This window comes from Streptomyces sp. NPDC090499, assembly GCF_044769305.1.
In the GTDB taxonomy this organism is placed as follows: domain Bacteria; phylum Actinomycetota; class Actinomycetes; order Streptomycetales; family Streptomycetaceae; genus Streptomyces.
The window spans coordinates 1-55579 of record NZ_JBIVXP010000025.1 but is presented as its reverse complement, the minus strand read 5'-3'; the positions used below and the strand labels follow the sequence as shown (position 1 = coordinate 55579).

The 55579-nt window shown below is 72.6% G+C and carries 56 protein-coding genes and 1 pseudogene (1 of these 57 cut by a window edge); 39 read left to right on the top strand and 18 right to left on the bottom strand.

From position 1 onward, the window contains the following. The 19 genes from ACIQVL_RS46210 to ACIQVL_RS46120 form a co-directional block, all read left to right on the top strand. Positions 1–700 carry the 3' portion of an intradiol ring-cleavage dioxygenase gene (locus ACIQVL_RS46210; RefSeq protein ID WP_403436156.1) on the top strand. 206 nt of this gene lie to the left of the window's left edge, so 700 of the gene's 906 nt are visible here — the last part of the coding sequence; the start codon falls outside the window, past its left edge; the stop codon is at positions 698–700. Between the two features lie 130 nt (positions 701–830). Continuing rightward, positions 831–1367: a MaoC family dehydratase gene (locus ACIQVL_RS46205; RefSeq protein WP_403478558.1), complete on the top strand. Its 537-nt coding sequence runs from the start codon at positions 831–833 to the stop codon at positions 1365–1367. A gap of 61 nt (positions 1368–1428) precedes the next feature. Beyond that, entirely contained in the window at positions 1429–1713 is a 285-nt protein-coding gene (locus ACIQVL_RS46200; protein ID WP_403478557.1) for a CoA transferase, read from the top strand. A gap of 12 nt (positions 1714–1725) precedes the next feature. Further along, the gene (locus ACIQVL_RS46195; RefSeq protein WP_403478556.1) at positions 1726–2886 is read left to right on the top strand and encodes an acyl-CoA dehydrogenase family protein; all 1161 of its coding nucleotides are present in this window, start codon (positions 1726–1728) and stop codon (positions 2884–2886) included. 702 nt (positions 2887–3588) lie between these two features. Continuing rightward, positions 3589–4716, top strand: coding sequence for a sugar ABC transporter substrate-binding protein (locus ACIQVL_RS46190; RefSeq protein ID WP_403478555.1), 1128 nt, complete (start codon positions 3589–3591; stop codon positions 4714–4716). Then, positions 4713–5495, top strand: a complete 783-nt coding sequence (locus ACIQVL_RS46185; protein ID WP_403436168.1) for an ATP-binding cassette domain-containing protein — start codon at positions 4713–4715, stop codon at positions 5493–5495. Before ACIQVL_RS46190 ends, ACIQVL_RS46185 begins: the two co-directional genes overlap by 4 nt. Then, positions 5492–6742: a sugar ABC transporter permease gene (locus ACIQVL_RS46180; RefSeq protein ID WP_403478554.1), complete on the top strand. Its 1251-nt coding sequence runs from the start codon at positions 5492–5494 to the stop codon at positions 6740–6742. The genes ACIQVL_RS46185 and ACIQVL_RS46180 overlap by 4 nt, the downstream gene beginning before the upstream one ends. Positions 6743–6782: 40 nt before the next feature. Next, on the top strand, positions 6783–7901 hold the full coding sequence (locus ACIQVL_RS46175) for a LacI family DNA-binding transcriptional regulator (protein WP_403436173.1): 1119 nt from the start codon (positions 6783–6785) through the stop codon (positions 7899–7901). After that, a complete protein-coding gene (locus ACIQVL_RS46170) occupies positions 7898–8902 on the top strand; it encodes a sugar phosphate isomerase/epimerase family protein (protein ID WP_403478553.1) in 1005 nt (334 codons plus the stop codon). The genes ACIQVL_RS46175 and ACIQVL_RS46170 overlap by 4 nt, the downstream gene beginning before the upstream one ends. Positions 8903–8945: 43 nt before the next feature. After that, the gene (locus ACIQVL_RS46165) at positions 8946–10379 is read left to right on the top strand and encodes an aldehyde dehydrogenase family protein (protein ID WP_403478552.1); all 1434 of its coding nucleotides are present in this window, start codon (positions 8946–8948) and stop codon (positions 10377–10379) included. A 45-nt stretch (positions 10380–10424) separates the two neighbouring features. Then, the gene (gene iolD, locus ACIQVL_RS46160) at positions 10425–12392 is read left to right on the top strand and encodes a 3D-(3,5/4)-trihydroxycyclohexane-1,2-dione acylhydrolase (decyclizing) (protein WP_403478551.1); all 1968 of its coding nucleotides are present in this window, start codon (positions 10425–10427) and stop codon (positions 12390–12392) included. Continuing rightward, complete coding sequence (locus tag ACIQVL_RS46155) at positions 12389–13204, top strand: HpcH/HpaI aldolase/citrate lyase family protein (protein ID WP_403478550.1); 816 nt, start codon at positions 12389–12391, stop codon at positions 13202–13204. Before iolD ends, ACIQVL_RS46155 begins: the two co-directional genes overlap by 4 nt. Before the next feature lie 24 nt (positions 13205–13228). After that, on the top strand, positions 13229–14488 hold the full coding sequence (locus ACIQVL_RS46150) for a Gfo/Idh/MocA family protein (RefSeq protein ID WP_403436186.1): 1260 nt from the start codon (positions 13229–13231) through the stop codon (positions 14486–14488). After that, complete coding sequence (locus ACIQVL_RS46145) at positions 14481–15440, top strand: NAD(P)-dependent oxidoreductase (RefSeq protein WP_403478549.1); 960 nt, start codon at positions 14481–14483, stop codon at positions 15438–15440. The genes ACIQVL_RS46150 and ACIQVL_RS46145 overlap by 8 nt, the downstream gene beginning before the upstream one ends. Then, entirely contained in the window at positions 15437–16213 is a 777-nt protein-coding gene (locus ACIQVL_RS46140; protein ID WP_403478548.1) for an SDR family oxidoreductase, read from the top strand. The genes ACIQVL_RS46145 and ACIQVL_RS46140 overlap by 4 nt, the downstream gene beginning before the upstream one ends. A gap of 15 nt (positions 16214–16228) precedes the next feature. Then, entirely contained in the window at positions 16229–17230 is a 1002-nt protein-coding gene (locus ACIQVL_RS46135; RefSeq protein WP_403478547.1) for a Gfo/Idh/MocA family oxidoreductase, read from the top strand. Between the two features lie 233 nt (positions 17231–17463). Then, the gene (locus ACIQVL_RS46130; RefSeq protein ID WP_403478546.1) at positions 17464–18600 is read left to right on the top strand and encodes a sugar ABC transporter substrate-binding protein; all 1137 of its coding nucleotides are present in this window, start codon (positions 17464–17466) and stop codon (positions 18598–18600) included. A gap of 159 nt (positions 18601–18759) precedes the next feature. After that, positions 18760–18936: a hypothetical protein gene (locus tag ACIQVL_RS46125; protein ID WP_403478545.1), complete on the top strand. Its 177-nt coding sequence runs from the start codon at positions 18760–18762 to the stop codon at positions 18934–18936. Between the two features lie 130 nt (positions 18937–19066). After that, a complete protein-coding gene (locus ACIQVL_RS46120) occupies positions 19067–20098 on the top strand; it encodes a lactonase family protein (RefSeq protein ID WP_403436200.1) in 1032 nt (343 codons plus the stop codon). A 145-nt stretch (positions 20099–20243) separates the two neighbouring features. On the opposite strand, the gene ACIQVL_RS46115 is transcribed toward ACIQVL_RS46120, so the two are convergent. From ACIQVL_RS46115 to ACIQVL_RS46100, 4 genes are all read right to left on the bottom strand, one after another. Beyond that, a complete protein-coding gene (locus ACIQVL_RS46115) occupies positions 20244–21167 on the bottom strand; it encodes a sirohydrochlorin chelatase (RefSeq protein WP_403436203.1) in 924 nt (307 codons plus the stop codon). 142 nt (positions 21168–21309) lie between these two features. Then, positions 21310–22323, bottom strand: a complete 1014-nt coding sequence (locus tag ACIQVL_RS46110; protein WP_403478544.1) for an N-acetylglucosamine kinase — start codon at positions 22321–22323, stop codon at positions 21310–21312. Beyond that, positions 22320–22997 (bottom strand): uracil-DNA glycosylase, encoded by a 678-nt coding sequence (locus ACIQVL_RS46105; RefSeq protein ID WP_403478543.1) that lies wholly within the window; start codon positions 22995–22997, stop codon positions 22320–22322. The genes ACIQVL_RS46110 and ACIQVL_RS46105 overlap by 4 nt, the downstream gene beginning before the upstream one ends. A 126-nt stretch (positions 22998–23123) precedes the next feature. Then, positions 23124–24209, bottom strand: coding sequence for a WD40/YVTN/BNR-like repeat-containing protein (locus ACIQVL_RS46100; RefSeq protein WP_403436210.1), 1086 nt, complete (start codon positions 24207–24209; stop codon positions 23124–23126). Positions 24210–24529: 320 nt separating this feature from the next. Between ACIQVL_RS46100 and ACIQVL_RS46095 the strand changes: the two genes are divergently transcribed. Continuing rightward, on the top strand, positions 24530–25171 hold the full coding sequence (locus ACIQVL_RS46095) for a hypothetical protein (RefSeq protein WP_403478542.1): 642 nt from the start codon (positions 24530–24532) through the stop codon (positions 25169–25171). Positions 25172–25236: 65 nt separating this feature from the next. On the opposite strand, the gene ACIQVL_RS46090 is transcribed toward ACIQVL_RS46095, so the two are convergent. After that, positions 25237–27222: a HEAT repeat domain-containing protein gene (locus ACIQVL_RS46090; RefSeq protein WP_403478541.1), complete on the bottom strand. Its 1986-nt coding sequence runs from the start codon at positions 27220–27222 to the stop codon at positions 25237–25239. Positions 27223–27351: 129 nt separating this feature from the next. After that, positions 27352–29013 (bottom strand): acyl-CoA dehydrogenase family protein, encoded by a 1662-nt coding sequence (locus ACIQVL_RS46085; protein WP_403478540.1) that lies wholly within the window; start codon positions 29011–29013, stop codon positions 27352–27354. Between the two features lie 71 nt (positions 29014–29084). On the opposite strand from ACIQVL_RS46085, the gene ACIQVL_RS46080 reads away from it, so the two are divergent. The 4 genes from ACIQVL_RS46080 to ACIQVL_RS46065 all read left to right on the top strand — a co-directional run bounded on the left by ACIQVL_RS46080 (position 29085) and on the right by ACIQVL_RS46065 (position 32361). After that, positions 29085–29843, top strand: a complete 759-nt coding sequence (locus tag ACIQVL_RS46080; protein ID WP_403478539.1) for a PaaX family transcriptional regulator C-terminal domain-containing protein — start codon at positions 29085–29087, stop codon at positions 29841–29843. Between the two features lie 77 nt (positions 29844–29920). Then, on the top strand, positions 29921–30883 hold the full coding sequence (locus ACIQVL_RS46075) for a redoxin family protein (RefSeq protein WP_403478538.1): 963 nt from the start codon (positions 29921–29923) through the stop codon (positions 30881–30883). A gap of 24 nt (positions 30884–30907) precedes the next feature. After that, the gene (locus ACIQVL_RS46070) at positions 30908–31804 is read left to right on the top strand and encodes a dihydrodipicolinate synthase family protein (protein WP_403436224.1); all 897 of its coding nucleotides are present in this window, start codon (positions 30908–30910) and stop codon (positions 31802–31804) included. A 140-nt stretch (positions 31805–31944) separates the two neighbouring features. Next, entirely contained in the window at positions 31945–32361 is a 417-nt protein-coding gene (locus tag ACIQVL_RS46065; protein ID WP_403436226.1) for an ester cyclase, read from the top strand. Between the two features lie 71 nt (positions 32362–32432). Here the strand turns inward: ACIQVL_RS46065 and ACIQVL_RS46060 are convergent, their stop codons facing one another. From ACIQVL_RS46060 to ACIQVL_RS46025, 8 genes are all read right to left on the bottom strand, one after another. After that, a complete protein-coding gene (locus tag ACIQVL_RS46060; RefSeq protein ID WP_403436228.1) occupies positions 32433–33785 on the bottom strand; it encodes a nucleobase:cation symporter-2 family protein in 1353 nt (450 codons plus the stop codon). Between the two features lie 128 nt (positions 33786–33913). Further along, entirely contained in the window at positions 33914–35257 is a 1344-nt protein-coding gene (locus ACIQVL_RS46055; protein WP_403436230.1) for an FAD-dependent oxidoreductase, read from the bottom strand. A gap of 184 nt (positions 35258–35441) precedes the next feature. After that, positions 35442–35819, bottom strand: a complete 378-nt coding sequence (locus ACIQVL_RS46050) for a VOC family protein (RefSeq protein WP_403436232.1) — start codon at positions 35817–35819, stop codon at positions 35442–35444. A gap of 12 nt (positions 35820–35831) precedes the next feature. After that, on the bottom strand, positions 35832–36563 hold the full coding sequence (locus ACIQVL_RS46045) for a TetR/AcrR family transcriptional regulator (RefSeq protein WP_403478537.1): 732 nt from the start codon (positions 36561–36563) through the stop codon (positions 35832–35834). Positions 36564–36699: 136 nt separating this feature from the next. Next, positions 36700–37422 (bottom strand): HAD family hydrolase, encoded by a 723-nt coding sequence (locus tag ACIQVL_RS46040; RefSeq protein WP_403436237.1) that lies wholly within the window; start codon positions 37420–37422, stop codon positions 36700–36702. A gap of 35 nt (positions 37423–37457) precedes the next feature. Further along, positions 37458–38129, bottom strand: coding sequence for a phosphatase PAP2 family protein (locus ACIQVL_RS46035; RefSeq protein ID WP_403478536.1), 672 nt, complete (start codon positions 38127–38129; stop codon positions 37458–37460). Positions 38130–38185: 56 nt separating this feature from the next. Beyond that, positions 38186–39121, bottom strand: a complete 936-nt coding sequence (locus ACIQVL_RS46030) for a M56 family metallopeptidase (protein WP_403436243.1) — start codon at positions 39119–39121, stop codon at positions 38186–38188. A 99-nt stretch (positions 39122–39220) separates the two neighbouring features. Next, positions 39221–39763, bottom strand: a complete 543-nt coding sequence (locus ACIQVL_RS46025) for a DUF5134 domain-containing protein (protein ID WP_403436245.1) — start codon at positions 39761–39763, stop codon at positions 39221–39223. Between the two features lie 165 nt (positions 39764–39928). Here ACIQVL_RS46025 and ACIQVL_RS46020 point away from each other — a divergent pair, with 165 nt between their 5' ends. The 5 genes from ACIQVL_RS46020 (at position 39929) to ACIQVL_RS46000 (ending at position 44728) form a co-directional block, all read left to right on the top strand. Further along, entirely contained in the window at positions 39929–41602 is a 1674-nt protein-coding gene (locus ACIQVL_RS46020) for an FUSC family protein (protein WP_403478535.1), read from the top strand. Next, the gene (locus ACIQVL_RS46015; protein ID WP_403436249.1) at positions 41599–42195 is read left to right on the top strand and encodes a MarR family winged helix-turn-helix transcriptional regulator; all 597 of its coding nucleotides are present in this window, start codon (positions 41599–41601) and stop codon (positions 42193–42195) included. Before ACIQVL_RS46020 ends, ACIQVL_RS46015 begins: the two co-directional genes overlap by 4 nt. A gap of 132 nt (positions 42196–42327) precedes the next feature. Next, the gene (locus ACIQVL_RS46010) at positions 42328–42858 is read left to right on the top strand and encodes a hypothetical protein (protein WP_403478534.1); all 531 of its coding nucleotides are present in this window, start codon (positions 42328–42330) and stop codon (positions 42856–42858) included. Positions 42859–42959: 101 nt separating this feature from the next. After that, positions 42960–44066, top strand: coding sequence for a sensor histidine kinase (locus ACIQVL_RS46005; protein WP_403478594.1), 1107 nt, complete (start codon positions 42960–42962; stop codon positions 44064–44066). After that, the gene (locus ACIQVL_RS46000) at positions 44063–44728 is read left to right on the top strand and encodes a response regulator (protein ID WP_403436252.1); all 666 of its coding nucleotides are present in this window, start codon (positions 44063–44065) and stop codon (positions 44726–44728) included. Before ACIQVL_RS46005 ends, ACIQVL_RS46000 begins: the two co-directional genes overlap by 4 nt. 132 nt (positions 44729–44860) lie before the next feature. On the opposite strand, the gene ACIQVL_RS45995 is transcribed toward ACIQVL_RS46000, so the two are convergent. Continuing rightward, positions 44861–45253, bottom strand: a complete 393-nt coding sequence (locus ACIQVL_RS45995; RefSeq protein WP_403478533.1) for a VOC family protein — start codon at positions 45251–45253, stop codon at positions 44861–44863. 131 nt (positions 45254–45384) lie between these two features. On the opposite strand from ACIQVL_RS45995, the gene ACIQVL_RS45990 reads away from it, so the two are divergent. After that, positions 45385–45924 carry a GNAT family N-acetyltransferase gene (locus ACIQVL_RS45990; protein WP_403436256.1) on the top strand — a complete coding sequence of 180 codons (540 nt, stop codon included), beginning with the start codon at positions 45385–45387 and terminating at the stop codon, positions 45922–45924. A gap of 15 nt (positions 45925–45939) precedes the next feature. On the opposite strand, the gene ACIQVL_RS45985 is transcribed toward ACIQVL_RS45990, so the two are convergent. Continuing rightward, complete coding sequence (locus ACIQVL_RS45985; RefSeq protein ID WP_403436258.1) at positions 45940–46623, bottom strand: glycerophosphodiester phosphodiesterase; 684 nt, start codon at positions 46621–46623, stop codon at positions 45940–45942. Positions 46624–47036: 413 nt separating this feature from the next. Between ACIQVL_RS45985 and ACIQVL_RS45980 the strand changes: the two genes are divergently transcribed. From ACIQVL_RS45980 to ACIQVL_RS45960, 5 genes are all read left to right on the top strand, one after another. Next, on the top strand, positions 47037–48434 hold the full coding sequence (locus ACIQVL_RS45980) for a DUF6421 family protein (RefSeq protein ID WP_403478532.1): 1398 nt from the start codon (positions 47037–47039) through the stop codon (positions 48432–48434). A 59-nt stretch (positions 48435–48493) separates the two neighbouring features. Then, entirely contained in the window at positions 48494–49243 is a 750-nt protein-coding gene (locus ACIQVL_RS45975) for an SDR family NAD(P)-dependent oxidoreductase (protein ID WP_403436260.1), read from the top strand. Further along, positions 49240–50310 (top strand): threonine aldolase family protein, encoded by a 1071-nt coding sequence (locus ACIQVL_RS45970; protein WP_403436262.1) that lies wholly within the window; start codon positions 49240–49242, stop codon positions 50308–50310. Before ACIQVL_RS45975 ends, ACIQVL_RS45970 begins: the two co-directional genes overlap by 4 nt. 78 nt (positions 50311–50388) lie before the next feature. Beyond that, positions 50389–50982: a transglutaminase domain-containing protein gene (locus tag ACIQVL_RS45965; protein WP_403478531.1), complete on the top strand. Its 594-nt coding sequence runs from the start codon at positions 50389–50391 to the stop codon at positions 50980–50982. A 9-nt stretch (positions 50983–50991) separates the two neighbouring features. Next, positions 50992–51687 (top strand): B3/4 domain-containing protein, encoded by a 696-nt coding sequence (locus ACIQVL_RS45960; RefSeq protein WP_403478530.1) that lies wholly within the window; start codon positions 50992–50994, stop codon positions 51685–51687. A 3-nt stretch (positions 51688–51690) separates the two neighbouring features. Here the strand turns inward: ACIQVL_RS45960 and ACIQVL_RS45955 are convergent, their stop codons facing one another. After that, on the bottom strand, positions 51691–52419 hold the full coding sequence (locus ACIQVL_RS45955; RefSeq protein WP_403436269.1) for a lysophospholipid acyltransferase family protein: 729 nt from the start codon (positions 52417–52419) through the stop codon (positions 51691–51693). 188 nt (positions 52420–52607) lie between these two features. Beyond that, the gene (locus ACIQVL_RS45950) at positions 52608–53024 is read right to left on the bottom strand and encodes a DUF4395 domain-containing protein (protein WP_403436272.1); all 417 of its coding nucleotides are present in this window, start codon (positions 53022–53024) and stop codon (positions 52608–52610) included. A gap of 105 nt (positions 53025–53129) precedes the next feature. On the opposite strand from ACIQVL_RS45950, the gene ACIQVL_RS45945 reads away from it, so the two are divergent. The 4 genes and pseudogenes from ACIQVL_RS45945 to ACIQVL_RS45930 all read left to right on the top strand — a co-directional run. Continuing rightward, entirely contained in the window at positions 53130–53543 is a 414-nt protein-coding gene (locus ACIQVL_RS45945; protein WP_351956432.1) for a thioredoxin family protein, read from the top strand. 208 nt (positions 53544–53751) lie between these two features. Continuing rightward, positions 53752–54261 carry a flavin reductase family protein gene (locus tag ACIQVL_RS45940; RefSeq protein WP_403478529.1) on the top strand — a complete coding sequence of 170 codons (510 nt, stop codon included), beginning with the start codon at positions 53752–53754 and terminating at the stop codon, positions 54259–54261. Between the two features lie 241 nt (positions 54262–54502). Beyond that, positions 54503–55291 (top strand): electron transfer flavoprotein subunit beta/FixA family protein, encoded by a 789-nt coding sequence (locus ACIQVL_RS45935; protein WP_403478528.1) that lies wholly within the window; start codon positions 54503–54505, stop codon positions 55289–55291. Between the two features lie 52 nt (positions 55292–55343). Further along, positions 55344–55579, top strand: a pseudogene (locus ACIQVL_RS45930) (electron transfer flavoprotein subunit alpha/FixB family protein); the annotation flags it as partial.

The following is a 55579-nucleotide window of genomic DNA, read 5'->3' as shown; positions in this document are numbered from 1 at the left end:
CGCCGTCGGACACCTCACCGACGACAAACGCCAGGAGTTCATCCTGCTCTCCGACACCCTCGGGGCGTCGATGCAGACCATCGCGATCAACAACGAGGCCTACGGCGACGCCACCGAGGCCACCGTCTTCGGCCCCTTCTTCGTCGAGGGATCCCCGAGGATCGAGCACGGCGGGGACGTGTCCTTCGGGGCGGCCGGCGAGCCGTGCTGGGTGGAGGGGACCGTCTCCGCCGCCGACGGCACCCCGGTTCCCGGGGCCAGGATCGAGGTCTGGGAGGCCGACGAGGACGGCTTCTACGACGTGCAGTACGACGACGACCGGGTGGCGGCCCGGGGACACCTGTTCTCCGACGCCGACGGGAACTACCGCTTCTGGGGCGTCACGCCGACGCCGTACCCGATCCCGTACGACGGCCCGGTGGGGAGGATGCTCGCGGCGACCGGCCGCTCGCCGATGCGGGCCTCGCACCTCCACTTCAAGGTCGAGGCGCCGGGGTGCCGGACGCTCGTGACCCACATCTTCGTGGAGGGCGACCAACTGCTCGCCTCCGACTCCGTCTTCGGCGTCAAGGATTCCCTGGTCAAGACGTTCGAGCTGCAACCGGCCGGCACGCCGACGCCCGACGGGCGGGTCGTCGACGGAACCTGGACGCGGGTACGGTTCGACATCGTCCTGGCCCCCGCCGACGGCCAGGGGTGAGGCGCGTCCGCGACGGGTCCCCGCCCGCCGCGGACGAGGAGGCGCAGCGCAAGATCTTCATGTTCACCAAGCAGTCGGAGACCCCGCCGCCGGTCCGCCCGGTCGCAACCGTCTGAAGGCGAGGAACGACATGAACGACGTGAGTGTCCAACCCGGATGGCAGGGCCGCTTCTTCGAGGACTTCGAGGTGGGGGCGATCTACCGGCACCCCCTGGGCCGTACGGTCAGCGAGGCCGACAACACCTGGTTCACCCTGCTGACCATGAACACGAACCAGCTGCACTTCAACAGCCAGTACGCGGCACGGTCCGAGTTCGAACGGCCGCTGGTCGTCTCCACCCTCACCGTGGCCATCGCGGTCGGCCAGAGCGTCACCGACCTGACCCAGAACGCGGTGGCCAACCTGGGCTGGGACGACATCCGCATGACCCACCCGGTGTTCGCGGGCGACACGCTGTGGAGCGAGTCGATCGTCGTGAGCAGGCGGGAGAGCGCGAGCCGGCCCACCGCGGGCATCGTCACCGTCAAGACGCGGACCCTCAACCAGGACGGCAAGGAGGTGTGCTCCTTCCTGCGCACCTTCCTGGTCCACCGGCGCGGCGCCGAACAGCTCCAGGACATCTTTCCAACGGGCGAAGTACCGCTGACCCTCCCGGAGGAACGGTGATCCGCCGACCGCCCCTGGAGGGCGTGCGCATCCTCGCCGTCGAGCAGTACGGCGCCGGCCCGTGGGGCAGCCTGCACCTCGCCGACCCGGGCGCCGAGCTCTCAAGATCGAGGAGCCGCGCTCCGGCGTCGACGTCGGCCGCGAGGTGTTCGAGCGCCTGGTCCGTGAGCCCGACGCCGTCTGCTCCAACCTGCGCGGCGACGTACCGGCCAGGCCCGGCCTCACCCACGACGGCCTCAAGCACCTCAACCCGGCCGTCGTGTGCTGCTCCCTCGCCGGCCACACGGCCGACGAGGTCGACGAGTTGACCGCCGAGGGTGCCTTCGGCGAACTCCCTCCTGACTGAGGACACCACCCCATGGACTTCGAACTCACCGAGGAACAGCAGGACTTCAAGGCCGTACTGCGGTCGTTCGTGGAGAAGGAGATCATCCCGGTCGCCCGGGAGTGGGAGCAGGCGGGCCGCTACCCCACCGAGATCGTCGAGGGCCTCAAGCACCTCGGCCTCTTCGGCATCACCGTCCCCGAGGAGTACGGCGGCCTCGACCTCGACCCGGTCTCCTTCGCGCTGGTCTTCGAGGAACTGGCCCGCGGCTGGATGGGCATCGCCGGTGTGCTCGGCAGTCACTCCCCGTCCTGCCGCATGATCGCCGTGCACGGCACGGAGGAGCAGAAGCGCCGCTACCTGCCCGGCCTCGCGACCGGCGAGCGGCGCACGGGCCTCGGCCTCACCGAGCCCGGCGCCGGCACCGACATGCAGAGCATCAGCACCACCGCCCGCCTCGACGGCGACCACTACGTGGTCAACGGCACGAAGTTGTGGATCACCAACGCCCGTTTCGCGGACCCGCTGCCGGTGATCGTGAAGACCGACCCATCCGCCTCGCCGAAGCACGCGGGCATGAGCGTCCTCCTCGTCGACAAGCACACCCCGGGCTTCGAGGTCCTCAAGGACATCCCCAAGCTCGGCTACAAGGGACCCGAGACCAGCGAGGTCCTGCTCACGGACGCCCGGGTCCCGGCCGCGAACCTGCTGGGCGGCGTCGAGGGACGTGGCATGCAGCAGACCCTGTCGGGGCTGGAGTGGGGCCGGGTCAACATCGCCGCCAGGGGAGTGGGCGTCGGCCAGCGGGCCTACGAGGAGGCGCTCGCCTACGCCAAGCAGCGCATCGCCTTCGACCGCCCCATCGCCGAGTTCCAGGCCATCCAGCTCAAGCTCGCCACCATGGCCACCAACCTCCAGGCCGCCCGGCTCATGACCTACTGGGCCGCGACCGCCGTACGGAACGGCCGGGCGGACGCGGAGACCGGGATGGCCAAGATCTTCGCCTCGGAGATGGCCCTGGACAACGCCATCGACTCGATGAAGGTGCACGGCGCCTACGGCTACTCCACCGAGTACGAGATCGAGCGCCTCTACCGCGACGCACCGCTGATGAGCATCGGCGAGGGCACCAACGACGTCCTGCGCACGGTCGTGGCGAAGGCGCTGGTGGCGGGCAGGTCCCGGGTCGGATGACGGCCGCACGGTGAAGGGAACGGTGTGACGGGCGTGTTGAAGGACCTCCGGAGCCGCGTGGCGGTCGTCACCGGTGGCGCCGGCGGTATCGGCTTCGCGCCGGCCCGCCCGGCGTTTCATCGCCGAGGGGAGTGAAGTAGCGGGCCGGGATACCGGGAGACGTGCCAGGGCCCGGGGTGGCTCTGCAGGTCGCAGCGAGCTGCTGTCCCTGATGAGAGAGCGTGGCTGCCGACGTGGTGCGGCGGTGGCGTAGGTCGCTCCTGAAGTTCAGAAAGCAAACGTCCGGATCACTCCGCGAGCCGACTCGGCGGAAACCTTCGTTGGTGAGTCCCTGGGCGTCCCGTGATCGCGGGACGCCCACTTGGCTGTGTCATCGGTTCACGAGAGGGCGTCGCACTCTTGAGCCGTCGCCGGGGACCGACGCCGAGGGCTCAGGGCTCGGTGGTCCGGCACGCTCCCGGCGGATGTCCGACGTGAGACGCCCGTGCCATGGACTGCCGGGCGGGGCGCCCAGCAGCCTACTCGCCGGTAAATGGCAGCGGTCCTGCGCTTCTTCCGCTGGACCGCTGCTGCCGCGACCGCCGTTGTGCAAACGATATCTCGAAGCTGTCATCTTCTTTGGCTCAAAGTATTGACCTGACGGAAACCTCAGTGCAAAGGTTTGCGCACTCTGCGGGCCGGATTCACGAAGGAGTGCCATCCATGCGCTGTTCACCCTTTTCGCGAAGAATCTCTGTACGTCTTGCCGCCCTGCCTGCGGCGGCCCTTCTCCTCGCCGCGTGCGGTTCCGGCGGCGGCAGCGACACCGCCGGTGGAGGTGGCAAGACCGTCTACATGCTGCTGCCGAACACCACGACCGTGCGCTTCACCACTCAGGACGGCCCGGACTTCAAGGCCGCGATGAAGAAGGCCATGCCGGACGCCAAGGTCGTCATCCAGAACGCCGAGAACGACCCGCAGAAGCAGGTCCAACAGGTCGAGACCGCCATCTCGGGCGGCGCGTCCGCGATCGTGCTGATCGCCGCCGACCCCTACATCGCCGGCGGCGCCCTCCAGAAGGCGTCCACCGCCAAGGTCCCGGTGCTGCTCTACGACCACGACGCCCGTGGCGGCGAGGCGGCGGCGCAGGTCGTCTTCAACTCGCTGTCGGTCGGCCAGAACCAGGGCCAGGACGCCGTCAAGCTGCTCGCGGGCGGCACCACCGCCAAGCCCAAGGTCATCGCCCGCATCTACGGCAACCAGGGCGACTACGGCACGACCCAGTACAAGAAGGGCCAGGACCAGTACATCGAGCCGCTGGTGAAGGCCGGGAAGGTCAAGGTCGCCTGCGAGACCTACACGCCCAACTGGGACCCGGCCAAGGCGCAGTCCGAGGTGGAGCAGTGCCTGACCAAGACCGGCAACAAGATCGACGCCGTGGTGGTGATGAACGACGGCACCGCCGGCGGCTCCATCGCCGCACTCAAGGCCCAGGGCCTGACCGGCAAGGTGCCGGTGATCGGCGGTCAGGACGCCGACCTGCAGGCGGTCCAGTACATCCTGCTCGGCTACCAGTACAGCACCGTCTACAAGCCGTTCAAGCTGCAGGCCTCCAAGGCCGCCGACCTGACGGTGCAGTTGCTCAAGACCGGCAAGATCAGCAAGAGCGACATCGACGGCTACGTGGACAACGGCTTCATGAAGCCCGGCGTCCCCGCGTCCTTCCTGCCCGTACAGGACCTGCACGCCGACACCGTCTCCACGCTCGTCAAGGACGGGGTCTGGACCTGGAAGCAGATCTGCACCGGTCCCGCCGCCGCCACGGCGACCTGCAAGAAGGAAATGGGATGAGCAAGGCAACGGCCGCCGTGACCACCGCGGCCCCGCTCCTCGAACTCCGCCAGGTGGTCAAGCTCTTCGGCGGCGTGCACGCCCTGGAGGGCATCGACCTCACCGTCGGCCACGGCGAGATCGTGGCCGTGGTCGGCGACAACGGAGCGGGCAAGTCGACCCTCATGAAGATCATCTCCGGGCTGCAGCCCGCCGACGGCGGCGAGATACGTTTCGACGGCCGGCCGGTCGAGCTGCGCCGCCCGGTCGACTCCACGGCGCTCGGCATCGAGACCGTATACCAGGACCTCGCGCTCTGCGACAACCTCGACACCGTCCAGAACCTCTTCCTCGGCCGGGAGGAGACCAGCTCCCTGCTGCGCGGCGCGCGGCTGCGCCGGGCGGACATGGAGCACCGGGCGCAGGAGACCATCCGCCGCCTGGGTGCGAAGATCCCCTCCCTGCGCACCCCGGTCGGCCGTCTCTCGGGCGGCCAGCGGCAGTCCATCGCCGTCTGCCGCTCCACCCTCTCCGATCCACGGCTCGTCCTGATGGACGAACCGACGGCGGCGCTCGGCGTCGAGCAGAGCACCGGCGTACTCGACCTGATCCGCCGGCTGCGCTCCGAGCACGGCTGCGCGATCGTGCTGATCTCGCACGCCCTGCGCGACGTCCTGGAGATCGCCGACCGCATCGTCGTACTGCGCCTGGGCAACAAGGTCGCCGAGTTCGACAACAGCGATCGCACCACCAGCTCGGACCAACTCGTCGCCGCCATCACAGGAATCTCGGCCCCATGACCACATCGAACCCCTCGCCCACGGCCGTCGCCGCCACGCCCTCCCCGCCGCCCGTCGTGCGTGTGGAAGGCCGCCAGTCCCGCCGCCGCACGGTGCTCGACGCCATCGCCGGACGGTACCGATTCGTGCCCGTCGTCCTCATGCTGGCCGTGATCTGGGCCTTCTTCACCGCCCAGGACAGCGCGTTCATGGGCAACCGCAACATCACCAACCTGCTCGTGCAGATCGTCGTCACGGCGACGATCGCCCTGGGCATCGTCTTCGTCCTGCTGCTCGCCGAGATCGACCTCTCGGTCGCCGCCAACAGCGGGGCGGCGGCGGCACTCACCGCGATCCTCGTGGTCAACCACAGCTGGCCCGCCTGGCTCGGCCTGCTGGCCGGGATCGCGGCCGGCGCGGCGATCGGCCTGATCCAGGGAGCCGTCGTCACCCAGTTCGGGGTGCCGTCCTTCGTCGTCACCCTGGGCGCCCAGCTGATGCTGCTCGGCGCGATCCTGGTCCTGCTGCCCGGCGGCACCGGACAGGTCAGCCTCTTCGGCACCGGCATCGCCACCCTGTCCAGCACCTACCTGCCACCCGCCCTGGGATGGACGTTCACGGCCGTAGGCATCATCGCGTTCGTCCTGCTGCGCCTGCTGGCCGTGGGGGAGGCCCGGCGCCGGGGCATCGAGATGAGCGTGGTGCGCGAGGTCGTCGTCCCCGGCATCCTGGTCGGCGCCGCCAGCGCCACGGCCGTGGGGGTGCTCAACAGCTATCTCGGTGTGCCGCTCCCCGTGGTGATCCTCTTCGCGCTGCTGGCCGTGTTCAGCTACCTCACCACCCAGACCCGCTTCGGCCTGCACCTCTATGCCGTCGGAGCCAACCCGGACGCCGCCCGCCGGGCGGGCATCCCGGTGGCCCGGGCCAAGATGATCGCCTTCAGCCTGGCGGGTGCGCTGGCCGCGCTCGGCGGCATCCTCGCCGCCTCCCGGCTGCTCGGGGTGTCGGCCTCCTCCGGCACCGGCACGGTGCTGCTGGAGTCCATCGCCGCGGCCGTGATCGGCGGGACGAGCCTGTTCGGCGGACGCGGCAGCGTCTGGGACGCCCTGCTCGGTGCTCTCGTCATCGGGTCCATCTCCAACGGCCTGGACCTGATCGGTGCGGAGACCGTGGTCAAGTACGTCGCCGAGGGATCCATCCTCGTCCTCGCGGCGACTGTGGATTCGATCCTCACCCGTGGCAGTGTCTTCGCCCGAGCGACCAAGTAACGCAGGTCCGCCGCAGAGACCGCCCTTGTAAGGAGCCCCGATGCCTTCCAGCCAGGACCAGACCCCCGGTCCGGTCGATCCGTCCCGCCGACGCCGTCCCACCCTGGCCGACGTCGCCGCGATGGCCGGCGTGTCCGTGTCCACGGTGAGTCGGGCTCTGGACGGCAACCCCCGCATCCCGGGGGACACCCAGCGGAAGGTCGTCGAGGCGGCAACCGCGCTGGGCTTCCGGCGCAACATCTCGGCGCGGTCCCTGCGCACCCAGTCCTCCATGCTCGTCGGCGTCGTCGTCCCCGACATCGCCATCGCCTTCTACGCCGCGGTCCTGAAGGCGGCCCAGAACGTGCTGGAAGCCGCCGGCTACCAGGTCGTCGTGATGAACACCGAACGTGACGCCCAGCGTGAGACCGCCGCCCTGCGCACCCTGCAGGACCGCCAGGTCGACGGACTACTGGTGGCCACCAGCGGCGGCTACATCCCGGACCGGGGACCCGTCGTCTTCTTCGACCACGTCATCCGGGACACCGGCCTCGGCTACGTCAGCCCGGACAACGCCGGCGGCATGGCCGCCCTCGTGGAGCACCTGTCGGCCGTCCACGGCCACACCAAGATCGCCTTTCTGGGAGTGCCGCCCGGTCCGACCGACCGGATCCTGCGCCTGGAGAACGCACCGGCCACCGAACGGCTGGAGGCCTTCCGCAACGTCATGGGCGGGCGGCGGCTGCCGGTGCCCCCGGAGTACCTGGTCTACGGCGACCACGAGTGGACCGAGGCCAGCGCGGAGCGGGCCGTGGCCGGGCTGATGCGGGTGGCCGAGCCGCCGACCGCCGTCATCGCGGCGGGCGACACCCTCGCCCTCGGCGCGCTCCGTCAACTGCGCGCCGACCGGTACAAGGTCGGCACGGAGATCGCCCTGGTCTCCTTCGACGACCCGGTCGCCAGCGACCTGCTCGACCCGCCGATGACCGCCCTGGCCCGGCACGACCGCGAACTCGGTGAGATCAGCGCGCGGATGCTGCTGGCCGCGCTGGAGACGCGCAAGTCCGGCGCCGCACCGAAGACCGAGCACCCGACCGCGACGCGGGTGCCACTCGACCTGATCGTCCGGAGCAGCTGCGGCTGCGGACCGGAGACGCCTGAATCGGAGCCGCCACCATGAGCCGACGCCCTGTCACGCTCTTCACCGGCCAGTGGGCCGACATGCCGATCGACGAACTCGTCCGCAAGGCAGGGGAGTGGGGCTACGACGGCCTCGAACTCGCCTGCTGGGGCGACCACTTCAATGTCCGTCAAGCCGTCACCGACCCCGGCTACGTCAAGCGCCGGCGCGCACTTCTGGAGCGCCACGGCCTCGGGGTCTGGGCGATCTCCAACCACCTGACCGGCCAGGCCGTCTGCGACGTCCCCCTCGACCACCGGCACCGCGACGTGCTGCCGGCCCACGTGTGGGGCGACGGCGAGCCCGAGGGGGTGCGGGCCCGGGCGGCCGCCGAGATGGCCGACACCGCGCGGGCCGCCGCCGCACTGGGCGTCACCCGGGTGAACGGCTTCACCGGCTCCAGCATCTGGTACATGCTGGCCGGCTTCCCGCCCGTCTCGGCCGAGACCATCGACGCGGGCTACGACGACTTCGTGGAGCGCTGGACCCCGATCCTGGACGTCTTCCAGGCCGAGGGCGTCGTCTTCGGCCTGGAGATCCACCCCGCCGAGATCGCCTACGACTACTGGACCACCGAACGCACCCTCGCCGCCATGCGGCATCCGGCGTTCGGCATCAACTTCGACCCCAGCCATCTGCACTGGCAGCAGGTCGACCCGGTCGCCTTCCTGGAGGGCCACGGCGACCGCGTGACCCACGTCCACTGCAAGGACGCCACCCGCCGCCTCAACGGCCGCAACGGCATCATCGCCTCCCACCTCCCCTTCGGCGACCCCCGGCGCGGCTGGGACTTCCGCACCGTCGGCCGCGGCGGCATCGACTGGGAGGAGATCATGCGCGCGCTCAACCGCCTCGGCTACGACGGCCCGCTCTCCGTCGAGTGGGAGGACGTCGGCCTCGACCGGGAGACCGCCGCGCCGGAGGCGCTGCGCTTCGTCCGCTCGGCGGCCGCGGAGGCCTCCGACCGGCAGTTCGACGCCGCGTTCAGCACCTCGCGCTGAGCCCTCACCTCTCGTAAACAACCCCTGTGGATTGGTAGTTGTCATGGTGGACATGCTGATCGGCGGTACCTGGACGCCCGCGCTCTCGGGCGCGGCCGAGGAAGTGACCTCGCCGTTCGACGGCGCGGCCGTGGGGGCCGTACCCGTGGCCGGACCGAAGGACGTGGAGGCCGCGCTGGCGGCGGCCGAGGCGGGCGCGGCCGTCTGGCGCGCGACACCCGCCCACGAGCGGATGCGGATCCTCTTCCGCGCCGCCGAACTCGCCGACGAGAGAGCGGCGGAGACGGCACGGCTCATCAGTGCCGAGACCGGGAAGACCATCACCGAGGCGACCGGCGAGGCGGGCCGCTCCGGCGACATCATCCGACTGGCCGCGTTCGAGGGCGCGCACCTCTACGGCGACACCCTGCCGCTGGACGCCAACCGGGGCACCGGCCACGACAAGATCGGGTTCACCCTCCGCCAGCCCTGCGGGGTGGTCGTCGCCATCACTCCGTTCAACTACCCGGCGCTCCTGGTCCTCCACAAGCTCGCCCCCGCGCTCGCCGCCGGCAACGCGGTCGTCCTCAAGCCCGCCCGGACGACCCCGCTGACCGCGCTCGCGCTCGCCGCCTGCTTCGTCGACGCCGGCCTCCCCGACGGCGTGCTCTCCGTCCTGACCGGACCGGGCGGGGTACTCGGCGACGCGCTGGTCTCGGACCCCCGGGTGCGCAAGATCTCCTTCACCGGTTCGACCAGGACCGGCGAGCACATCACCCGCATGGCGGGCGTGAAGAAACTGTCGCTGGAACTGGGGGCGTCCTGCCCGGTCGTGGTCCTGCCGGACGCCGATCTGGAGGCCGCGGCCTCGGCGGTCGCCCTCGGCGGCTACATCAACGCCGGCCAGGTCTGCATCTCCGTACAACGCGTCATCACCCACCCCGCGATCAGCGCCGACTTCCTGGACGCGCTGGTGCCCAAGGTCGAGGCCATCCGCACCGGCGACCCCGCGTCGGCGGAGACCGGGATCGGCACGCTGATCACCGCACAGGAGGCGGAACGTGTCCGCGCGTCCATAGCCGACGCCGTCTCGGACGGCGCCCGGCTGCTGACCGGCGGCGAGCGGGACGGCGCGGTCGTCACGCCCGCGGTGGTCGCCGACGTGGCACCCGGCTCGCCGTTCAGCCAGGACGAGCTGTTCGGCCCCGCCGTCGCCGTCAGCACCGCCGAGGACTGGCGGTCGGCGATCGACCAGGCCAACGGCACCGCGTACGGGCTGGGCGCGGGCATCTTCACCAGCGACGTCAGCGGCGCCGTCCGGGCGGTCCGGGAGATCGACGCGGGCACCGTGCACATCAACTGGACCCCCCTGTGGCGCGCCGACCTGATGCCCTACGGCGGGCTCAAGGGCAGCGGCATCGGCAAGGAGGGCCCGCGCGCCGCGGTCGAGGAGATGACCGAGGCCAAGACCGTCGTCCTGCACGGCCGTCCCTGGTGAACACCCCTGTTTCGTGTCCGTCGTAAGCAAGGAAGGAAACTCCCCGTGAGTGCGTCCCACCCCGAGCCCACCACTCGGCTGACCGTGGCCCAGGCCGTCGTCGCCTACCTCTCCCACCAGTACAGCGACGCCGACGGTGAACGGCGCCGGCTGATCCCGGCCACCCTCGGCATCTTCGGCCACGGCAACGTCGCGGGACTCGGCCAGGCGCTCGACCAGTTCTCGGACCGGATGCCGTTCGTCCAGGGCCGCAACGAACAGGCCCTCGTCCACCTGGCCACCGGCTACGCCAAGCACGCCCGGCGCCACGCCACCCTCGCCGTCACCGCCTCGATCGGGCCCGGCGCCCTGAACATGGTCACCGGCGCCGGCCTGGCCACCGTCAACCGGCTGCCGGTGCTGCTGCTGCCCGGCGACAGCTACGCGACCCGCCGTCAGGGCCCGGTGCTCCAACAGCTGCAGCACCCCAGCGAGGCCGACACCTCCGTCAACGACGCGTTCCGGCCGGTGGCCCGCTTCTTCGACCGCATCACCCGGCCCGAGCAGCTGCTGACGGCCCTCCCGGCGGCGATGCGGGTGCTCACCGACCCCGCCCAGACCGGCGCCGTAGTCCTCTCGCTCCCCCAGGACGTGCAGTCGCACGCGTACGACTTCCCCACCGCGCTCTTCCACGACACGGTCTGGCGGATCCGCCGCCCGGCCGTCGACCCCGACGAGGTGGCACAGGTCGCGTCGCTGCTCGCCCATGCCGAGCGACCGCTGATCATCGCGGGCGGGGGCGTCGTCTACTCCGGTGCCACGCCCGAGCTGGAGCGGCTGGCCGAACTGGCGGGCGTCCCGGTCACCGAGACCTTCGGAGGCAAGGGCGCGGTGCAGCGGCGCGCCTGGTGGCAGCTCGGCGGCATCGGTCTCGAAGGCACCCCCGCGGTCAACGAGTTGGCGCGCGACGCCGACTTCGTGCTCACCGTGGGCTCCCGCCTGACGGACTTCGCCACCGCCTCGCACTCGCTCTTCCAGCACCCCGGCGTACGCTTCGCCAGCATCAACCTGGACGTCCAGGACGCGGGCAGGCTGGGCGCCACCGGCATCGTCGCCGACGCCAAGCGCGCCCTCGCCGCGCTCGCCGACGAGGTCGAGGCCCGGCGGACCGCCGCACCCGCCGCCTGGCGGGAGCGCGTCGAAGCCGCGCACGCCCGGTGGGTCCCGGTCCGCGCCGAGGCCATCGACCCGCGCGTGCCGTTCGACAAGAACGCGGTGCCCGCCGGCTCCGACGTGGTCACCGACACCGACGCGGTACTGACCCAGGGTCAGCTCATCGGCCTGCTGCAGGAACACGCCCGGCCGGGCGACACCGTCGTGGCCGCCGCCGGCGGACCGCCCGGCGACCTGCAGAAGGTCTGGGACGCCACCGAGGGACGCAACTGCCACCTGGAGTTCGGCTTCTCCTGCATGGGCTACGAGCTGCCCGCCGCGATCGGCGTCCGGCTCGCCGAACCCCGGCCGGAGGCCCGCGTCACCGCCTTCATCGGCGACGGCACCTTCCTTATGGCACCCACCGAACTGGTCACCGCCGCACAGGAACGCGCCGCCGTCACGATCGTCGTCGCCGAGAACCACGGCTACCAGGTCATCCACCGACTCCAGATGGGCCGCAACGGCGCCGAGTTCGGCAACGAGTTCCGCTACCGCGACGGCGCCCTGGACCTCGCCGACGGCAAACCAGCCCGGCTGGAGAGCGACTACCTCGACGTCGACCTCGTGAGCGTCGCGGCCGGGCTGGGCGCGCACGCGATCCGGGCCACCACCGCCGACGAGGTCGCCGAAGCCCTCGACGCCACCCGGGGGCACCAGGGCCCGGTGGTCGTCGTCGTCCCCGTCGTCCCGCACGCCGACCTTCCCGGCGCGGGCGTCTGGTGGGACGTCGCCCCCGCCGAGGTCGCCGAACAGCCGGCCGTGGCCGCGCTGCGCGCCGAGTACGAGGCCGGGCTCGCCGGACAGAGGTGGTTCGGATGACCTCCTCGCCACTGGAACACGGGACGGTACGGATGATCTCCTCACCGCTCGACCACGGCCGTCTGCACCGGCGGCTGACCGCCGGGGAGCCGACCGTGGGCACCTTCGTCGGCGCCGCCGCCCCCCTCGCCGGGGAGGTCTGCGCCGCCGCCGGGGTCGACTGGCTGCTGCTCGACCTGGAGCACGGCGCGGGCGGCGAGGAGCAGGTCCGCGCCCTCGTCCCGGCCGCCGCGGCGTACGGGGTACCGACCGTCGTCCGCGTCGAGTCCGCGGCCCGCATCCGCGTCGGGCGGGTGCTCGACCTGGGCGCGGCCGGCGTGATGCTGCCCCGCCTGGACAGCGCGGACGAGGTCGCCGCCGCACTGCGGCACCTGCGCTATCCGCCGGCCGGCGACCGGGGCGTGGCCACCTACAACCGGGCCTGCCGCTTCGGCCTCGACCCCGCGGCACTGGACCGCGAGGAGGACCGGCCCCTCGGCGTGGTGCAGATCGAGTCGGCCGCCGCCCTGGACGACGTCGACAAGATCGCCGCGCTGGACGGCGCCGACGTCCTCTTCGTCGGCCCCCGCGACCTCAGCCACGACCTCGGCGTCCCCGGCCGGTTCACCGCACCCGTCTACACGGCCGCGCTGGACAAGGTCCGCGCCGCCGCCGCGGCCCACGGCAAGGCGTGCGGCCTGCTGGTGAACGACGGAGCCGGGGCGGCGGCCCGGATCGCCGAAGGCTGGACCTTCGTCGCCATCGGCTCCGACTCCACCCTGCTCGCCGCGGCCGTCACCGCCCACCTGAGCCAGGCACGCACCGCGTCCTGACCCTGACCCCCCTGGAGCACAACCATGATCAACGGCAACGGATCCGACGGTTCCGAGGACGCGGCAACGCTCGGTGTGGGCCTCATCAGCGTGGGCTGGATGGGGCGGCTGCACACCCGCGCCTACCAGGCCATACCGGTCGTCTACCCCGAGCTCGGTCTGCGGCCCAGACTCGTGCACGCCGCCGACACCGCCCCCGACCGCGCGGCCTACGCCCGCGACGTGCTCGGCTACGCCCGCTCCTCCACCGACTACCGCGAGGTCCTCGCCGACCCCGAGGTCGACGTGGTCTCCATCTGCGGGCCCAACCACGTGCACCGCGAGATCGCGGTCGCCGCCGCCGAGGCGGGCAAGCCGTTCTGGATCGAGAAGCCCGTCGGGCGGAACGTCGCCGAGACCGCCGCGGTCGCCGCCGCCGCACGGACGGCCGGCGTCGAGACCTCGGTCGGCTACAACTACCGCGGCGCACCGGCCGTCGAGCGCATCCGCGAACTGGTCGCGGACGGCACCCTCGGCCGGATCACCAACGTCCGCTCCGTCTTCTACTGCGGTTACGCGGCCGAGCCCAAGGGCGCGCTCTCCTGGCGCTTCCGCCGCGAGTTCGCCGGCAGCGGCGCACTCGGCGACCTGCTCAGCCATGTCGTCGACCTCGTCCAGTACGTCGTCGGACCGATCCGCGAGGCCAGCTCGCTGCTGTCCACCGTGTACACCGAGCGGCCCGTCCTGCCCATGGGCTCCGGCACGCACTTCGCCGTCATCGAGGACGGTGAGATGGCGCCCGTCGAGAACGACGACCACGTCGCGGCCCTGGTCCGCTTCGCCGACGGCCCGCACACCACAGGCACGGTCGGCACCCTGGAGGCCTCCCGCGTCATCGTCGGCCCGCAGTGCGGACTCGCCATCGAGGTCTACGGCACCGAAGGCTCCGCGTCCTGGAACTTCGAGCAGCTCAACGAGTTGCGGCTGTGCCTCGGGCGCGGCGGACCCGACGTCGGATACACCACGGTCCTCGCCAACGGCTCCATGGGCGACTACGCGCGCTTCCAGCCCGGACCGGCCAACAGCATGGGGTTCGACGACCTCAAGGTGATCGAGGCCAGGAAGTTCCTCACCGCGCTGACCCGCGGCGAACGGCGCAACGCGACCATCTACGACGCCCACCAGGACGCCGAGGTCCTCGCCGCCGTCGCCGCCTCGGCCGAGGACGGACGCTGGCACCCCGTCAGCACCGTCCCGGACGCCGCCTACGGACGCAAGCCGCACGCCGAGGCGACCCATGCCTGAGCCCACCGTCGTCGCCCTCGGCAGGGTCGACCCCGCACTGGTCGAGGAACCGCTGCGGGGGAAGGCCGCCTTCGTGGCCCAGCCGGGGCCGGACGACCTGGCCGCGGCCGTCGGCGCGATCGTCCGGGCCGACGCCGTGGTCGACCGGGACGCGCTGGACCGGATGCCCCACTGCCGGGTGCTGGCCCGTACCGGGGTCGGCGTGGACCTGGTGGACGTGGCCGAGGCGACCCGGCGCGGCATCGCGGTGGTCGTCACCCCGGACAGCGGCTCCCAGGCGGTCGCCGAGGGCGTCCTGGGCATGGCGCTGTACCTTGTCAAACGCTTCGGACCGCTGCACCGGCTGGTACGGGACGGGCAGTGGGCGCGCCGCGCGGAGATCCCCGTCGGCGACCTGAGCGGCGCGGTCCTCGGCATCATCGGCTACGGCCGCATCGGGCGCCGGGTCGGCGCGCTCGCGGACGCCTTCGGGATGCGGGTGCTCGCCCACGACCCGTTCACCGCACCCCCGGACGCGGTCAACTGCCCCGACCTGGGCGAACTGGTCGCGCACAGCGGCGTCATCACCCTGCACGTGCCGCTCTCGGACGCCACCCGCCACCTGGTGGACCGCCGGTTCCTGGCGGCGGTCAAGCCGGGCGCGGTACTGGTGAACTGCGGTCGCGGCGGCCTGGTGGACCTCGACGCCGTACGGGACGCACTCGTCGTGGGCCGGCTGTCCGGCGTCGGCCTGGACGTCTACGACCCCGAACCGGCCGTCCACCACCCGCTCTTCGACCACCCCGACGTCCTGCTCACCCCGCACCTGATGGGCATGAGCATCCGCGCCGAGGCCGCGACCTACGCCGACGCGGCCCAGGGCGTCGCCGACGTGCTGGCCGGACGCCGTCCCGCCGCGCTTGCCAACCCCGAGTGGATGCCCACCGGTCGTGCCAAGGAGAGAACGAGATGACACTGCTGGACGACAAGGTCGTGCTGGTCAGCGGGGGCAGTCAGGGAGTCGGCGCCGCCGTCGTGCGGGCAGCCGCCCGGGAGGGCGCGTCGGTGGTCTTCACCGGTCGCCGTGCCGAGCCCGGCGAGGCGCTGGCCGCCGAACTCACCGCCACGGGCGTCCAGGCCGCCTTCGTCAGGACCGACGTCGCCGACGTGGCGCAGGCCAAGGCGTCGGTGGCCGCCACGGTCAGCCGGTTCGGGCGGGTGGACTGCCTGGTCAACTCCGCGGGCCTGACCACACGCGGCTCGCTCCTGGACACCACACCGGAGCTGTTCGACGCGCACATCGCCGTCAACCTGCGCGCGCCGTTCTTCCTCATGCAGGGCGCCGTCGCCGACATGCTCTCCCGGCAGGCCCCCGGGACGATCGTCAACATCATCTCGACGTCGGCGCACTGCGGCCAGTCCTTCCTGACGCCGTACTCGACCGCCAAGGCGGGCCTGGCCGGGCTCACCCGCAACGCCGCGCACGCGCACCGCTTCGACCGCATCCGCGTCAACGGGCTGAACATCGGCTGGACGGACACCGAGGGCGAGGACGCCACCCAGCGCGCCTTCCACGGCGCCGGCGACGACTGGCGGGCACAGGCCGGGAAGAGCCTGCCGATGGGTCGGCTGGGCCGGGCGGACGAGATCGCCGGCTTCGTCGTCCTCCTGCTCTCGGAGCGCAGCGGAGTGGTCACCGGCTCCGTCATCGACTGGGACCAGAACGTCATCGGCGCCATCGACTGAAAGGACGTACGCGCCATGAGAATCGGACTCATCGGGCTGGGGCGCATCGGAGCGTTCCACGCCCAGACGCTCAGCGGCCTGCCGGCGGTGGACACCCTGGTGGTCACGGACGCCGTGCCCGGCCGCGCCGCCGACATCGCCGGGAAACTCGACGCCCACGCCGTCGACTCCGTGGCCGAACTGCTGGGCGCGGGCCTGGACGGCGTCGTCATCGCCGCCGCCACCGACGCCCACCCCGCCCTGCTGGAGGCCGCCGTCGAGGCGGGACTGCCCGTCTTCTGCGAGAAGCCGGTCGCCGCGGACACCGCCGAGGCCGCGCGGACGGCCCGGCACCTCGCCGACCGGGGCGTCCCCGTCCAGATCGGCTACCCGCGCCGCTTCGACGCCGGATTCGTCGCCGCCCGCGAGGCGCTGCGCAGCGGTGCCCTCGGCTGGCTGCACACCGTCCGCTCCACCACCCTCGACCCGGCCCCGCCGCCCCGCGACTACGCGGCCGTCTCCGGCGGCATCTTCCGTGACTGCGGCGTCCACGACTTCGACGCCGTGCGCTGGGTGACCGGCCGCGAGGTGGTCGAGGTCTACGCCACCGGCGGGAACCGCGGCGAGGAGTGGATCCGCGACCTCGGCGACGCCGACTCGGCGGCCACCGTCCTCACCATGGACGACGGCACCCTCGCCGTCGTCTCCAACACCCGCTACAACGCCCGCGGTTACGACGTACGCCTGGAGCTCCACGGCTCCCGCGACAGCGTCGCCGCCGGCCTGGAGGACAAGCTGCCGCTCCGCTCCGTCGAACCGGGCACCGCCTTCCCCTCGGGCGTCCCGCACACCTTCTTCATGGACCGCTTCGCCGACGCCTTCCGCGCCGAACTCGCCGCCTTCACCGAGGTCGTCCGCGGCGACCGCCCCTCGCCCTGCACCCTCACGGACGCGGTCGAATCCAGCTGGGTCGCCGAAGCCGCCACCACCTCCCTCCGCGAGCACCGCCCGGTCCGCGTCGAGGAAGTGCGCCGGTGACGTGTCGGGCCCTGTCCCCGACACCGGCCGTCCGAACGGCCCCCTGACCCGCCGCACGGCGGCCGTTTCTCGCCTCACATCAAGCATCACCACGTCTTGCCACAGGAACGCGGTCCCGGACGCTTCGACCTGTCCGCCCGCGTTCCGCAGGCGGGACGCGCTCAAGGACGCGGCCGACACGGTGTGCCGCGCGACAGTCACCCTGTTCCCCTCCCGAGCGGAAGGCGCCTCAAGTGAGCGCTCCTACTCTTGGCAGCACCCCCGCGCGTTGTCTCGCGACCGCCCTGACCGCCTCCGCGTCGGCTCTCGCGCTCACCGCGTGCGGCGTCATCGACGGCGCCGGCGCAAGCGGCAACTCGGCGTCCCCGACGAAGGGTGACGACATCACGGTGGGGCTGCTGCTGCCCGACAAGGACACCGCACGTTTCGAGGCCTTCGACCACCCCGTCTTCAAGAAGGAGGTCGCCGCCCTCACGCACGGCGAGGGCAAGGTCGTCTACGCCAACGCCGAGGCCGGCCAGGACAAGCAGAGTCAGCAGTTCCAGGAGATGGTGTCCGAGAAGGTCGACATCATCGTGGTGGACGCGCTGGACGCCAGGGCCATCGCGCCGGACGTGCAGAAGGCCAAGGACGCCGGCATCCCCGTCATCGCCTACGACCGGCTCGCGCAGGGCCCGATCGACGCCTACGTCTCGCACGACAACGAACTCGTCGGCGAGGTGCAGGCCCGCGCCATCGTCGAGGCGCTCGGCAGCAAAGCCGCCACCAGCAAGATCGTCATGATGAACGGCGACCCCGCGGACACGAACTACGCGAAGTACAAGGAGGGCGCCCACAGCGAACTCAAGGGCAAGGTGCAGATCGCCGAGGAGTACGACACCGACAAGTGGTCGCCCACGGTCGCCGAGGCCACCATGAAGAAGGCGATCCAGATCGTCGGCGTCGGCGACATCGCCGCCGTCTACGCGGCCAACGACGGCCTGGCGGGCGCCGTCATCAAGGCACTGAGGGAGGCGGGCGTCACCAGGATCCCGCCGGTGACCGGGCAGGACGCGAACCTGGACGCGGTGCAGCGGGTCGTCTCGGGCGAGCAGTACATGACCGTGTACAAGCCCTTCCTGGAGGAGGCCACCCGTGCCGCGGAGATGGCGGTGTACAAGGTGCAGGGCCGTGACATCCAGTTCGACGCACTGACCCAGGACTCGGTCGACAGCCCGACCGAGAAGGAGATACCCACGATGCTGGTACCGGTCGTCTCCCTCACCAAGGACAACATCAAGGACACGGTGATCGCGGACGGCGTCTACACCGTCAAGGACATCTGCACCCCGACGTACGCGGCGGACTGCGCCGCGATCGGTCTGAAGTAACCGCTCCCCGCCGTGCCACGCCGAGAGAGCGGTGTGGTGGGCGAGCCGGCGAGGAGACCGGGGTGGCGGCCCGGACCCGGGCGTCCCGGACCGGGACCGCCACCAGGCCCTGGTTACGCGCTGCGCAGAGCGATGGCCGGCTGGGCGTCGATGGCGTCCATGGTCGTCGGACTTCCGCCACCGATCCGCACGTTGGGCGCCGTACTGCACATCACCGTCCCCACCGAGCCGCCCGCCGAACCCGCCCCGGCCCATCCGCACGGCCTGGAGCGCGCCCCGTCCGAACGCGCCGAGCCGCCGCGCACCCCCGCGGGCTCGCCCCTGGTCGGCGCCTGAGACGCGCCGCCCCGCACGCCCTGGTCTAGACCGCAAGCTGCTACCGTCGGCCCCGGGCGGGCTCGAACCGACCCGTTCCGACACGTACCGGCTCGTGGTGGCTCGCGACGACAAGCGACAGGGGACAGCGGTGACAGACGGCGGCAGGCGGCGCAGGGCGTTCATCGGGTCGTTCACGGCCGCGGGCGGCCCCGGGGTCGTCACGGCGGCGGTCCGCCCGGACAGCGGCGCCCTGGCCCTCCTGGAGGGCGTCGACGGCGTCCCCGACCCCTCGTATCTCGCCCTCGCACCCGGCGGGCGCACCCTGTACGCGGTGAGCGAGACCGCCGACGGCGCGGTGGCCGCGTACCACGTCCACGACGACAAGCCGCGCCTGGCCGGCCCACCGGTCCCGGTCGACGCCAGCGGCCCCACCCACCTCAGCGTCTTCGAGGGGCACGTCCTGACCGCGAACTACGGCTCGGGCAGTGTCACCGCGGTCCCCGTCCGTCCCGACGGCACCCTCGCGCCCGCCCCGTCCGGGCTGCTCCAGCACACCGGCTCGGGCCCGCACGAACGGCGCCAGCGCGGCCCGCACGCCCACCAGGTGCAGCCCGACCCCAGTGGCAGCTGGGCGGTCAGCGTCGACCTGGGCACCGACTCGGTCCGCGTCTGCACCCTGGACCGGGGCGCCCCCGCCCTGCACCGAGAGTTCGCCCTGCGCCCCGGCTCCGGCCCCCGCCACCTGGCCTTCCACCCCGACGGCCGGTACGCCTACGTCGTCAACGAACTCACCCCGACCGTGACCGTCTGCCGCTGGGACGCCGCCACCGGCACCCTCAAGCCGCTGACCGAGACCCCGGTCCTGCCCGGCGCCCCGGCCGGCGACGCCTACCCGTCCGGCATCGCCGTCTCGCCCGACGGCCGCTTCGTCTGGACGGCGACCAGGGGCGAGGACGTCCTGACCACCTTCACGGTCGACGGCGACCAGCTCCACCTCACGGCGACGGTCCCCTGCGGAGGCCACTGGCCCCGCGCGATCACCGAGTCGGGCGGCTTCCTCTACGCGGCCAACGAACGCTCCGGCAACATCACCTGGTTCACCGTCGACCAGCAGACCGGCCAGCCCCGCTACGACGGCTCGGTGGAGATCCCGGCCCCGTCCTGCATCGTCTTCGGCTGAAGCGCCCCGTCAGGGGCGCGGGGAACTGCGCGCTCAACCCCCACCGGCCCACAGCGAGACACGAACCCGAGCCCCCCGACACAAAGGGACCCGCTCCCCTCAGGGAACGGGCCCTCGACGCACGTCGGCCGACGCGCGTCGCGCATCACCGCACCGGCGCACCCTGCGGCTGCTGCGGAGCGATCCCCAGCGCCGTCGTGTACTTGGCCAGCGCCAGCTTCCCGATCGCCGGGTACGCCCCCAGCGGCTCGGCGGTGGCGCACCCCGCCTCCTCCGCGGCCGCGGCCAGCAGCGCCGGGTCGATCTCCGGCCCTATCAGGTACGGCGCCAGCGCCAGCTGCTGCGACCCCGAACCCCGCAGCTGCTCCGCGACGGAGGCGATCGAGCCCTCCTGGTCCAGCGCGGCGGCCATCACCGGCACGGCCAGGCGCGCGGCGAGCAGCATGCCGGTGATCCCCGCGGCCTGCACGGCCTCGTCGCCGCCCACGGACGCGAGGATGATGCCGTCCGCGGCCGTCGCCACGGTGAACAGCCGGGCCCGGTCGGCACGGGCAAGGCCCGCCTCGGAGAGGCGCACGTGCAGCGCCTCGGCGAGCAGCGGGTGCGGCCCGAGGACGTCGGTCAGGTCGGCGGCGACCCGGCTCTCCATGACCGCGTGGCGGACCTGGCGCAGCAGCGCGCTGTCCGGACCGGCCAGCAGCGGCACGACGACGGCGACCGGACCGTCCGGGGCCTTGATCCCCTCGACGCCGGCGGCGACGGCCTGCTCGTAGCGGGCGGTGCGCTCCTCGGCGGCACGGGCGAGCACGGACTGGAGGGTGGGGAACTCGGTGTCGCCCCCGTCCAGGTACCCGATGCGGGCGTCCAGGCCGGGCAGCTCGGAGCGGGCGATGCTGACGACCTCCTCGGCGAGGCCGCGCGTGGCCGCGCTGGGCGTACCCGGCACCGCGAGGACGAGCGCGGGCGCGTCCTCGGGAGCCACCAGCGGCTCGGGGCGGCGGTGCCGTCCGGGCTGGCGGGGGCGCGGCATTCGTACAGGCAGGCCGGCGGGCCCAGTGGGGGAGCTCATGGCGCCGCATGTTACTGGCTATCTGGGCTCCCTTGTTCGGGGAGGGTGCAGGTGAGCGGTATCCGTCCGCTTTTGTCTGATGAGTTACGCATGATTCAGAGGTGATCCCGACACCTGTCGGACACTTCGTGCCCCAGTGGGATCAATACCCTTTTGTGTGTACAAGTTTTGTGTGTACAACGGACAGCAGTTTCTCATCACTCGGCAGAGTGAGCCGCCCGGTGACCAGGTCACTCGCGACGCGTACCGCTCCGTGCAGCGGATCGCCCTCCGCCGGCACCTGCCGCGCCCGCGGGAGCAGCCGCGCCAATTCCCCGGCCAGCGGTACGAGAAGCGGGTCGCCCAGCTTGAACAGGCCGCCGGTGCCGGTGACCAGGGGTTCCCCTTCGGCGGGGCAGACGGCGGCGGCCGACTCGGCCATGTGCCGGGCGGCGGCACCCAGGATCGCGGTCGCGACCGGGTCGCCCGCACCGGCGCAGTCCGCGACGCACGGGGCGAAGGAGGCCAGTACGGCGGGCCGGTCGGTGCGCGGGTAGAGCTGTCCCGGTAGTCCGGGCAGCGGCCCGAACCGGTCCTCGGCGGCGGCCCGCAGTGCGGCCGAGCCGCCGTCCCGCCCGTCGAACGCGCGCAGCGCCGCCTCCAGCCCGGCCCGGCCGATCCAGGCGCCGCCGCCGCAGTCGCCGAGCAGGTGCCCCCAGCCGTCCGCCCGCCGCCACCGGGTGAGATCGGTACCGGTCGCGATCAGCCCGGTCCCGGCGGCGACGACCGCGCCGGGGCGCGGGCCGAGGGCGCCGACGTACGCGGTCACGGCGTCGGCGGCCAGCGCGACCGTGCGCACCCCGAGCTCGCGGGCCAGCGCGCCCGGCAGCTCGGCGCGCAGCGCGTCGCCGAGACTGGCCAGCCCGGCGGCGCCGACGACGGCTGTCGTCACCTGACCCGGTCCGTAGGAGCCGGCCAGCGCCCGTGCCATGGGCAGGAGTTGTTCCAGCAGGTGCCCGGGGTCGATGCCCCGCGTCCCGGTCCGCACCGGTTCCCGGGACTCCAGGGGTGCCGACGGCTCGCGCCCCGGCACGCCCACGACGGCCCGTAACCCGGAGCCGCCGGAGTCGACGGCGAGGAAACCCGCCTCCCGGGGCGCGCCGCCCCCGGCGCTCACGGCAGACGCCAGTCCACCGGCTGTCCCCCCTGCTGGATCAGCAGGTCGTTGGCGCGGCTGAACGGGCGGGAGCCGAAGAAGCCGCGGTCCGCAGACATGGGCGAGGGATGTGCGGACTCCACCGCCGGCAACTGGCCGAGCAGCGGGCGGAGATTGCGGGCGTCGCGGCCCCACAGGACGGACACCAGCGGCTTGCCGCGGCCGGCCAGCGCCCGGATCGCCTGCTCGGTGACCTCCTCCCAGCCCTTGCCCCGGTGCGCGGCCGGGGTGCGCGGGGCCGTGGTGAGCGCCCTGTTGAGCAGCAGCACGCCCTGCTGGGTCCACGGGGTGAGGTCGCCGTTGGACGGCTGCGGCAGCCCCAGGTCGGTGTTGAGCTCCCGGTAGATGTTGATCAGACTGCCCGGCAGCGGGCGCACCTCGGGCGCGACCGAGAACGACAGCCCCACCGCGTGTCCCGGGGTCGGGTACGGGTCCTGGCCGACGATCAGGACGCGGACGTCGTCGAAGGGCTGCTGGAAGGCCCGCAGGACGTTCGGGCCGGCCGGGAGGTAGGTGCGTCCCGCGCCGATCTCCGCGCGCAGGAAGTCACCCATCGCGGCGATCCTCCCGGCCACTGGTTCCAGGGCCTTCGCCCAGCCCGGTTCGACGATTTCATGCAAGGGTCGTGGTGCCACGGCGTCACCCTACTGCCGTACACGGGTCGACGATCAAGCCGAGGCCGTCGTGGTCGCGGGACGACCGCGGACGACCGGACCGGCGCCCCGGATGACAGAAACCATCCTCCTTCCGGGGGGCGGGCCTCAGGCGACGACCGCCGCCCGCACGCACAGCACGTCCGGCAGGTGGGAGGCCAACTGGCGCCAGCTGTCGCCGTCGTCGGCCGAGGCGAACACCTCGCCGTTGCGGTTGCCGAAGTACACGCCGGCCGGATCCGCGTCGTCCGTGCACAGTGCGTCGCGCAGCACCGTGCCGTAGTGGTCCTCCGGGGGCAGCCCCGCCGACAGCGGCTCCCAGGTGTTGCCCGCGTCGGCCGTGCGGAAGACCCGGCAGCGGTGCCGGGCGGGCACCCGGTCGGCGTCCGCGTTGATCGGGAAGACGTACGCCGTCTCCCCGCGGTGCGGGTGGGCGGCCGCCGCGAAACCGAACGTGGACGGCAGTCCCGCGCCGATGTCGGTCCAGTGCGCCCCCGCGTCGTCGCTCCGGTACACGCCCCAGTGGTTCTGCAGGTACAGCCGGTCCGGATCCCCGGCGTCCTGCGCGATCTTGTGCACGCACTGGCCGAACTCCGGGTCGGGGTCCGGGAGGAAGACCGCGGAGACACCGGAGTTGGACGGCGTCCAGCTCGCGCCGCCGTCGCCGGTGCGGAACACGCCGGCCGTCGAGACGGCGACCGTCACCGCCTTCGGGTCGCGCCGGTCGGTGACCACGGTGTGCAGGCCCTCACCGCCCCCGCCCGGTACCCACCTGTCGCGGGTCGGGTGCTCCCACAGCGGCCGGACCAGCTCGAAGCTCTCCCCGCGGTCCTCGGACCGGTACAGCGCGGCCGGTTCGGTGCCCGCGTAGACCACGTCCGGTTCGGCGGCGGCCGGGTGGAGCTGCCAGACCCGCTCCAGCGAGGCACCGGTGTCCTTGGGGAACTGCACGGCGGGCCGGGCCGGTTCGGTCCAGGTGCGGCCCAGGTCGTCGGAGTGGAAGACGGAGGGTCCCCAGTGCGCGCTGTCACCGCCCGCCAGGAGCCGGGGCCGCGCGCCCCGGGTGTCGATGGCGACCGAGTAGATCGCCTGCGCGTTGAAGCAGGGACGCTCGTCGAACTCCCAGGCGCCACCTCGCCGCCTCCCGAGGAAGAGCCCCTTGCGGGTCCCCACGGTGAGCAGTACCTCGGTCATGCCGATCACCTCCATGACGTCCTTGTCACAGTCCTGGCCGCAGTCCGGTTCGCAGTCCGGCGCACCGTCCCCGGCACAGCCGGCACTCGGACATCGGCCAGTGTGCACCCCACCACTGACAGCCACCCGAGACCCGGCGTCGGTGCAGGTCGGAGCCGCCGTGTCGGCCGGTCGAACAAGCCGGCGGAACACGTTCCGGGAGACGCCTGCGCGAGCGGGGTCAGTCGTGCGACCGTCGACTCGGAGTTCGCCCGTGAGCAACAGGGCGGCCGCTCCCGTATGGGAGGGCGGTCCGGGCTGTCCGTGCGCGCGTGAGGAGGATGCCTTTGAAGGCGTTCCGTGGTCCGAAGGTCTGGCTGTGGCGCTGGCGGCGCAACCCGCTGAAGCGCCGTGCCGACACGATGGAGGCCTGGGTGCTGCTCGGCGCCTGGCTTCTGACCCTGCTGGCCGGGGTGCTCGCCGGGCTCGCGGCGGCCCGGTCGGTCGAGGACGGCCTGGCCCGCGAGCGCGTCCAGTGGCACCCGGTCGTGGCCCATGTCATGGACAAGGCTCCTGGCTCGGCAGACTCGAGATCCGGCTCGGCAGGCTCGAAATCCGGCTCCTCGGACTCCTCCGAGTCCTCCGGCTCGTCGAACGGCGAACGGGTCTGGGCGCGCGTGGGCTGGACCGTGGCCGACGGCTCCGCGCACACTGGACAGGCGCGGGTCCCGGCCGGCAGCAAGGTCGGCACGCCGGTCACCGTCTGGACGGATCCCCAGGGTCACCTCGTCACCCGGCCCGCCACCGTCTCCGAGGCCCATCTGCGCTCCGCGCTGATCGGCGGCCTGGTCGGCCTGAGCGCGGCCGCCGTCCCGTTCGTCGCAGGTCTGGTGGCGCGCGGCAGGCTGGAGCGGCGGCGGATGGACCGCTGGGACGCGGAATGGGCCCGGCTCGGACCGCAGTGGGGCCGGATGACCGGGTGACCGGCTGACGCCGGAGCCCGGCGGCATCGGCGCCCGCTGCCCGGCCGCCGGTCACCGGCCGCCGGTCACTGGGCCTGCCGGTCCAGCGCCCGGCGGCAGTCGGCGAGCAGCCGCTCGTCCTGGGCGATGTCGTGGCTGCCGTACCCGCCGGGCCGCGTCGTGTGCCGCCGGGCGCAGGCGAGTTCGGCCGCCACCAGGTCGCGCAACGGGGCACCCGCCGGGCCCATCTCCGCCAGACACGCGGCGATCGTGCCCCGGGTGTAGGGGTTCTCCGACCACGCGGCCCGGAACACCGGAAGTACGGGTTCCGGATCCCCGCCGATCCGCCACACCGCCTCGGCCGCCGCCGCCCGTTCCCAGACCCTGCCGGACCCGGCCAGCCGGCGCAGCGCGGGCAGCGCACCACGGGCGGCCACCCCCAGCCGGCCCAGCTGCTCGGCGGCCGTCCGCGCGCTGCGGCTGCGGCCGTGCGCCAGCTCCCGCAGCAGCACGGGGAGTACGGCGGCCTCGTCCCCCTCCGCCGACCACAGCGCTCCGGCCGCCAGGGCTGCGTGCCGGGTGTCCAGGAGCCCGCGCAGGACCGGCGCCGCCGCCCGGGCGGCCGTACCCAGCACGTCGAGCGCCCGGACCGCCTGCCCGACCAGGGCCTCCCGCGCCCCCAGCCCGTCCGGTGCGCCGCGCAGCAGCCGCAGCACCTCGGGCACCGCCGCCGGGTCCTTGAGGGCGGTGACCGCCGCCAGCAGCGGTGCGGCCAGTTCGGCGGCCTCGGGCGAGTCCGGGTCGACCCGGCCGAGGCGGCGCCGCAGCGCGGGCCCGAGCGGGGCGGCCGCCGGGCCCAGATGCACGATCTCGAAACCCAGCCCACCGGGCACCACCGGTCGCGCCAGCAGCTGGGACAGGGCCGGCACCGCGCGCGGATCGCCGCTTCTGGCCAGTGCCTTCAGCGGACCACCCAGCGAGGGTCTGCCGCGCTCCCAGGTGTGCACCCACAGGTCGGGCCGCACGGTCACCAGCGCGTGCAGCTCGTCGGCGGCCGGCGCGGCCAGCCCGAACAGCTCCACGAGCACCGTTACCGCCGCGTCCCGCAACTGGTCCTGTTCACGCCCCAGTTGCCTGCCTATCAGCGAGACCGGCGCCGCGAAGTCCGCCCGCCAGCCGCGGAACAGACCGGCCGACATCCACACCGCGTTGCACCGGTCCATCGGATCCGGGCTGCTCAACTGGCCGACGAGCAGCGCGATCCGGTCCGCCACCCGGTCCTCCAGCGCCCGGTGCAGGGTGCGCAGCAGATACGAGCCCTCCTCGTCCGAGGGCCGCAGCCGCCGGATCCGGCCGACCAGGGTGTCCGTGTCCACCCGGGCCGGGCCGGCCGTCCGCCGCTCCGACCGCTCCCTGAGCAGCCGGACCGCGGTCGGCACCAGGTCGGCGGGCAGCCGCTCCGGCGCGCCGAGGCCCAGCTGCCCGAGGGCGGCCAGCCGCGCCGCCGGGGCGTACGACGGCCCGCTCTGCGCGGCCAGCAACTCCACTGCCCCGGCGGCCCGTTCGGGACGGCACCGGACGAACAGCCCGAGGGCCTCGGTCAGGGCGAGCAGCACCTGTTCGTCGCGCTCGACCGTGCTCCGCCGCCGTAGCAGCGCCAGCACCCGCTCCGGTTCGTCGAGGAACCGGACCAGCGCCCCGGGCACCGCACGGCGCACCCCGGGGCACGGGTCGTCGGCCAGCGGCACGAGCGCCTCGGCGCCGGCGCGGACGGCGGCCCCGGCCCGCGAACCGGCGCTCTCCGCGCCGATGCTGACCAGCAGTTCCACTATGGCACCCCGGTCCTGCACCTCCGGCCGGGACGCGAGCGTGAAGAGGAACGGGACGCAGGCGAGCGTCGAGTCGTACACGTTCCCCTGGTGGTGCACCGAGCCGTACATCCCGTCGAGCGCGGCCTCCCGCTCGGCCGCGTCCGCCGAGGCCAGTCCGCGCAGCAGACCGGGCACGTCCGCCGCGCTGCCGTACGCGTGCCGCAGCGAGGCCCAGTCGACCTCGTCGATCCCCGTGAACACCGTTGTCCTCCCCAGGCGAGTACCACCTGTTCCGGAGTGTGCACCACGGCACTGACAACAATGCGGAATCGGACGGCAACGGTGTGCGATCCGCCGGCGGTCACCGGCCGCCGGCGGAGCGCGCGGGGATCAGTTCCGGCCAGGCAGCGCCCGCTCCAGGATCGCGTCGAACCCGGTGTCGGCCGGCAGGGTGCCGAACGCGTGCCCCCAGTCGCCGCCGAGCCGGGTCGCGCAGAAGGCGTCCGCGACGGCGGCCGGGGCGTACCGGACCAGCAGCGAGCCCTGCAGCGCCAGTGCCATCCGCTCGACCAGCCGGCGCGCCGACACCTGGCCGGTCTCGGCCAATTCGCTCTTCAGCCGGGTCACGGCCGTGTCCAGCCGGGCGTCCGCGCCGCGCGCGAGCGCGAGTTCGCCGAACAGCGCGTCGGCGGCGCCGGGTTCGCGGGACAGCGCCCTCAGCACGTCGAGCGCGTTGACGTTCCCCGAGCCCTCCCAGATCGACAGCAGCGGCGCCTCGCGGTAGTGCCGGGGCATGCCGGAGTCCTCGACGTAGCCGTTGCCGCCCAGGCACTCCAGCGCCTCCGCGGTGAAGGCCGGGCCGCGCTTGGTGACCCAGTACTTGCCGACGGCCGTCGCGATCCGCCGGAAGGCCCGCTCCTGCTCGTCCCCGCGCACCGCCCGGTCCGCGGCCCCCGCAAGGCGCAGGGTCAGCGTGGTCGCCGCCTCCGACTCCACCGCCAGGTCGGCCAGGACGTTGCGCATCAGCGGCTGGTCGGCGAGCCGCGCCCCGAACGCGCTGCGATGGCGCGCATGGTGACCGGCCTCGACCAGGGTCTTGCGCATCAGGGTCGCCGAGTTCATCACGCAGTCGAGCCGGGTGCAGTTGACCATCTCGATGATGGTCTTCACCCCCCGCCCCTCGGCCCCGACCAGCCAGGCCACCGTCCCGTCGAACTCCGGCTCGGAGGACGCGTTGGAGCGGTTGCCGAGCTTGTCCTTCAACCGCTGGATGCGGAACGCGTTGCGACTGCCGTCCGGCAGCACGCGCGGCACCAGGAAGCAGGACAGGCCGCCCGGTGCCTGGGCCAGCACCAGGAAGACGTCGCACATCGGCGCCGAGGTGAACCACTTGTGCCCGCGCAGGGTGTAGACGCCCGGCTCGGCGGTGGGCGTGGCGGCCGTCGTGTTCGTCCGTACGTCCGAACCGCCCTGCTTCTCGGTCATGCCCATCCCGGCGAGCAGCCCCGGCTTCTCCGTCGGCACGCGCAGCCCCGGCTCGTACTCGCGGCTCGTCAGCAGCGGCTCGTACACCTTGGCCAGCTCGGGCTGGGCGCGCAACGCCGGAACGGCGGCGTACGTCATCGACGTGGGACACCCGTGCCCGGACTCGGTGTGCCCCCACACCAGTCCGCCGGCCGTCCGCGCGACGTGGGCCCCCGCCCGGTCGTCCGCCCAGGCGGCCCCGGCCAGGCCCTCCGCCACCGCCGTCCGCATCAGGTGGTGCCAGCTGGGGTGGAAGTCGACCTCGTCGATCCGGTTGCCGTACCGGTCGTGGGTGCGCAGCTCCGGCTCGTGCCGGTTGGCCAGCTCACCCCACTCCTGCGCCTCCGCGCTCCCGGCCCGCGCCCCGAGCCGCCGGATCCCCGCCTCGGCCCACTCCGCCCCCTCCCGGCGCAGCCCCTCGATCAGGGCCGGGTCGTCGGAGGCGTCGTACGGGGCGAGCGGGGGCGGCTGGTTGGTGACGTCGTGGTTGGCGTACTGCGGCTGCGGGAGCGCGGCGGTCGGGTCCATGACCGTCATGTTGCAGGAATTCTGCGGTCGCAGCAATAGTGCAACAAAGTGCCGCACGTACAGTCGTGACCATGCACATGAAGGACGTGTCCGCCGAGCCCGCCGACGTCGGCCTGCCGCCCCTGTCCGCCCGGTCGGTCGTGCTGAGCCTGCTGCTGGGCACGCATCCGCCGGAGCTGCCGGTGAAGGACCTGATCCGGTTCGTCGAGCCCTTCGGGGTCGGCGGCTCCACGCTCCGTGCCGCGCTCAGCCGCATGACGGCCGCCGGTGACCTGCGCCGCACCGGCGACGCCGGCTACGGCCTCAGCGACCGGCTGCTGGCCCGCCAGCGCCGCCAGGACGAGGCGGTACGGCCCCGCACGCGCGCGTGGCGCGGCGAGTGGGAGATGCTGGTCGTCACGGCCACGGGCCGCGACCCCGCCGCACGGGCCGACCTGCGCACCCGCCTGACCTCGCTGCGCCTGGCCGAACTCCGCGAGGGCGTCTGGCTCCGCCCGGCGAACCTGGCGAGGCGCCTGCCCGCAGGCCTCGCGGAGACCGCCCAGTCCTACACCGCCCGCCCCGACCGGCCCGCACTCGAACTGGCCGCCGAACTCTGGCCGCTGGCCGCCTGGTCCGGCACCGCCCGCGCCCTCCTGACCCGGGCGTCCGGGGCCCGGCTCCCGGCCGACCGCTTCACGGTCTTCGCGGCAGCGGTACGCCACCTGCTGACCGACCCCGTCCTGCCGCCGGAACTCCTGCCCGCCGACTGGCCGGGCGACGACCTGCGCGCCGCGTACGCGCAGTACCGCGCGGAACTGAGCGGGCCCGCGGAGAACCCGGCCGGCTGACCCCGGCGACAGCTTCCCGGGAGGCGGCTTGACCTTACCCTCGGGGGCAGGGTTTAGCGTTCGTCGAGGTGAGAGACATGCGGATCAGTGAACTCGCCCGCCGGGCGGGCGTGACGGTCAAGGCGGTGCGCTACTACGAATCGCTGGGACTGCTCGCGCCCGACCGGCTGGCCAACGGCTACCGGGACTACGGCGAGGGCGACGTACGGCTCGCCCGGGAGATCAGGTCGCTCGGCAGGCTGGGCATCCCGGTGGAGCGCACCCGTCCGTTCCTGGACTGTCTCGTGGTCGGACACCAGCACGCCGACGACTGTCCCGCCTCGCTGGCCGAGTACCGGGAGGCGATCGACGAGATCACCCGGCGCATCGACGGGCTCACCGCCCGCCGGACGGCTCTGATCGCGCACCTGCACGAGGCCGCGCACCGCAACAGCCGGATCGCACCGGCCTGCCCTGCCGAAGGAGACGACCCGATGACCGACTACCTGAGTCTGCCCGCCGACCTGCCCGTCCCCGAGGACGACGGCGCGACCGCCCATCTGCCGGGTACGAAGATGCCGAACCTGGAACTGCGGGCCACCGACGGAGAGGCGGTCCTTCTCGACGGGCTCGGCGCGGGCCGGACGGTGCTCTACGTCTACCCGCTCACCGGGCGGCCGGGCACCGACCTGCCCGAGGGGTGGAACGCGATCCCCGGGGCACGTGGCTGCACCCCGGAGACGTGCGGCTTCCGCGACCACCACCAGGAACTGCTGGCCGCCGGAGCGGCCGGCGTGTTCGGCCTCTCCAGCCAGGACACCGACTACCAGCAGGAGGTCGTCGAACGGCTCGGCCTGCCGTTCCGGATGCTCTCCGACCCCGCGCACGGCCTCGCCCGCACCCTCGGTCTGCCGACGTTCGACACCGCCGGACTCACGCTCTACAAGCGGCTCACGCTGATCGTCCGGGACGGTGTGATCGAGCACGTCTTCTACCCGGTCTTCCCGCCGGACGAGCACGCGGGCCAGGTGCTGACCTGGCTGCGCGCCAACCCCCGATAGGACGAACGACCCTTGGAGCCCCCCATGTTCACCGGCCTGAGCGCCTTTCCGCTGACCCCGATCGCCGCCGACGGAGACATCGACGAGGAAGCGTTCGCCCGTCTGGTCCGGCGCCTCGCCGCAGCCGGCGTCGACTCGATCGGCGCGTTGGGCTCCACGGGGTCCTACGCCTACCTCACCCTCCCGGAACGGGCCCGTGCCGCCCGTGTCGCGGTGGAGCACGCCGACGGCGTCCCGGTCGTCGTGGGCATCGGCGCAGTGCGCACCCGGGACGTGTTGGCGGCGGCCGAGGACGCGCAGCGCGCCGGGGCCGCGGGCGTGCTGCTCGCTCCGGTGTCGTACCAGCCGCTGACCGAGGAGGAGGTGTTCGGGCTGTACGAGGACGCCACCGCGAACCTCTCCGTCCCGCTGGTGGTCTACGACAACCCGCGCACCACCGGGTTCACCTTCACCGACGAGCTGTACGCGCGGGTGGGCCGGCTGCCCCGCGTGGCGTCGGTCAAGATTCCCGGGGTCCCCGCCGACCCCGCCGCGGCCCGGGCCCGGGTGGCGCGGCTGCGGGAGATCCTGCCGCCGCACGTGACCGTGGGGGTGAGCGGGGACGCGTCGGGAGCGGCCGGGCTGATCGCCGGCTGCGACGCCTGGTACTCGGTGACCGCCGGTACCCTCCCCGGACCGGTCCTCGCCATCACCGCGGCGGCCAGGGAGGGGCGGGCGGACCGGGCCAGCGAGGAGTCGGAGCGGCTCCAGCCGCTGTGGGACCTCTTCGCCCGGCACGGATCGCTGCGGGTCATCGCGGCAGTGGCCGCCGAACTCGGCCTCACGCCGCAGCACAGCCTGCCCCGCCCGCTGCGCAGCCTGTCGGGTGACGACCACAGGCAGGTCGCCGACGTACTGCGGCGGCTCCGGCTCGACGCGTGAGACCCGGTGGAAAGCCGCTGCCCCGGAGGCCTGTCGCGCGGACATGCCGGCGAGGGGGGAGCGGTGTACGGTCGATCCACCGTGTGCATGCGCTTCGCAGCCGCCCCCAGGCCAGTGGCCCAGACGCTCCGGGAGTGCCCATGGCTCAGCAGACGAACATCGCCGCGCAGACCGCTTTCGGAGAGGCCGTCGTCGCCGGCGACCTCGATGCCCTCGACGGGATCGTCGCGGCCGACTCGACCGACCACGACCCCGCCCCGGGACAGGCCCCCGGGCCCGGAGGGTACAAGACCATGTTCGGCGAACTGCGGACGGCCTTTCCCGACCTGAGCCTCCAGGTGGAGCATCTGGTCGCCACCGACGACGAGTTGGCCTTCGCCTACGTCATCTCCGGCACGAACCTGGGACCGCTGATGGGGCATCCGGCGACCGGCAGGAAGGCCAGCTACCGGGGCATGCAGATCAGCCGCTTCGACCGCGACGGCAAACTCGTCGAACGCTGGGGCAGCAGCGACGAACTCGGCATGCTGCGCCAGCTCGGCCTCGTCGAGGTCTGAGACGGGCGCGTGCGGGCGGGGCCGCCGCCCGGCCGGAGGCGCCCCCGCCCGCACGGTTGACTCGCGGTGAGCTAGGCGGACTCGGCTCCGCCGGCCACCGTGCCCAGGGCCGAATCCGCCCGCGACGGCAGGTGGTTGAAGAGCAGGTTCAGGACGATCGCGGTCAGGCAGCCCGCGCTGATGCCGCTGTTCATCACCGTCTGGAACCAGTCCGGGAACTTCGCGTAGACCGTCGGCACGCCCACCGGCAGCACGCCGACCGCCACCGAGACGGCGACCACCGTCAGATTGTGGTTGCCCGTGAAGTCGACGGCCGCCAGCGTGCGCAGGCCGCTCGCCGCGACCGTGCCGAACATCACCAGGCCCGCACCGCCCAGCACCGGAGCCGGAATCGCCGCGACCACCGCGCCCAGCTTCGGCAGCAGGCCGAGCAGCACCAGGATGCCGCCGGCCGCCGCGACCACCCAGCGGCTGCGCACCCGGGTCATCCCGACCAGGCCCACGTTCTGTGCGAACGCCGTGTACGGGAAGGTGTTGAAGACACCGCCGAGGACGGTCGAGAGGCCGTCGGCGCGCAGGCCGTCGGCGAGGGAGCGCGCCTCGACGCGGCGGCCGGTCAGCTCGCCGACCGCGAGCAGGTCACCGGTCGTCTCGGTCATCGTGACCAGTGCCACCACCAGCATGGAGACGATCGCCGAGGCCCGGAACGTCGGCGCCCCGAAGTGGAACGGCGTGCTGATGCCGAGCCAGTCGGCGTCCCCGACCCCGCCGAAGTCCGTGAACCCGAAGGGCACCGCCACCGCCAGGCCCACCGCGATGCCGATCAGGACCGCGATCCGGGCGAGGTAGGCGGGGGCGAACCGCTGCACGCCGAGCACCACCGCGAGCACGAAGGCCGCCAGCGCCAGGTTCTTCGGCTCCCCGAAGTCCTTCGCACCGGCGCCGCCCGCCGCCCAGTTGCCGGCGACCGGCAGCAGCGAGACCCCGATGACCAGGATCACCGTGCCGGTGACCAGGGGCGGGAAGAAGCGCAGCAGCCTTCCGAAGACGGGCGCAAGGAGCATGATCGCCAGGCCCGCGACGATCACCGAGCCGTAGATCGCGGGGAGTCCGCCGCCCGTCGTACCGATGAGGACCATCGGCGAGACCGCGGCGAACGTGCAGCCCTGCATGATCGGCAGCCGGACGCCGAAGCGCCAGAAGCCGACGCACTGGATGAGCGTGGCGATGCCGCACACCAGCAGGTCGGCGGTGATCAGGTACGCCAGGTCGGCGGGCGACAGCTTCATCGCGCCGCCCACGATCAGCGGGACGGCGACCGCACCCGCGTACATCGCGAGCACGTGCTGGAGGCCGAACGCGGTCAACTGCCGTACGGGCGGGACCTCGTCGACGGGATGGACGGAGGCGCTGGTGGTGGCCATGGGGACTCCAGAGCGGGGACGACATCCGGACAGCACGAGACCGTAGGCGGTTTGAACAGTTTGTTGATTTCCGGTCTGTTGCCGATACGTGTCATGCCCACCTGGATGCGGGTGGATCCCCCGTTCCGCTACGCCCCGGTCCGTGCCGCCGCCAGCAGGGAGTTCCAGTCGGCCAGCTTGACCACGCTCCGGCCGAGCCGGGCGCCGAGCGCCGCCTCGGCCTGCTCGATCGCCTGCCATCCCGTCCACGGGACCGGCTCGATGCCGGCCGAGCGCAGCGCGGCGACCGGGTCCCCGGCCACCTCCCGGCGCAGCAGCAGCGGTGCGTCTTCGAGCAGGGACGTCACCGTCTCCTTGGCGTCCGGCCGGTTGGTGCCGATGACACCGGTGGGCCCCCGTTTGATCCAGCCGGCCACGTAGTCGCCCGGCACACTGAAACAGCCGTCCAGGACCCGGCCCGCCTCGTGCGGCACGGTGCCGCTCTCCTCGTCGAACGGGAGGCCGTCCAGCGGGACTCCGCGATAGCCCACCGAACGCAGCACCAGCTGCGCCTCGACGGTCTCGTACTGCCCGGTTCCCCGCACCCTGCCGCGCGCGTCGAGTTCCGTCCGCTCGAACAGCACCGCGCCCACCCGCCCGCCGTCGTCGAGGAACTCGACCGGGCGCAGGAAGAAGCGGAGCCAGATACTGCGCTCCGCGCCCCGGCCGCCGGCGCCGCCCCAGTTCCGCAGCACCTCGATGTTGCGCCGCTGGGCGGCGGGCAGCGCGGACGGGTCGGCGTAGGCCGGGTCGCGCTCCAACTCGTCCGGATCCAGCAGGACTTCGGTGCCCGGCAGGCCGCCCAGCTCGCGCAGCTCCTTGGTCGTGAACCGGGCCTGCGAGGGCCCGCGCCGGCCCACGACGTGCACGTCTCTTATCCGGCTCGCCGCCAGCGCCGTCAGGGCCGCCTGCGGCATGTCGGTGGGGCTCAGCTCCGCCACGCCCCGGGCCAGCATCCGGGCCACGTCCACCGCGACGTTGCCGACCCCGATGACCACCGCGGACCGGGCGTCCCGCACGAACCCGGCGTCGATCGCGTCCGGATGCGCGCTGTACCAGGACACGAACTCGGTCGCCGACCAGCTGCCCGGCAGCTCCTCGCCGGGAATCCCGAGCCGCCGGTCGGTCGCGGCGCCCACGCAGTACACCACCGCGTGGTACAGCTCCCGCAGCCGCTCCACCGGCAGTCCGCCCGTGCCCCCGACCCGGACCCCGCCGAGGAACCGCACCCGCTCGTGCTCCAGCACGGTGCGCAGGTTCCCCTGGAGGGACTTGATCTTCTCGTGGTCAGGGGCCACTCCGTACCGCACCAGTCCGTACGGGCACGGCAACCGGTCCAGGACGTCCACGCACACCGTGGGGTCGAGCTGGACGAGGTTCTGGGCGGTGTAGCACCCGCTCGGCCCGGAGCCGACGACGGCGACACGCAACACAGGGGGACTCCTTGCCCGAGGGGCTGGTCCTTCCAGCATCCCACCGGCCCGGTCCTCCAGACAGGGGCCGCTGGGGTGACGTGGATGCGCGTCCGGGTGCCATGCGTGTGATCAAGTGATTACGGTGCGCATGTGCCAGGAGGGCGGAAGGGCGCAAGGGCAGAAGTCCGGTCGGCCTTCGGGGTCAGTGGTTCGCCCGTTCCGCCGCGCTGCGCTCCACACAGAATTCGTTGCCCTCGGGGTCGTACAGCGTCACCCACCCGGTTCCGTCGGGCCGTCGGTGGTCCCCCTGGAGCGTGGCGCCGAGCGCGAGCAGGCGCTCGACCTCCTCGTCCCGGGTGCGGTCCTGGGGCCGGAGATCCAGGTGCACGCGGTTCTTCACCGCCTTGCGGTCGTCGACCCTGATGAACAGCAAGGTGGCGGCAGCAGTCGTGACCACGGCTTCCGGGTCGCCGGGAAAGTCGTCATCGGCCAACGAGCCGTCCAGGGCCTGAGCCCAGAAGCCCGCAAGAGCGAACGGGTCGGCGGCGTCGACGGTGACATGGCGTATCAGAGAACCCATGCGCCAAGCCGATCATGAATGCCTCCCGTCGTCCAGAGGCGGCAGACCTCGGCGTGGGGACTCCGATTCGGGTCCGGACCCGGCTTCGGGTTCGGACCGGTCCTCGGTGGCGAAGAACCGCGACAGGTCCCGCCGTTCGGCCGCGGGCGCCGACTCGGCAGGCAGGCCCAGCTCCCGGTCGAGCCCGTAGCGCTCGAACAGCTCCGCCCGCAGCGCCGGGATCGGCATCGGCACACCCGGCACCAGCGCCGCGTACACCGCGCCCATCAGCATGGCGCGCAGCATGGGGTAGTCGGCCTCGACGTGGTGCGAGCCGTAGCGGGCGACGGTGTCGCCCAGCAGCTCCGCCAGCCGCCGCTGCTCGGGGCACTGCACGAAGCCCTCGGCCTGGAGCAGGCCCGCCATGTGCTGGCGCATCAGCACCGGCCGGTCCTGGGCGAGCCCCAGGATCGCGTCGATGGCCCGGGCCAGCCGCTCCCGCCCGTCCTCGGTGTGCGGCTCGTGCTCCAGCGCCTCCTCCAGCGTGCGGTGCATCAGCCGGTGCACGGCGGACTGGACCAGCTGGCGCTTGCCGGGGAAGTAGTACGACACCAGTCCGCGCGCCGACCCCGCCCGGTCCGCGATCGCGCCCAGCGTGGTCGCTTCGAAACCGTGCTCGTCGACCAGCTCCACCGCGGCCTGCAGCAGCCGCTCGCGCGAACGCCTGCGCAATTCTTCATTGACCGAGGGGCTGCGGGGGGACATCCTGGAACTCCTGCGTTGACTGGCTGCCAGCCAACTATAATCGACGCAGTGGGCACCGCCCTGTGCGGGGCCTGTTCAGGGCTGCCGTCCGTCCGGGGCGACACGGGGGAGCGTCTCGGGCGGACGGCGCGACAGGTCAGGCCTGGGTGGGCGTGACCGGTCGGCGGGCCACGCCCACCAGGTCCAGGACCGGCAGCAGCGCGTCCGGCCGTTCGGCCACCGGCAGATGGTCCACGAAGTGCACCCGGCAGCCGAGCGCCGCCGCCCCGCCGTCGGCTGGCCTGCTGTCCCCGACCATGACCGTCTCGCCCGCCTCGGCCCCGAGCGCCTCGAGGGCGACCGTGAAGAGCCGCGGATCCGGCTTCTGGACGCCGTGTTCGTACGACAGGACGTACGTGTCCACATAGGCGTCGAGCCCGTGCTCGCGGAAGACCGGGCGCAGGTCCCAGCCGATGTTGCTGACCACGCCGACCCCGATGCCGTGCTCGCGCAGCGTGCGCAGGACCCGCGCCGCGTCCGGGTACGGCGTCCAGGCCCGCGGGTCCATGTGCCGCTCGTACAGCGCGTCGTGCAGGGCCGGGTCCGGCAGCGTCACCCGACGGGACAGGCCGGTGTACGCGGCCCGGTGCAGCTCCGCGCTCTCGTCCCGCACCGCCCACACGCCGGACAGTTCCTCGGGCAGTGCGGCCGGGAAGGCCCCGCCGGGCTGTGCCCCGGCCACCTCCAGCGCCCGCGCGGCCTCCGCCGACTCGGCCTCGGAGAGCGGTACTCCGGCCTCGGCGAGCACCGCCCGGAGCCAGGATTCGGCGGACTCGATGCGGAAGAGGGTCCCGGAGAAGTCGAAGAGCACGGCAGTCATGTGCCGGACTCTACCGACGGCGGTCGCGGCGCGGGCTACGGGCGAGGGCGTCCCCGGCCGTCGCGCTCCCACTCGTACGCCAGCACCGCCAGCGCCACCACCAGGGCGCCGAGCAGCCAGCCGCCGAGCACGTCCGAGGGCCAGTGGACGCCGAGCCACACCCGGGTCAGGCCGACGCCCACGACCGAGAAGCCGGCCGCGGCCAGGGCCGTACGCCGTATCGCGCGACCGGCGCCGCAGCGGTGCAGCAGCCACAGCAGCAGGCCGCAGACCACCGTCGCCGTCATCGCGTGCCCGGACGGGAAGGCCGGGTAACGGGCGGAGTCGACCGGGTCCGGCCACACCGGGCGCGGGCGGCCCACGGCGGCCTTGAGCGACTGCTGGGCGAGCGTCCCGAGCGCGCAGGTCAGGGTCAGCCACAGCGCGGTCCGCCACGCCGAGTGCCGCCACACCAGCCACACCGCGACCGCGGCGCACAGCAGGCGCATGGTCAGCGGGTCCCAGACCCAGTCCGCCAGGACCCGCAGCACCTGCGTGGTGCCGTGGTCCGCCACCGCCCAGCGGTGGGTGGCGTCGGCGATGCCCTCGTCCGCCGCGACCAGCGGAGGCCACTCGCCCGCGACGAGGGCCAGCAGCAGCGCCGAGGCGAGGGCGAGAACAGCGGTCGTGAGAAGGGGGGCCGGGCGGTCGTCGGGCGGGGGGCGCATGACGCGATCTTTGCCGAATCATTGCCCGCGGGGCAATTCCCCTGACGATTACGGCCTTACCCGAGGGCGCGCAGGCTCGGTACGAGCGCCACCAGTACCGGGACGACCGGGATCAGGGCGGCCGTCGCGGTCAGTCGCAGCCGGTGCCGGGCGGGGAGTCGGTCCGGGGCGGTGAGCAACCGGTCGACCCGCTGCGGGACATGGGCCTGCGGGGTCGGTCCGGGGCCGAACACCCCCCGGTCCTCGTTGAGTTCGACGAGGGCGAGCGCGGTGGTGAGGCGGCCGTGGCGCCGCGAGGCCACGTCGTCGGCGGCCAGTTCGACCAGCCGGTGCATCTCGTCGCGGAACGCGGCGAACACCGGGATCTGCGGGAACCCGCCCGCCAGCGCCGACGAGCAGTGCAGCAGCCAGTCGTGCCGGGCCTGCGCGTGACCTTGTTCGTGGGCGAGGACCGCGTCCAGCTGACGCCCCTTCAGGCGACGCAACGCTGCTGTGGTGACGACGAGTTGGGGCGCCGCCCCCGGCAGCCACCAGGCATCCGGGCGCTCGCCCTCCAGGACGACGAGTCGGCCGTCGGCCGGCCCCTCGCCGGGCAACAGCGGTGACCGGACCAGCAGTTCGGCCTGCTGCCGGTTGCGCCTGGCCCTGGCCCGTGCGATCTCCCGCACCAGCATCGCCCCGCTCCACAGCCCGGCGCAGGCGAGGGCCACCGCCGTCACCGCCGCCCACGGGCCGGTCGTACCCAGCGCGTAGGCGTCCACCACCCCGCTCGGGGCGGACGCGAACACGTGCCCGCGCACCGCCTGCCAGGCCGCCGCCGCGCTCAGCGTCATCGACAGTGCGCAGCACAGCAGAACGGCCGCCACCACGCACTGCCACACCCACAGCGCGACCACCGGCTCCCGGTCCGTCCAGTCGGCCCGGGCGAGCAGCCGGGGGCCGACCACGGCGGCCAGGACGCCGAGCAGCAGCAGTGCCACGGGGACCATCATGGCCAGCACCCTATGAGCGGGGGACCGTTCACGGGTACAGGCCATTACGCCAAAGTGACGCAGGCAACGTCTGCGCCGCCCATGCCGTCCCGGTCCCCCTCACAGCGCCAGCAGCATCGCCACCATGCCGATCCCCATCGTCAGCCGGCACGCCCGCGCCAGCTCGGGCCGGTCGCCCCACCCCAGGGCCGTCGTCCCGGCGGTGACCGCGACCGGGACGAGCCGCGCACCGGACAGCAGCACGTAGCCGGTGAAGTAGAGCAGCAACAGCCCGGTCACCAGCGGGACTCCGGCCCCGCCGTGATGGTGGGCGCCGGGGGCCGCCGCCATCGCCACCGCCATGTAGACCATCGCCGCCGCCCCCACCAGATGGTGCAGATGGTGCGGGCTGCTGCGGGCACTCCACAGGGCGCGCAGCGCGGCCGCGCCGAACACCGCCGCGTACAGCGGCCACGCCCACACCGGCGGTGTGAACACCGTCGCGGGCACGGCCATGACGGCCATCCCGAATCCCATCAGCGCCTCGCCGCCCGCGGCGCGCCGCTGTTCCCGGACAGTGCTGCGCATCCGCAGCAGGCAGTAGGCCCCGGTCGCCGCGCACAGCGCGACCAGCAGCCAGCCGGGCGAAGCCGGTCCGTGCACGGCGCACCTCCCCGCTCGACGTCGCGTCGATGGATGCGATGCCCCGGCTGTACGGCGCGCACGCGAGCGCAAGGGTGTACACGGGGAGCATTCGCCGGAGCACAGCCTGTGAGCAGGGCCGTTCGAGAATGTTTTACGAGTAAAACACATGCTAAATTGATGGGTATGAGCACCGCGACCCCTGCCACCACCCGCCGTCTGCCCCTCGCCGGGGTGCTGCGCCTCGGCCGGCCCTCCGACATCTGGTTCAAGCCCGCCTGCAGCGTGGTCGCCGCGGTCGCCCCGCCCAACCTGGTCCTGCTGGCCCTCGGCCGCCTCGACCTGGCGATGTACACGATGGCCGGATCGCTGTGCGCCCTCTACGGCCACAACCGCCCCTACCCCGCCCGCGCCCGCACCCTGGCGTGGGTGATCCTCGGCATGGCCGGCGGCCTCGCCGTCGCCCTGACCGCGGCCTCGCTCACCACGAACGCCGTCGTCCTGGTCACCGTCGGCGCGCTCATGGCCGCGGTGCAGAAGGCCCTCTGCGACGCCACCCGCGTCGGTCCGCCCGGGAACGTGGTCCTCACCTTCATCAGCTCCGCCTCCCTCTTCGCCCCGCAGACCCTCGGCCAGGTCCCCGGCCACCTCGGCCTCGCCCTCGCTGCGGGCGCCTGGGCCTGGCTGGTCGGCATGGCCCCCGGGCTGCTGCGCCCGCACGGCCCCGAGCGCCGGGCCACCGCCCACGCCCTGACCGCCACCGCCGCCCACGCCGACACCCACGGCACCGGCACCGGCTCCACCGGCGTCGGCCACGACCGGGCCCGCGCCGCCGCGGCCGCCGCCGTACAGGCCGCCTGGCAGTCCCTGCTCGCCACCGGCGCCCGCACCGACCGCACCCGCCGTGCCCTCGAACACCTCGTCGTCCGCGCCGAGGTCGCCCTCGCCGCTCCCGCCGACGCCGACCCGGCGCTGCTGCGCGGCTGGGCCCGCGCGCTGCGCGGTACCGGACGCGTCCCGCGCGTCGCCGGCGCCGACGACGACCTCATCGGCATCGCCGCCGAACTCTCCCTCCCGCAGCGCCCGTTGTGGGGCCGGCTCGGTCCGCTCGCCCCCTTCGCCGTCCGCACCGCGCTCGGCTGCGCCCTGGCCGGCTACGCCTCCCTCGCCCTCGGCGTCGGCCGCCCCTACTGGGCGCTGGTCACCGCCGCCTCCCTCTACCAGGCCAACGTCACCCTGACCTGGAGCCGGGGCGTCCAGCGCGTCGTCGGCAACCTCCTCGGCGTCCTTGTCTTCGCCGCCGTCGTCCCGCTCGCCCACCTCCACCCGGCCGTCCTGGTGCTGTGCTGCCTCGCCTTCAACTTCGGTGCCGAGGCGCTGATCGGCCGCAACTACTGGCTCGGCAGCGTCTGCGTCACCCCGATGGCCCTGCTCGTCACCGAGTTCGCCCGCACCCAGGACGCGGGGCAGCTGATCACCGAGCGGGTCGTGGACACCCTGGTCGGCGCGCTCGTCGGCTTCGCCACCGCCGTCGTCGTCACCAACCGCCGGGCCGGTGACCGGATCGAACACGCCCTGACCGCCGTCGAACAGGCCCGCGAACAGGCCGCCCGCCTGCTCGCCGGGCCGCAGCCGGCCCCGCGCGCCCTGGAGGCCGCCCGGCGCACCCTGTCCGCCGCCCTGGCGGACCTGCGCGCCACGGCCGACGCCGCGTCCGGCGAGTGGTGGCAGCGCGCGCTGCCCCAGGAGCGGGTCGTGCTCGCCGAGCAGTCCGGACACCGTACGCTCGCCGCGACGGTACGACGCCAGGGAACGCACTCCTGGGACGGCGCGAGGACTACGGAGGACGTACGGCCATGACGGCGACCAACGGACGACCGGCGGCCGGGAGCGACGCGGACAGAGGCGTGGGAGGAGGCGTGGGCGGCGGTGCGGGCCGGGGGGCCGGCCGGGACGACACGGTCGCGGCCGTCGTCCGGCAGTGGCGGAGCGTCCATCCCGCCCTGGACACGGGGCCCATGGAGGTCATCGGCCGGATCAACCGCTGCGCCGCCCTCCTCCAGCAGGCCGAGGACGCCCCGCTGCGCCGGGCCGGCCTCAGCCGCCCCGAGTTCGACCTGCTCGGCGCGCTCCGCCGCACCGGCCACGAGCTGACGCCGAGCGAGCTCGCCAAGGAGACCTTCTCCTCCGGCGCCGCCGTCACCAAACGCCTCAAGCAGCTCACCGAACGCGGCCTGGTCGAGCGGCGCGGCGACGCCCGTGACCGCAGGGTCGCCCACCTCCGCCTCACCACCGCGGGCCGCGACCTCGTCGACGGCATCCTGCCCGAGCAACTCGCCTACGAGACCGCCGTGCTCTCCGTCCTCGCCCCCGACGGCCAGGGCGAACTGGCGGGACTCCTGGCCGAGTTGCTGGGCCGTCTGGAGGGCCGGACGGGCGCGCTGCGGGCCTGATCCCGCCGGTACGGCCACCGCCCGGGACCCGCGGAGCGGCGCGGCCGGCCGCGACCGGCCGCGTGCTTCTCCACCCCGGGTTCCACCCGTGGGTCCAGGCGTCGCGGGCCCTGCGACAGCAGGCTAGGGGGCATGACAACGACCGAGTGGATCACCGACATCGCTCTCATCCTCGTCGTCTTCCGGCAGTTGCGGGAAGGCCGGCTGGACCTCAAGACCTTCCTGATCCCGCTGGGGATCGTGGCCTACGTGGCCCACACGTACCTGGACTCCGTGCCCACCGGGGGCAACGACCTGATACTGGTCGGCGCGCTCGTGGGCGCGGGCGCCGTCCTCGGCATCGCCGGCGGCGTCTACACCCGGGTCAGGACCGCAGGCGAGCACATCCTGATCAAGGCGGGCGCGGTCTCCGCCATCCTGTGGGTGCTCGGCATGGGTGCCCGGATGGGCTTCCAGCTGTGGACCGAGCACGGCGGCGCCGACGACGTCGCCCGGTTCAGCCTCGCCCACCACATCACCAGCGACCAGGCATGGGTGGCGGCCTTCGTGCTGATGGCGCTCACCGAGGTCGTCACCCGGCTGGCCACGATCTTCGTCCGGGGCCGGATGCTGACCGCCGGGCAGACCGCCCCTGCCTCGAACCGCGTCGCGGTCCGACCGTGAGTTATGGTCTGGCCGTGCCCACCGACGAGACCGCCTCCGCACCCGGACAGGTCCCGCCCCCATCGGCCGCGCCCCGGCCGATCCCGGGCCGGCACCCCTGGATGCAGTGGGCCCTCACCCTGGCGGTCATCGTCAGCGGGGCCCTGACGATCCGGCCGATGGGCGTCAGCGGGCCGGGGCTGGTGGTCGCGGCCCTGTTCGTACTGAACTGTGCGGCGCTGCTGGCCCGGGGCCTGCCCCCGGGCAGCGTCCCGCCGCGTGCCGCCGTCGTCTGGCTGTCGCTGGGCGTCCTCGCGGCGGCCGCGCTGATCGGCGCCGGCCGCAGCGGAACGGGTTACCTCTTCGCCTTCTTCCTCTCCGGTCACATCGGATACCGGCTGCCGACCAGACAGGCCCTCGTCCTGGCCCTGGCCTGCAGCCTGCTCTGCGGCGGCGTCCTGTACTTCCAGGTCGGACCGGGTCACCACCTGCTGCCCTGGGCCGTCGGCCTCACCACCGGCGCACCGGTCCTGATCGGAATACTCAACCGCATCCAGCACCAGGCCGTGGAGGCCGCGCTGTCGGCGGCCGAGAGCGCGGAGCGCGCCGCCCGGGCCGAGGCGCAGGCCGCCGTGCTCACCGAACGCGGCCGGATCGCCCGGGACGTGCACGACGTCCTGGCCCACACGCTGGCCGGGATCAACATGCAGCTGGAACTGGCCGACGCGCTGCTCGACACCGGCGACCTGGAGAAGGTCAGGGCGGTCAACGACAAGGCCCACAGCCTCGTGAAGGAGAGCCTGAAGCAGGCGCAGTGGACCGTCCACGCACTCCGCGAGGACTCGCTGCCGCTGGTGGAGACCCTCACCGCGATGGTCGAGTCGTCAGGTCACCGCGACGCCCTGACCGTCCGCGGCACCCCCGTGGAGGTACCGGCCCGGGTGACCCAGAATCTGCTGCGGATCGCCCAGGAGTCCCTGACCAACGCCGCGCGGCACGCTCCGGGCGGTGCGGTGCGGGTGGAGCTGGCCTTCGCGGCTTCCTCGACGGCGCTGACGATCCGGAACCGACAGGCCACCCGTACGGTGGACGCGGGGGTCGGCAGCGGAATGGGGCTGATCGGAATGCGCGAACGCGTCGCCCTGCTGGGCGGCACCCTCACCGCGGGACCGGTCACCGAGGGACCGGACCAAGGCGGCTGGCAAGTGGAGGCAGTGATCCCGCGATGAGTGAACCCACCGAGAGCTCCCGGCCGTTGCGCGTGGTCGTCGCCGACGACCAGGCCGCCGTCCGCGAACCCCTCGCCGCGGTGCTGGGCCTGGCCGAGGACATCGACGTCGTCGCGGCGGCCGCGGACGGCAACGGCGTACTGGACGCGGTCGCCGCCGGTCCGGTGGACGTCGTGCTGATGGACCTGCGCATGCCCGTGCTCGACGGAATCGAGACCACCCGCAGGCTGAGCGACGAACACCCCGGGGTGGCCGTCGTCGTGCTCACCACGTTCGCCGACGACGACTCGATCCTGGCGGCCCTCAGCGCGGGCGCCCGCGGCTATCTGACGAAGAACGCCGGACGCCAGGACATCGTCCGCGCGATCCGCGCCGCCGCCGCGGGCCAGTCCGTCCTGGACCGGGAGGTCCAGGACCGGCTGCTGGCCACCGTCCGCGCCAGGCCGACGGCGTCCGGACAGCAGCTGCCCGCGGATCTGACACCCCGCGAACGCGAAGTACTCACCCTGATCGGCCAGGGTCTGCCCAACCGCGCGATCGCCGAGAAGCTCTTCGTGAGCGAGGCGACCGTCAAGACGCACATCAACAACCTCTTCGCCAAGGCCGACATCCGGGACCGGGCCGACGCCGTGCGCCGCGCCATCGCGGCCGGCCTGGCCTGACCCGCTGGAACCGCGGCGGTGCGCCGTCGTTGGTCCACGGCGCCGTCGTGGCCGGTCGCGCGGTTTCTCCCGCAGCCTTCGGCCGGGGTGCCCCCAGTGCCCCCGCGGGGGCACTGCCGCCGCCGGACCTGCTCAGATCCCCGGCCGGTACCGCAGCGGGTGGTCGGCCGGTACCTCCACCAGCACGATCCGGATCCCGTCGGGATCGGCGGTCCACATCTCGACCAGTCCCCACGGCTCCTTCACAGGCGGGCGCACGATCGCGACGCCCTTCGCCACCAGCTCCGCGTGTGCCGCCGCGAGGTCCGCGACCTGCAGCCACAGCTGCACGGCCGGCGAGGGCGGCGTGTCCGACCGGCCGGAGACCTCCAGGAACCCGCCGCCGAGGAAGTAGACCGTGCCGCGCTCCGGGCCCTCACCGAACTCGCGGTAGACAGGCAGGCCGAGCTGCTCGCCGTAGAAGGCGCGGGACCGCTCGGGGTCGGTGGGGTGGATCAGCGTACGGCTGCTCAGTACATGCACCATGCGACCGGAGCGTAGTGGCAGGCCACCACGGGAGCCGGGCAGGGGACCGGGGAAGCGGGGGAGCGGGGATAGGCTCGTGGCGGCTCAGCAGCACGTGAGATCGGCAGCACTTGAGATCGGAGAACCCGCCCATGGAGAACGTCGCCGCCGCACCGACCTTCCGCGACGCCACCGACGCCGACGTGGACGTCCTGGTCGCGTTGGTCGAGTCGGCCTACCGGGGCGACGACAGCCGGGCCGGCTGGACCACCGAGGCGGACATCCTGGAGGGGCAGCGCACCGATCCCGAGGGCGTCCTCGAAGTGATCAAGGCACCGGACGGCAAGCTGCTCGTCGTCGAACGGGACGGCGGGGTCGTCGCCTGCTGCCAGCTCGAACACCGCGGCGACCACGCCTACTTCGGCATGTTCGCGGTGAGCCCCGCCCTGCAGGGCGCCGGCCTCGGCAAGGTCGTCATCGCCGAGGCGGAGCGCCAGGCCCGCGAGGACTGGGGCGTGACCGAGATGCACATGACGGTGATCTCGGTGCGCGACGACCTCATCGCCTGGTACGAGCGGCGCGGCTACCGCCGTACGGGACGGATGACGCCGTTCCCGTACGGCGAGGAGCGCTTCGGCATTCCGCAGCGCGCCGACCTGCAGTTCGAGCTGCTGGTCAAGCCGCTGGTGTGAGGCGCGGGCCGGTGTTCAGGCCGTGAAGCGGGCGGTGCGTTTGATCTCCGGGTAGTCGGTCGTCGCACCGTCCAGCTGGAGCGCGCGCACCAGCCGCAGATCGTCCTGGGTGTTCACCACCCAGCCGATCACCCGCAGGTCCGCCTTGCGGGCGTGCTCGACCACTTCCAGGGTCAGCCGCCGGATGTTGAGGCAGAGGGTGGCCGCCCCCGCCTCCTGGGCGCGTTCCACCACGTCGGTGCCGTAGCGGCTGGCGATCAGCGCGGTGCGCACCCCCGGCACCAGCCGGGCGATCTCGGCGACCGCCTCGTCGTGGAACGAGGACACCTCCACCCGGGACACCAGGTCCCGCCGCTGCATGACCTCGGCCAGCGCTCTGGCCGCGGCCACGTCCTTGATCTCGGCCTGCAGCGGCGACCGTACGGCGTCCAGGACCTCCTCGAACACCGGCACCCGCTCGCCCCGGCCGGCGTCGAGACCGCGCAGCTCCTCCAGGGTCTTCTCGGCGATCGGTCCGGTGCCGTCGGTCGTGCGGTCCACCTCCGCGTCGTGCATGACGACCAGGGCGCCGTCCTTGCTCAGGTGGAGATCGAGTTCGATCAGGTCGAGGCCGGCCAGCTGGGCGGCGACGAAGGAACGGAGGGTGTTCTCGGGCTCGACGCCCATGACTCCGCGGTGACCGATGGTAAGGAAGTTCAAGATTCAACTCGCTTCCGTCGACGGCGGCGATGGGTGCAGGCGCGCGAACCGTACGACGGACGTCGCTGTCCACGCGGCTGGGCGCAGCCTAATGGCCGCCCGTCGCGATGAACCCGTACGTACACGGGGGGATTGGTGTGCCGGGCGCGCGACACCTGGCCTGTGTCCCGGTCGGCGGTCACCCGGTGGTGGGCGCGTCCCCTCGCGCATTGACCGGCCGGATCCGTGCGGTCCGCCGAAGCTGACGCCTCGTCACGGGTCGTAGTGAATGTGAGCGTCTTCACGGTTTCGGACAGGAAAAAGCGCGGCGAAGAAGGGGTGCCGCAGGATAATCTCCCGAGAGGCCCCTTGCTGGAAGAAACCTCGTACGCATACGGTGTCCTTACGGAAGCTTCTCCCGTGGAGGATGGGTCATGACGGAAATTCTTGTGCAGGCGGGTTCGGAGGGACAGGTCCTTCCCGTGACCAGGGTGGTCGAGCACCCGGCGTGGCCCGTGCTCAAGGATGCCGTGGAGCAGATCCGGCCATGGCAGTCGAAGGACGGGGCGATCGACTTCGAGGCCGTGGGTGCGCCCGCACGGGCCGACGCGGAGGCGGCCGTACGGCGTGTCGTCGAGGCCGTGGAAGAGCTGTCCCCGCTGCTCCCGCACGACGCCGACTACCACCACGCGCTGGTGACGGACCTGCGGCGCTGGGCCGTCGGCGGCTTCCAGGTGCCCGACTTCCTCGACTCGCTGCTCGCCTTCCAGCCCGCCGCGGGCCGCGCGGACGGCCTCCAGCACCTGGTCGTCTTCCCGATGTACACGCAGAACGGCAACCCGGACCGCAACCTGGAGGCGGTCGTGCTCCGCATGGTCTGGCCGGACTGGCTGGCCGAGCTGGAGCGCACCCGGTACGACAACCCGCTGTTCTGCGGCATCACCTTCGAGGACTTCACGGCCGGCTACGACACCAACTCCGCCGTCCTCTTCCCCGAGACCATCGCCGTGCGCGAGGCGCCGGAACGATTCTCCTGGGGCGGCATCTTCTGCGACCGCGAGGCCGCCCGCTTCCGCCGGGTCACCGACGCCGCCGTCGGCATCCTGGGCCTCGAACTCCCCGAGGACATCGCCGCGATGGTCCACGACCAGAAGCGCTGCGAGGAGGCCTTCGTCCTGTGGGACATGGTCCACGACCGCACCCACAGCCACGGCGACCTGCCGTTCGACCCGTTCATGATCAAGCAGCGCCAGCCGTTCTGGATGTACGGCCTGGAGGAGCTGCGCTGCGACCTCACCGCCTTCAAGGAGGCCGTGAAGCTGGCGGCCGACGGTGTCCCGCAGGCTCGTGACGTGCAGTACGCGGTGCTCTTCGACCGCATGTTCCGGTTCCCGGTCACCGGCGACCGGGTCCGCAACTACGACGGGCTCGGCGGCCAGCTGCTCTTCGCCTACCTGCACAAGCACGACGTGGTCCGCTGGACCGACAACAAGCTCGCCATCGACTGGGAGCGCGCCCCGCAGGTCACCAACCAGCTGTGCGCCGAGATCGAGAGGCTGTACAAGGACGGCATCGACCGCCCGAAGCTCGTCCACTGGTTCGCCGGGTACGAACTGGTCGCCACCTACCTCGCGCCGCACCCGGGCTCCAAGTGGGCCAAGGGTCCCGACGCCCTGGACCTGACCCTGCCGCCGCGCAAGCTGGTGGACGACGTGCTTCCCGACGAGTTTCCGCTGAGCATGTTCTACGAGGCCCTGTCCAAGAAGCTGAAGAACGTGATCGCCGAGACCAAGGGCATCACCGCGGACAGCGCCGAGCCGGTCGCCGCGTGAGCGACCTGCTGCGGAACACTGGTCAGGATCTGCGGAACACGGCTCAAGAGGGGAAGCACATGGCGGGCAACGGGTCTCTCAGTGGTGCGGTGATCGCGGTGGCCGGGGCGGGCGGGCCCGCCGGGCACGCGACGCTGGTCAGGCTGGCGGAGGCGGGCGCGACCGTCGTCGGCGCCGACAACAATCCCGAGCGCCTGGCGGAGGCCGTGGACGCGGCCAGGTACGCGGGCGGCGGCGCCGTGGTCACCGGTGAGACGGTCGACCTGCTCGACCCGGACTCGACCCGGGCCTGGGCCGACCGCATCGAGAAGGACCACGGCCGGATCGACGGCCTGGTCCACCTGGTCGGCGGCTGGCGCGGCAGCGCCAACTTCGCCGAGACCGACCTCGCCGACTGGGACCTGCTGGAGAAGCTGCTGATCCGCACCGTCCAGCACACCTCCCTGGCCTTCTTCGACGGCCTGCAGCGCAGCGAGCGCGGCCGGTACGTGCTGATCAGCGCCTCGGGCGCGTCGAAGCCGACCGCCGGCAACGCCGCCTACTCCGCGGCCAAGGCGGCCGCCGAGGCCTGGACGCTCGCCATGGCCGACGGCTTCCGCAAGGCCGGAGGCGAGGCGGGCCCCACCTCCGCTGCTGCCATCCTGGTGGTGAAGGCGTTGGTGCACGACGCGATGCGCGCCGAGCGCCCCAACGCGAAGTTCGCGGGCTTCACGGACGTCAGGGACCTCGCCGAGGCCGTCGAGGGCGTCTGGAGCAGGTCCGCCGCCGAAGTGAACGGAAACCGTCTGTGGCTGACCGAGAAGCCGTGAACCCTCCCAGGACCGACGCGCGTCGCCACCACGACCCGCAGGTCCGCGGTTTCGCCAGTGACAACTACGCAGGAGCCCACCCCGAGGTGCTGGCCGCCCTGGCCCTCGCCAACGGCGGCCACCAGGTGGCGTACGGCGAGGACGAGTACACCGAGCACCTCCAGCGGCTCGTCCGCAGCCACTTCGGGGCCACGGCGGAGGCCTTCCCGGTCTTCAACGGCACCGGCGCGAACGTCGTCGCGCTCCAGGCGGTCACCGACCGCTGGGGCGCGGTGATCTGCGCCGAGAGCGCGCACATCAACGTCGACGAGGGCGGTGCCCCCGAGCGCATGGGCGGCCTCAAGCTGCTCACCGTGCCCACCCCCGACGGCAAGCTCACCCCCGACCTCATCGACCGGCAGGCGTACGGCTGGGACGACGAGCACCGCGCCATGCCCCAGGTGGTCTCCCTCACCCAGAGCACCGAGCTGGGCACCCTCTACACACCGGACGAGATCCGCGCGATCTGCGAGCACGCCCACGCGCACGGCATGAAGGTGCACCTGGACGGCTCCCGGATAGCCAACGCGGCGGCCTCCCTGGACGTCCCGATGCGCACCTTCACCAACGCCGTCGGCGTGGACATCCTCTCGCTGGGCGGCACCAAGAACGGCGCGATCTTCGGCGAGGCGGTCGTGGTGATCAACCAGGACGCCGTCAGCCACATGAAGCACCTGCGCAAGCTGTCCATGCAGCTCGCCTCCAAGATGCGCTTCGTGTCGGTCCAGCTGGAGGCCCTGCTCGCCAAGGACCTGTGGCTGCGCAACGCCCGGCACGCCAACGAGATGGCCCAGCGGCTCGCCGAGGGCGTCCGGGCCGTGCACGGCGTGGAGATCCTCCACCCGGTGCAGGCCAACGGCGTCTTCGCACGGCTCCCGCACGACGTGAGCCTGCGCCTGCAGAAGCGCTTCCGGTTCTACTTCTGGGACGAGGCCGCCGGGGACGTGCGCTGGATGTGCGCCTTCGACACGACCGAGGAGGACGTGGACGCGTTCGTGGCCGCCCTCAAGGAAGAGATGGCGCGCTAGCCCCACTCGCTGCATAGATATGCGGTCATCTGAAAAGTCATTGACGCTCGGGTGATCGCATTCCTATGCTCTGCGGACATGGAGCTGATCCAGAACACCGCCGACCTCTCCGCCTACCTGGCCGCTGACGAGGTCATCGACCACCACCATCCTCGGATCAGGGAGACCGCCGCCCGGCTGGCTGCGGAAGTCGACGACTCGTATGACTATGCGCGCGCCGCATACGAGTTCGTACGGGACGCCATCCCGCACTCCCAGGACTCCGGCGACCTGCGCGTGACCTGGCGGGCCTCGGACGTGCTGGAGTGGCGCACCGGCATCTGCCATGCCAAGGCCCACGCCCTGGCCGCCCTGCTGCGTGCCGAGGACATCCCGGCGGCCCTGTGCTACCAGCGCCTGGCGCACGACGACGCCGGCGGCCACGTCGTGCACGGCCTGGTCGCCGTCCGCTTCCACGGCGCCTGGCACCGGCAGGACCCGCGCGGCAACAAGCCGGGGGTGGACGCACAGTTCTCCCTCGACGGCGAACGGCTGGCCTGGGTCCCCGACCCGCAGTCCAATGAGATGGACTATCCGGTCCTGTACGCTGAACCTCATCCGGCCGTGCTCGGCGCGCTCCGAGCGGCGCCCGACCGCCCGTACCTCTGGAAGACGCTCCCCACCGCACTCTGAGGCAAGCCCATGACTCTCACGCTCACCGTGTCCGACGAGGTGCGCGCCCTCGCGCCCGGCTTCACGCACCTCGTCATCGAGGCCCACGGCCTGGTCAACGGGCCCAGCACGGAGGCGAGTTCGGCGCTCCTCGACGACGCGTCCCGCCGTCTGGCCGTACGCCTGGACGGGCGTGCCCCGCACGAGGACCCGCACATGGCGGCCTGGCGGGCCGCCTACACGGCCTTCGGCTCCAAGCCGTCCCGCACCCGCAACTCGGCCGAGGCGCTGGCCAAGCGGGCCCTCGCGGACGGCGGCCTGCCCCGGATCAACCTGCTCGTGGACCTCTACAACGCCATCAGCGTCGCCCACCTGATCCCGGTCGGCGGCGAGGACCTCGACCTCGTCCAGGGCGGGATGCGCCTGGTGCGCGCCACGGGCGGGGAGGACTTCGTCACCGTGGCCGGGGGCGAGGAGACCGTCGAGCACCCCGATGCCGGCGAGGTCGTGTGGTGCGACGACGCCGGAGTGACCTGCCGCCGCTGGAACTGGCGCCAGGGCCCGCGCACCCGGCTCACCGAACGCACGACCTCGGCCGTCTTCCTGCTGGAGAGCCTCGCCCCGGTGCCGCAGGTGGCGGCGGCGGGCGCCGAACTCGCGGAACTGCTGGCGAAGTTCAGTCCGGGCGCCCGTATCGAGGTGCGCTCGCCCGAGTCGGCGGGCTGAGGATCAGACCGCCTCGGCGGCCTTCAGCTGGTCCAGTGTGGGGGCCGTACCGCCCAGGTGCGCCGGGAGCCACCAGGTGTCGGCCGAGTCCTTCGGCCTGGCGGGGTAGGCGCGCTGGGCGGCGTCGAGGAGTTCCTGGACGCGCTCGCGCAGCCGGCGGGTGATGGCGCCCGCGTACTGGTCCCGGGGTGCGTCGACCGGCTCGCCGACCCGGATGGTGATGGGCAGGTGGTTCCGCTTGAAGTTGCGCGGCTGGCCCTTGGTCCAGATGCGCTGGGTGCCCCACAGGGCCATCGGCACGAGCGGGACGCCGGCCTCCTGCGCGAGGCGTGCGGCACCCGACTTGAAGCTCTTCAGGGTGAAGGACTGGGAGATCGTGGCCTCGGGGAAGACGCCCACGATCTCACCGGACTTCAGCGAGTCCAGCGCGTGCTGGTAGGCGGCCTCGCCCTGCTTGCGGTCCACCGGGATGTGCTTCATGCCGCGCATCAGCGGACCGGAGATGCGGTGCCGGAACACCGACTCCTTCGCCATGAACCGCACCAGGCGCTTCTGCGGCAGCGCCGCGAGGCCGTCGAAGACGAAGTCCAGGTAGCTGATGTGATTGCTCACCAGCACGGCGCCGCCCGAGCGCGGGATGTTCTCCGAACCCTGGCAGTCGATCTTGAGGTCCCAGACCTTGAACAGCGTCTTGGCGAAACCGATGACGGGACGGTAGACCAGCTCTGGCATGGGCGGGGCGGACCCTTTCTGCTCTGCCTGGGAAAGGGGCTCCCGGCGGGAAGTTACGGAGCCGTAGGTTTACGGCGTCTCGCAGATCGTGCCCGAAGAACGGACGGGGAGCCAGCCCTGGTGCCCGGGCGTGGCGAGATCCTCGTCACGTTGGGCCCCTTGATCCACCTCGCGCTTTTAACGCGCCTTTACTCCGGTCCTGCCGTCAACCGCCGCATGAGCAGGAACATCTCGCACCCCAGGCAGTACCCGAACGCCGCATTGAGGAAGGCCGCGGCGAGCGCGAGCCCGGTCGCCGCGAGGCCCAACCAGGCGGGCCCCAGCGCGAATCCGGCCAGACCGAGCCCCGCGAAGACCAGTCCGACCGCCTGCGCGAACCGCGGGGGCTCCGGCGGCTCGAACTCCGTCGGGGCGCCGAGGCGCGGTCGCAGGAGTGTCCGGAACGCCCAGCCGTACGGCGATCTGGTCACGCCGCCGGCCGCGCCGAGCGCGAACGCCAGCGTCTGCCAGGCGAGGAGCCAGGGGCTCCGGGTGATGAGTGCGACGGCCAGTACGACCGTCGTCACGGTCGCCGCGAACCGCGGCCCGCGTGCGTCGATGTCCATGAACCAAGGATTCCGCCCCGCGGGCCGGTAGGGGAGCCGGGAATCTTTGCAGTCTCGTGAACGCTTTTCCCTGCGGTGAGCCGTCTCGTGGATCCTTGTCCGGTGATGACCGGACTGGTGGTGTGCGTGGCGGTGCTCGCGGCGGCGAGTGTCTACGGAGTGCTGCACAGGCGGCGGAGCGGGAGGGTACGGGTGCGCGGGCGCGACGACGGCAAGCGGCTCGGGGCGGCCGAACTCGGCGGCGAACTGGGCGAACGGGCCACGCTGGTGCAGTTCTCCAGCGCCTTCTGCGCCCCCTGCCGGGCCACCCGGCGGGTGCTGGGCGAGGTCGCCGGGATGGTCCCCGGCGTCACCCACGTCGAGATCGACGCCGAAGCCCGCCTGGACCTCGTACGCGAGCTGGAGATCCTCAAGACCCCCACGGTGCTGGTGCTCGACGCGGCCGGCCGGGTGGTGCGCCGGGCCACCGGGCAGCCCCGCAAGGCGGACGTCATCGCGGCGCTCGGCGAGGCGGTCTGACGGCCATGCCGATGACGGTGAGGCACCTCCCATATCCCGGAACGTACTTGACTGGGCACACCACCTATCGTCAGCCTGACCGTATGGCTCAGGAACTCCTTCTCTTCGGCCGGGTCCACGTGGACCTGGCCCGCACCGCGAGCGCGCGCTGTCCGGGCTGTTGAGCAGCCCCGGACCCGACGCCCGCCTCCCGCAGAAGGACAATTCCATGACGGCCACGCCCGACCTCGGCGCCCCTCGGCTCGCCTCTCCCGACCTGCTCCGCTCCGCCTTCCGGCGGCACGCGGCCGGTGTGGCGGTGATCACGGCGCGCGGCGCCCACGGCCCGGTCGGCTTCACCGCCACCTCGCTCACCTCGGTCTCCGCCGAGCCGCCGATGCTCTCCTTCGGCGTCGGTACGGGCGCCTCCAGCTGGCCCGCGATATCCACCGCCGAGCACATCGGCGTCCACATCCTCGGCGAGCACCAGGCCGAGCTCGCGGCCACCTTCGCGCGCAGCGGCGCCGACCGGTTCGGGACTCCCACCAGCTGGCGCGACGGTCATGCGGGCGTCCCGGTCCTCGACGACGTGCTGGTGTGGCTCGTGTGCCGGGTGGTGGCGCGCGTGCCGGCCGGTGACCACCGGATCGTGCTCGCCGAGGTGCTCGTCGGCGATCCCTCCCGCGCCGGACGGCCGCTGCTGTACCACCAGGGCGCCTTCAACGGGCTGCGGGACTGATCACACGCCCCTGGTTCCACGGATCACACGCCCTTGGTTCTGCGGACGCGTCGAGTTCCGGTTACGCTGCGTTGCGAAGGTCACAGTTCAAAGCGCTTGCTTAGCGGGAACGAACTGAGTGTACTGGTGAGTAATATTTCGTTCGGAGCGCGCGGCCGCCCCGACCGGGATGAGCCGCTTGAGGCGCCTATGCTGCCTTCAAGAGGCAGCCCAGAAAAGACGATGCAGTAGGAGAGCCGGCGTGAGCCTGAGGATCGTTGTCACTGTGAAGTACGTGCCCGACGCCACTGGCGACCGGCACTTCGCCGATGACCTGACCGTCGACCGTGACGACGTGGACGGTCTCCTCTCCGAGCTGGACGAGTACGCGGTCGAGCAGGCGCTGCAGATCTCGGAGAACTCCGACGACGACGTCGAGGTCACCGTTTTGACGGTGGGTCCGGAGGACGCCAAGGACGCGCTGCGCAAGGCGCTCTCCATGGGTGCGGACAAGGCGATCCACGTCGAGGACGACGACCTGCACGGCACCGACGCGATCGGCACCTCGCTGGTGCTCGCGAAGGCGATCGAGAAGGCCGGCTTCGACCTGGTGGTCTCCGGCATGGCCTCCACCGACGGCACCGCCGGCATCGTGCCGGCCCTGCTCGCGGAGCGGCTGGGCGTCCCGCAGGTCACCCTGCTCTCCGAGGTCTCGGTCGAGGACGGCACGGTCAAGGGCCGCCGCGACGGCGACGCCGCGTCCGAGCAGCTGGAGGCCTCGCTGCCGGCGGTCGTGTCGGTGACCGACCAGTCGGGTGAGGCGCGTTACCCGTCCTTCAAGGGCATCATGGCCGCGAAGAAGAAGCCGGTTCAGTCCTGGGACCTGTCCGACCTCGACCTGGAGGCGGAGGAGGTCGGCCTGGAGGGTGCCTGGACCGCGGTCCAGGACGCCACCGCGCGTCCGGCCCGTACCGCGGGCACGATCGTCAAGGACGAGGGCGAGGGCGGCAAGCAGCTCGCCGAGTTCCTCGCGGGCCAGAAGTTCATCTGAGCCCCGCAGTCGCCGACCGCCCCTCAACTGATCCAAGCAGGAGAGCATTCCCATGGCTGAAGTCCTCGTCTACGTCGACCACGTGGACGGTGCCGTCCGCAAGCCCACCCTGGAGCTGCTGACCCTGGCCCGCCGCATCGGCGAGCCCGTCGCCGTCGCGCTCGGTGCCGGTGCCGCCGACACCGCCGCCGCGCTCGCCGAGCACGGCGCGGTCAAGGTCCTCACCCACGACGCGTCCGAGTACGCCGACTACCTGGTCGTCCCGAAGGTCGACGCGCTCCAGGCCGC

Excerpts from the sequence above, each read along its gene's own strand:
- ACIQVL_RS46070 (WP_403436224.1), top strand. The coding sequence starts at position 30,908 with ATGTTCACCGGCCTGAGCGCCTTTCCGCTGACCCCGATCGCCGCCGAC.
- ACIQVL_RS46085 (WP_403478540.1), bottom strand. The coding sequence starts at position 29,013 with ATGGACCCGACCGCCGCGCTCCCGCAGCCGCAGTACGCCAACCACGAC.
- ACIQVL_RS45980 (WP_403478532.1), top strand. The coding sequence starts at position 47,037 with ATGACGGAAATTCTTGTGCAGGCGGGTTCGGAGGGACAGGTCCTTCCC.
- ACIQVL_RS45940 (WP_403478529.1), top strand. The coding sequence starts at position 53,752 with ATGACGGCCACGCCCGACCTCGGCGCCCCTCGGCTCGCCTCTCCCGAC.
- ACIQVL_RS46045 (WP_403478537.1), bottom strand. The coding sequence starts at position 36,563 with ATGTCCCCCCGCAGCCCCTCGGTCAATGAAGAATTGCGCAGGCGTTCG.
- ACIQVL_RS45990 (WP_403436256.1), top strand. The coding sequence starts at position 45,385 with ATGGAGAACGTCGCCGCCGCACCGACCTTCCGCGACGCCACCGACGCC.
- ACIQVL_RS46005 (WP_403478594.1), top strand. The coding sequence starts at position 42,960 with ATGCAGTGGGCCCTCACCCTGGCGGTCATCGTCAGCGGGGCCCTGACG.
- ACIQVL_RS46015 (WP_403436249.1), top strand. The coding sequence starts at position 41,599 with ATGACGGCGACCAACGGACGACCGGCGGCCGGGAGCGACGCGGACAGA.
- ACIQVL_RS46065 (WP_403436226.1), top strand. The coding sequence starts at position 31,945 with ATGGCTCAGCAGACGAACATCGCCGCGCAGACCGCTTTCGGAGAGGCC.
- ACIQVL_RS46035 (WP_403478536.1), bottom strand. The coding sequence starts at position 38,129 with ATGCGCCCCCCGCCCGACGACCGCCCGGCCCCCCTTCTCACGACCGCT.
- ACIQVL_RS46140 (WP_403478548.1), top strand. The coding sequence starts at position 15,437 with ATGACACTGCTGGACGACAAGGTCGTGCTGGTCAGCGGGGGCAGTCAG.
- ACIQVL_RS46100 (WP_403436210.1), bottom strand. The coding sequence starts at position 24,209 with ATGACCGAGGTACTGCTCACCGTGGGGACCCGCAAGGGGCTCTTCCTC.
- ACIQVL_RS45995 (WP_403478533.1), bottom strand. The coding sequence starts at position 45,253 with ATGGTGCATGTACTGAGCAGCCGTACGCTGATCCACCCCACCGACCCC.
- ACIQVL_RS45955 (WP_403436269.1), bottom strand. The coding sequence starts at position 52,419 with ATGCCAGAGCTGGTCTACCGTCCCGTCATCGGTTTCGCCAAGACGCTG.
- ACIQVL_RS46040 (WP_403436237.1), bottom strand. The coding sequence starts at position 37,422 with ATGACTGCCGTGCTCTTCGACTTCTCCGGGACCCTCTTCCGCATCGAG.
- ACIQVL_RS46050 (WP_403436232.1), bottom strand. The coding sequence starts at position 35,819 with ATGGGTTCTCTGATACGCCATGTCACCGTCGACGCCGCCGACCCGTTC.
- ACIQVL_RS46180 (WP_403478554.1), top strand. The coding sequence starts at position 5,492 with ATGACCACATCGAACCCCTCGCCCACGGCCGTCGCCGCCACGCCCTCC.
- ACIQVL_RS46190 (WP_403478555.1), top strand. The coding sequence starts at position 3,589 with ATGCGCTGTTCACCCTTTTCGCGAAGAATCTCTGTACGTCTTGCCGCC.
- ACIQVL_RS46080 (WP_403478539.1), top strand. The coding sequence starts at position 29,085 with ATGCACATGAAGGACGTGTCCGCCGAGCCCGCCGACGTCGGCCTGCCG.
- ACIQVL_RS45945 (WP_351956432.1), top strand. The coding sequence starts at position 53,130 with ATGACCGGACTGGTGGTGTGCGTGGCGGTGCTCGCGGCGGCGAGTGTC.
- ACIQVL_RS46155 (WP_403478550.1), top strand. The coding sequence starts at position 12,389 with ATGACCTCCTCGCCACTGGAACACGGGACGGTACGGATGATCTCCTCA.
- ACIQVL_RS46075 (WP_403478538.1), top strand. The coding sequence starts at position 29,921 with ATGCGGATCAGTGAACTCGCCCGCCGGGCGGGCGTGACGGTCAAGGCG.
- ACIQVL_RS46095 (WP_403478542.1), top strand. The coding sequence starts at position 24,530 with ATGCCTTTGAAGGCGTTCCGTGGTCCGAAGGTCTGGCTGTGGCGCTGG.
- ACIQVL_RS45950 (WP_403436272.1), bottom strand. The coding sequence starts at position 53,024 with ATGGACATCGACGCACGCGGGCCGCGGTTCGCGGCGACCGTGACGACG.
- ACIQVL_RS46165 (WP_403478552.1), top strand. The coding sequence starts at position 8,946 with ATGGTGGACATGCTGATCGGCGGTACCTGGACGCCCGCGCTCTCGGGC.
- ACIQVL_RS46170 (WP_403478553.1), top strand. The coding sequence starts at position 7,898 with ATGAGCCGACGCCCTGTCACGCTCTTCACCGGCCAGTGGGCCGACATG.
- ACIQVL_RS46195 (WP_403478556.1), top strand. The coding sequence starts at position 1,726 with ATGGACTTCGAACTCACCGAGGAACAGCAGGACTTCAAGGCCGTACTG.
- ACIQVL_RS46175 (WP_403436173.1), top strand. The coding sequence starts at position 6,783 with ATGCCTTCCAGCCAGGACCAGACCCCCGGTCCGGTCGATCCGTCCCGC.
- ACIQVL_RS46205 (WP_403478558.1), top strand. The coding sequence starts at position 831 with ATGAACGACGTGAGTGTCCAACCCGGATGGCAGGGCCGCTTCTTCGAG.
- ACIQVL_RS46010 (WP_403478534.1), top strand. The coding sequence starts at position 42,328 with ATGACAACGACCGAGTGGATCACCGACATCGCTCTCATCCTCGTCGTC.
- ACIQVL_RS46185 (WP_403436168.1), top strand. The coding sequence starts at position 4,713 with ATGAGCAAGGCAACGGCCGCCGTGACCACCGCGGCCCCGCTCCTCGAA.
- ACIQVL_RS46000 (WP_403436252.1), top strand. The coding sequence starts at position 44,063 with ATGAGTGAACCCACCGAGAGCTCCCGGCCGTTGCGCGTGGTCGTCGCC.
- ACIQVL_RS45975 (WP_403436260.1), top strand. The coding sequence starts at position 48,494 with ATGGCGGGCAACGGGTCTCTCAGTGGTGCGGTGATCGCGGTGGCCGGG.
- ACIQVL_RS46115 (WP_403436203.1), bottom strand. The coding sequence starts at position 21,167 with ATGAGCTCCCCCACTGGGCCCGCCGGCCTGCCTGTACGAATGCCGCGC.
- ACIQVL_RS46145 (WP_403478549.1), top strand. The coding sequence starts at position 14,481 with ATGCCTGAGCCCACCGTCGTCGCCCTCGGCAGGGTCGACCCCGCACTG.
- ACIQVL_RS46060 (WP_403436228.1), bottom strand. The coding sequence starts at position 33,785 with ATGGCCACCACCAGCGCCTCCGTCCATCCCGTCGACGAGGTCCCGCCC.
- ACIQVL_RS46020 (WP_403478535.1), top strand. The coding sequence starts at position 39,929 with ATGAGCACCGCGACCCCTGCCACCACCCGCCGTCTGCCCCTCGCCGGG.
- ACIQVL_RS45965 (WP_403478531.1), top strand. The coding sequence starts at position 50,389 with ATGGAGCTGATCCAGAACACCGCCGACCTCTCCGCCTACCTGGCCGCT.
- ACIQVL_RS46030 (WP_403436243.1), bottom strand. The coding sequence starts at position 39,121 with ATGATGGTCCCCGTGGCACTGCTGCTGCTCGGCGTCCTGGCCGCCGTG.
- ACIQVL_RS45960 (WP_403478530.1), top strand. The coding sequence starts at position 50,992 with ATGACTCTCACGCTCACCGTGTCCGACGAGGTGCGCGCCCTCGCGCCC.
- ACIQVL_RS46150 (WP_403436186.1), top strand. The coding sequence starts at position 13,229 with ATGATCAACGGCAACGGATCCGACGGTTCCGAGGACGCGGCAACGCTC.
- ACIQVL_RS46125 (WP_403478545.1), top strand. The coding sequence starts at position 18,760 with ATGGTCGTCGGACTTCCGCCACCGATCCGCACGTTGGGCGCCGTACTG.
- ACIQVL_RS46135 (WP_403478547.1), top strand. The coding sequence starts at position 16,229 with ATGAGAATCGGACTCATCGGGCTGGGGCGCATCGGAGCGTTCCACGCC.